The 55,112-nt window shown below is 56.2% G+C and carries 58 protein-coding genes (1 of these 58 running past the window's edge); 34 read left to right on the top strand and 24 right to left on the bottom strand.

Going from position 1 to position 55,112, the window contains the following annotated elements; all coding sequences use genetic code 11:
• The 4 genes from hslO to DW56_RS19750 form a co-directional block, all read right to left on the bottom strand.
• On the bottom strand, window positions 1-813 hold the 5' portion of the coding sequence (gene hslO / locus DW56_RS19765) for an Hsp33 family molecular chaperone HslO (protein ID WP_029697386.1). Its footprint begins 66 nt before the window's first position; the window shows 813 of its 879 coding nt (coding positions 1-813); it begins with the start codon at window positions 811-813; its stop codon lies beyond the left edge, outside the window.
• 23 nt (window positions 814-836) lie between these two features.
• A complete protein-coding gene (gene hslR, locus DW56_RS19760) occupies window positions 837-1,238 on the bottom strand; it encodes a ribosome-associated heat shock protein Hsp15 (RefSeq protein WP_024554027.1) in 402 nt (133 codons plus the stop codon).
• Complete coding sequence (yrfG, locus tag DW56_RS19755) at window positions 1,235-1,918, bottom strand: GMP/IMP nucleotidase (protein ID WP_024554028.1); 684 nt, start codon at window positions 1,916-1,918, stop codon at window positions 1,235-1,237. Before yrfG ends, hslR begins: the two co-directional genes overlap by 4 nt.
• Before the next feature lie 61 nt (window positions 1,919-1,979).
• Window positions 1,980-4,118: an intracellular growth attenuator family protein gene (locus tag DW56_RS19750; protein ID WP_024554029.1), complete on the bottom strand. Its 2,139-nt coding sequence runs from the start codon at window positions 4,116-4,118 to the stop codon at window positions 1,980-1,982.
• Between the two features lie 332 nt (window positions 4,119-4,450).
• On the opposite strand from DW56_RS19750, the gene nudE reads away from it, so the two are divergent.
• Entirely contained in the window at window positions 4,451-5,011 is a 561-nt protein-coding gene (gene nudE / locus DW56_RS19745) for an ADP compounds hydrolase NudE (RefSeq protein ID WP_024554030.1), read from the top strand.
• Window positions 5,012-5,064: 53 nt separating this feature from the next.
• Here nudE and mrcA read toward each other — a convergent pair whose 3' ends face one another.
• Window positions 5,065-7,617, bottom strand: coding sequence for a peptidoglycan glycosyltransferase/peptidoglycan DD-transpeptidase MrcA (gene mrcA, locus DW56_RS19740; RefSeq protein WP_024554031.1), 2,553 nt, complete (start codon window positions 7,615-7,617; stop codon window positions 5,065-5,067).
• 119 nt (window positions 7,618-7,736) lie between these two features.
• On the opposite strand from mrcA, the gene DW56_RS22655 reads away from it, so the two are divergent.
• From DW56_RS22655 to trpS, 12 genes are all read left to right on the top strand, one after another.
• Window positions 7,737-8,534: a type IV pilus biogenesis protein PilM gene (locus tag DW56_RS22655; protein ID WP_029590215.1), complete on the top strand. Its 798-nt coding sequence runs from the start codon at window positions 7,737-7,739 to the stop codon at window positions 8,532-8,534.
• Complete coding sequence (locus DW56_RS19730) at window positions 8,531-9,082, top strand: PilN domain-containing protein (RefSeq protein WP_024562192.1); 552 nt, start codon at window positions 8,531-8,533, stop codon at window positions 9,080-9,082. The genes DW56_RS22655 and DW56_RS19730 overlap by 4 nt, the downstream gene beginning before the upstream one ends.
• Window positions 9,066-9,548: a HofO family protein gene (locus tag DW56_RS19725; RefSeq protein ID WP_024552826.1), complete on the top strand. Its 483-nt coding sequence runs from the start codon at window positions 9,066-9,068 to the stop codon at window positions 9,546-9,548. The genes DW56_RS19730 and DW56_RS19725 overlap by 17 nt, the downstream gene beginning before the upstream one ends.
• Window positions 9,538-9,918: a HofP DNA utilization family protein gene (locus DW56_RS19720; protein WP_024552825.1), complete on the top strand. Its 381-nt coding sequence runs from the start codon at window positions 9,538-9,540 to the stop codon at window positions 9,916-9,918. Before DW56_RS19725 ends, DW56_RS19720 begins: the two co-directional genes overlap by 11 nt.
• The gene (gene hofQ, locus DW56_RS19715) at window positions 9,851-11,107 is read left to right on the top strand and encodes a DNA uptake porin HofQ (protein WP_081711370.1); all 1,257 of its coding nucleotides are present in this window, start codon (window positions 9,851-9,853) and stop codon (window positions 11,105-11,107) included. The genes DW56_RS19720 and hofQ overlap by 68 nt, the downstream gene beginning before the upstream one ends.
• A gap of 305 nt (window positions 11,108-11,412) precedes the next feature.
• Window positions 11,413-11,934: a shikimate kinase AroK gene (gene aroK / locus DW56_RS19710; RefSeq protein WP_024552823.1), complete on the top strand. Its 522-nt coding sequence runs from the start codon at window positions 11,413-11,415 to the stop codon at window positions 11,932-11,934.
• A 56-nt stretch (window positions 11,935-11,990) separates the two neighbouring features.
• The gene (aroB, locus tag DW56_RS19705) at window positions 11,991-13,073 is read left to right on the top strand and encodes a 3-dehydroquinate synthase (RefSeq protein WP_029697470.1); all 1,083 of its coding nucleotides are present in this window, start codon (window positions 11,991-11,993) and stop codon (window positions 13,071-13,073) included.
• Between the two features lie 101 nt (window positions 13,074-13,174).
• Entirely contained in the window at window positions 13,175-14,530 is a 1,356-nt protein-coding gene (gene damX, locus DW56_RS19700; protein ID WP_024552822.1) for a cell division protein DamX, read from the top strand.
• Window positions 14,531-14,597: 67 nt separating this feature from the next.
• Window positions 14,598-15,413, top strand: coding sequence for an adenine-specific DNA-methyltransferase (gene dam / locus DW56_RS19695; protein ID WP_024552821.1), 816 nt, complete (start codon window positions 14,598-14,600; stop codon window positions 15,411-15,413).
• 41 nt (window positions 15,414-15,454) lie between these two features.
• Window positions 15,455-16,132: a ribulose-phosphate 3-epimerase gene (gene rpe, locus DW56_RS19690; RefSeq protein ID WP_024552820.1), complete on the top strand. Its 678-nt coding sequence runs from the start codon at window positions 15,455-15,457 to the stop codon at window positions 16,130-16,132.
• On the top strand, window positions 16,125-16,886 hold the full coding sequence (gene gph, locus DW56_RS19685; RefSeq protein WP_024552819.1) for a phosphoglycolate phosphatase: 762 nt from the start codon (window positions 16,125-16,127) through the stop codon (window positions 16,884-16,886). Before rpe ends, gph begins: the two co-directional genes overlap by 8 nt.
• Window positions 16,879-17,883, top strand: a complete 1,005-nt coding sequence (gene trpS, locus DW56_RS19680) for a tryptophan--tRNA ligase (protein WP_024552818.1) — start codon at window positions 16,879-16,881, stop codon at window positions 17,881-17,883. Before gph ends, trpS begins: the two co-directional genes overlap by 8 nt.
• 59 nt (window positions 17,884-17,942) lie before the next feature.
• Here the strand turns inward: trpS and DW56_RS22015 are convergent, their stop codons facing one another.
• The 11 genes from DW56_RS22015 to tsgA form a co-directional block, all read right to left on the bottom strand.
• A complete protein-coding gene (locus tag DW56_RS22015) occupies window positions 17,943-18,110 on the bottom strand; it encodes a YhfL family protein (protein WP_024552817.1) in 168 nt (55 codons plus the stop codon).
• A 198-nt stretch (window positions 18,111-18,308) separates the two neighbouring features.
• On the bottom strand, window positions 18,309-19,040 hold the full coding sequence (locus DW56_RS19675) for a GntR family transcriptional regulator (protein ID WP_024552816.1): 732 nt from the start codon (window positions 19,038-19,040) through the stop codon (window positions 18,309-18,311).
• A 101-nt stretch (window positions 19,041-19,141) separates the two neighbouring features.
• The gene (gene frlD, locus DW56_RS19670; RefSeq protein WP_024552815.1) at window positions 19,142-19,927 is read right to left on the bottom strand and encodes a fructoselysine 6-kinase; all 786 of its coding nucleotides are present in this window, start codon (window positions 19,925-19,927) and stop codon (window positions 19,142-19,144) included.
• Entirely contained in the window at window positions 19,924-20,754 is an 831-nt protein-coding gene (frlC, locus tag DW56_RS19665; protein WP_024552814.1) for a fructoselysine 3-epimerase, read from the bottom strand. The genes frlD and frlC overlap by 4 nt, the downstream gene beginning before the upstream one ends.
• Window positions 20,755-20,806: 52 nt before the next feature.
• Window positions 20,807-21,829 carry a fructoselysine 6-phosphate deglycase gene (frlB, locus tag DW56_RS19660; protein WP_024552813.1) on the bottom strand — a complete coding sequence of 341 codons (1,023 nt, stop codon included), beginning with the start codon at window positions 21,827-21,829 and terminating at the stop codon, window positions 20,807-20,809.
• 21 nt (window positions 21,830-21,850) lie between these two features.
• Window positions 21,851-23,191 carry a fructoselysine/psicoselysine transporter FrlA gene (frlA, locus tag DW56_RS19655; protein ID WP_024552812.1) on the bottom strand — a complete coding sequence of 447 codons (1,341 nt, stop codon included), beginning with the start codon at window positions 23,189-23,191 and terminating at the stop codon, window positions 21,851-21,853.
• 290 nt (window positions 23,192-23,481) lie between these two features.
• Window positions 23,482-24,855, bottom strand: a complete 1,374-nt coding sequence (gene cysG / locus DW56_RS19650) for a siroheme synthase CysG (RefSeq protein WP_029590214.1) — start codon at window positions 24,853-24,855, stop codon at window positions 23,482-23,484.
• A gap of 20 nt (window positions 24,856-24,875) precedes the next feature.
• A complete protein-coding gene (gene nirC, locus DW56_RS19645) occupies window positions 24,876-25,679 on the bottom strand; it encodes a nitrite transporter NirC (RefSeq protein ID WP_024552810.1) in 804 nt (267 codons plus the stop codon).
• A gap of 263 nt (window positions 25,680-25,942) precedes the next feature.
• Window positions 25,943-26,269 (bottom strand): nitrite reductase small subunit NirD, encoded by a 327-nt coding sequence (gene nirD / locus DW56_RS19640; protein WP_024552809.1) that lies wholly within the window; start codon window positions 26,267-26,269, stop codon window positions 25,943-25,945.
• Window positions 26,266-28,812, bottom strand: a complete 2,547-nt coding sequence (gene nirB, locus DW56_RS19635) for a nitrite reductase large subunit NirB (protein WP_024552808.1) — start codon at window positions 28,810-28,812, stop codon at window positions 26,266-26,268. The genes nirD and nirB overlap by 4 nt, the downstream gene beginning before the upstream one ends.
• Window positions 28,813-29,172: 360 nt before the next feature.
• On the bottom strand, window positions 29,173-30,360 hold the full coding sequence (gene tsgA / locus DW56_RS19630) for an MFS transporter TsgA (RefSeq protein ID WP_024552807.1): 1,188 nt from the start codon (window positions 30,358-30,360) through the stop codon (window positions 29,173-29,175).
• A gap of 281 nt (window positions 30,361-30,641) precedes the next feature.
• Here tsgA and ppiA point away from each other — a divergent pair, with 281 nt between their 5' ends.
• From ppiA to argD, 5 genes are all read left to right on the top strand, one after another.
• Window positions 30,642-31,214 (top strand): peptidylprolyl isomerase A, encoded by a 573-nt coding sequence (gene ppiA / locus DW56_RS19625; protein WP_024552806.1) that lies wholly within the window; start codon window positions 30,642-30,644, stop codon window positions 31,212-31,214.
• Window positions 31,215-31,321: 107 nt separating this feature from the next.
• Complete coding sequence (locus tag DW56_RS22010) at window positions 31,322-31,492, top strand: YhfG family protein (protein ID WP_049292942.1); 171 nt, start codon at window positions 31,322-31,324, stop codon at window positions 31,490-31,492.
• Window positions 31,482-32,084, top strand: coding sequence for a putative adenosine monophosphate-protein transferase Fic (locus tag DW56_RS19620; RefSeq protein WP_024562191.1), 603 nt, complete (start codon window positions 31,482-31,484; stop codon window positions 32,082-32,084). Before DW56_RS22010 ends, DW56_RS19620 begins: the two co-directional genes overlap by 11 nt.
• 30 nt (window positions 32,085-32,114) lie before the next feature.
• A complete protein-coding gene (gene pabA / locus DW56_RS19615) occupies window positions 32,115-32,678 on the top strand; it encodes an aminodeoxychorismate synthase component 2 (protein WP_024554249.1) in 564 nt (187 codons plus the stop codon).
• 86 nt (window positions 32,679-32,764) lie between these two features.
• On the top strand, window positions 32,765-33,985 hold the full coding sequence (gene argD / locus DW56_RS19610) for a bifunctional acetylornithine/succinyldiaminopimelate transaminase (RefSeq protein WP_024554248.1): 1,221 nt from the start codon (window positions 32,765-32,767) through the stop codon (window positions 33,983-33,985).
• Here argD and DW56_RS19605 read toward each other — a convergent pair whose 3' ends face one another.
• Both DW56_RS19605 and crp read right to left on the bottom strand, forming a co-directional pair.
• Window positions 33,986-36,061, bottom strand: coding sequence for a YccS/YhfK family putative transporter (locus tag DW56_RS19605; RefSeq protein ID WP_024554247.1), 2,076 nt, complete (start codon window positions 36,059-36,061; stop codon window positions 33,986-33,988).
• A gap of 64 nt (window positions 36,062-36,125) precedes the next feature.
• A complete protein-coding gene (gene crp / locus DW56_RS19600) occupies window positions 36,126-36,758 on the bottom strand; it encodes a cAMP-activated global transcriptional regulator CRP (RefSeq protein WP_000242758.1) in 633 nt (210 codons plus the stop codon).
• Between the two features lie 307 nt (window positions 36,759-37,065).
• Between crp and DW56_RS19595 the strand changes: the two genes are divergently transcribed.
• Window positions 37,066-37,470, top strand: a complete 405-nt coding sequence (locus DW56_RS19595) for an OsmC family protein (protein ID WP_024554246.1) — start codon at window positions 37,066-37,068, stop codon at window positions 37,468-37,470.
• A gap of 20 nt (window positions 37,471-37,490) precedes the next feature.
• On the opposite strand, the gene DW56_RS19590 is transcribed toward DW56_RS19595, so the two are convergent.
• The 4 genes from DW56_RS19590 to DW56_RS19575 all read right to left on the bottom strand — a co-directional run bounded on the left by DW56_RS19590 (window position 37,491) and on the right by DW56_RS19575 (window position 40,535).
• Entirely contained in the window at window positions 37,491-38,360 is an 870-nt protein-coding gene (locus DW56_RS19590) for a phosphoribulokinase (protein ID WP_024554245.1), read from the bottom strand.
• 114 nt (window positions 38,361-38,474) lie between these two features.
• Complete coding sequence (locus DW56_RS19585) at window positions 38,475-38,693, bottom strand: YheU family protein (protein ID WP_024554244.1); 219 nt, start codon at window positions 38,691-38,693, stop codon at window positions 38,475-38,477.
• The gene (locus DW56_RS19580; RefSeq protein WP_024554243.1) at window positions 38,694-39,710 is read right to left on the bottom strand and encodes a hydrolase; all 1,017 of its coding nucleotides are present in this window, start codon (window positions 39,708-39,710) and stop codon (window positions 38,694-38,696) included. It lies immediately after the preceding gene.
• 105 nt (window positions 39,711-39,815) lie between these two features.
• Window positions 39,816-40,535 (bottom strand): NUDIX hydrolase, encoded by a 720-nt coding sequence (locus DW56_RS19575; protein ID WP_024554242.1) that lies wholly within the window; start codon window positions 40,533-40,535, stop codon window positions 39,816-39,818.
• Window positions 40,536-40,731: 196 nt separating this feature from the next.
• On the opposite strand from DW56_RS19575, the gene prs reads away from it, so the two are divergent.
• Both prs and DW56_RS19565 read left to right on the top strand, forming a co-directional pair.
• The gene (gene prs / locus DW56_RS19570; RefSeq protein WP_024554241.1) at window positions 40,732-41,589 is read left to right on the top strand and encodes a ribose-phosphate diphosphokinase; all 858 of its coding nucleotides are present in this window, start codon (window positions 40,732-40,734) and stop codon (window positions 41,587-41,589) included.
• Between the two features lie 11 nt (window positions 41,590-41,600).
• Complete coding sequence (locus DW56_RS19565; protein ID WP_024562190.1) at window positions 41,601-43,085, top strand: nicotinate phosphoribosyltransferase; 1,485 nt, start codon at window positions 41,601-41,603, stop codon at window positions 43,083-43,085.
• 17 nt (window positions 43,086-43,102) lie between these two features.
• Here DW56_RS19565 and DW56_RS19560 read toward each other — a convergent pair whose 3' ends face one another.
• Entirely contained in the window at window positions 43,103-45,007 is a 1,905-nt protein-coding gene (locus DW56_RS19560) for an ABC transporter ATP-binding protein (RefSeq protein ID WP_024562189.1), read from the bottom strand.
• 123 nt (window positions 45,008-45,130) lie between these two features.
• Here DW56_RS19560 and kefG point away from each other — a divergent pair, with 123 nt between their 5' ends.
• The 4 genes from kefG (at window position 45,131) to slyD (ending at window position 48,373) form a co-directional block, all read left to right on the top strand.
• A complete protein-coding gene (gene kefG / locus DW56_RS19555) occupies window positions 45,131-45,685 on the top strand; it encodes a glutathione-regulated potassium-efflux system ancillary protein KefG (RefSeq protein WP_024555200.1) in 555 nt (184 codons plus the stop codon).
• Window positions 45,685-47,487 carry a glutathione-regulated potassium-efflux system protein KefB gene (kefB, locus tag DW56_RS19550; RefSeq protein ID WP_024555201.1) on the top strand — a complete coding sequence of 601 codons (1,803 nt, stop codon included), beginning with the start codon at window positions 45,685-45,687 and terminating at the stop codon, window positions 47,485-47,487. Before kefG ends, kefB begins: the two co-directional genes overlap by 1 nt.
• 10 nt (window positions 47,488-47,497) lie before the next feature.
• On the top strand, window positions 47,498-47,698 hold the full coding sequence (locus tag DW56_RS19545; protein ID WP_024555202.1) for a YheV family putative zinc ribbon protein: 201 nt from the start codon (window positions 47,498-47,500) through the stop codon (window positions 47,696-47,698).
• Between the two features lie 93 nt (window positions 47,699-47,791).
• Window positions 47,792-48,373: a peptidylprolyl isomerase gene (gene slyD / locus DW56_RS19540; protein ID WP_024555203.1), complete on the top strand. Its 582-nt coding sequence runs from the start codon at window positions 47,792-47,794 to the stop codon at window positions 48,371-48,373.
• A gap of 42 nt (window positions 48,374-48,415) precedes the next feature.
• On the opposite strand, the gene DW56_RS19535 is transcribed toward slyD, so the two are convergent.
• Window positions 48,416-48,634, bottom strand: coding sequence for a protein SlyX (locus tag DW56_RS19535; RefSeq protein WP_024555204.1), 219 nt, complete (start codon window positions 48,632-48,634; stop codon window positions 48,416-48,418).
• Between the two features lie 207 nt (window positions 48,635-48,841).
• On the opposite strand from DW56_RS19535, the gene fkpA reads away from it, so the two are divergent.
• The 9 genes from fkpA to DW56_RS22000 form a co-directional block, all read left to right on the top strand.
• On the top strand, window positions 48,842-49,669 hold the full coding sequence (fkpA, locus tag DW56_RS19530; RefSeq protein WP_024555205.1) for an FKBP-type peptidyl-prolyl cis-trans isomerase: 828 nt from the start codon (window positions 48,842-48,844) through the stop codon (window positions 49,667-49,669).
• Between the two features lie 173 nt (window positions 49,670-49,842).
• The gene (locus DW56_RS19525; RefSeq protein ID WP_024555206.1) at window positions 49,843-50,571 is read left to right on the top strand and encodes a helix-turn-helix transcriptional regulator; all 729 of its coding nucleotides are present in this window, start codon (window positions 49,843-49,845) and stop codon (window positions 50,569-50,571) included.
• On the top strand, window positions 50,571-50,957 hold the full coding sequence (tusD, locus tag DW56_RS19520; protein WP_024555207.1) for a sulfurtransferase complex subunit TusD: 387 nt from the start codon (window positions 50,571-50,573) through the stop codon (window positions 50,955-50,957). Before DW56_RS19525 ends, tusD begins: the two co-directional genes overlap by 1 nt.
• Complete coding sequence (gene tusC / locus DW56_RS19515; RefSeq protein WP_024555208.1) at window positions 50,957-51,316, top strand: sulfurtransferase complex subunit TusC; 360 nt, start codon at window positions 50,957-50,959, stop codon at window positions 51,314-51,316. The genes tusD and tusC overlap by 1 nt, the downstream gene beginning before the upstream one ends.
• Window positions 51,317-51,323: 7 nt before the next feature.
• Window positions 51,324-51,611: a sulfurtransferase complex subunit TusB gene (gene tusB / locus DW56_RS19510; RefSeq protein ID WP_024555209.1), complete on the top strand. Its 288-nt coding sequence runs from the start codon at window positions 51,324-51,326 to the stop codon at window positions 51,609-51,611.
• A gap of 125 nt (window positions 51,612-51,736) precedes the next feature.
• Window positions 51,737-52,111, top strand: coding sequence for a 30S ribosomal protein S12 (gene rpsL / locus DW56_RS19505; protein WP_002436309.1), 375 nt, complete (start codon window positions 51,737-51,739; stop codon window positions 52,109-52,111).
• A gap of 96 nt (window positions 52,112-52,207) precedes the next feature.
• Entirely contained in the window at window positions 52,208-52,678 is a 471-nt protein-coding gene (gene rpsG / locus DW56_RS19500) for a 30S ribosomal protein S7 (RefSeq protein WP_004106370.1), read from the top strand.
• Between the two features lie 97 nt (window positions 52,679-52,775).
• The gene (fusA, locus tag DW56_RS19495) at window positions 52,776-54,890 is read left to right on the top strand and encodes an elongation factor G (RefSeq protein ID WP_024555210.1); all 2,115 of its coding nucleotides are present in this window, start codon (window positions 52,776-52,778) and stop codon (window positions 54,888-54,890) included.
• A 67-nt stretch (window positions 54,891-54,957) separates the two neighbouring features.
• A partial coding sequence (locus tag DW56_RS22000) for a GTP-binding protein (protein WP_004200661.1) occupies window positions 54,958-55,112 on the top strand: 155 nt, incomplete at its 3' end.

Raw genomic sequence — 55,112 nt, 5'->3', positions numbered from 1 at the left:
GACGTAGTGGTTGCCGCAGTAATCGCAATGCATATCCACTTCGCCATCTTCGGCGATAATCGTGTCGACTTCTTCCGCAGGCAGCGTTTTCAGCGCTTCGGCGCAGCGCTCACGGGAGCAGGTGCACTTAAATTCCACGCTCTGCGGGTCATAAAGCGTCACTTCTTCTTCGTGATAAAGGCGCCACAGGACGTCATTAGCGGGCAGCGTCAGCAGCTCTTCTGCGGTGATGGTTTCGGTGAGCGTCGCCAGATGCGCGAAATCGTCCGCCTGCGCATTCTGGGCGGGCAGCACCTGCAACAGCATGCCGCCTGCCGCCGGGCGGCCTTCCGCCTCGCCGGTGCGGATGAAAAGGCGCGTCGGCAACTGTTCGGACCGCAGGAAGTAATCTTCCAGACATTCCGCCAGCGTATCGCCTTCCAGCCCAACCACGCCCTGATAACGCTCGCCTTCGCTCGGGGTAATGGTAATAACTAGGTAGCCGTTGCCTACCAGCGTTTTAAGGTCGGCGTCAGCCGGCACCTCACCCTGTACGCGAGCCACGCCGCGCATCTGCTGGTTATTGTCGCCGTTGATAACGGCCAGGCTCATCGGGCCGTCGCCCTGCAACTGCACGGTAATATCGCCAGAGAATTTCAGCGTAGCGGTCAGCAGGCTGGTGGCGACCAGCAGTTCACCCAGCACTTTTTGCACCGGCTGCGGGTAGTCGTGGTTTTCAAGGATCCGCTTCCAGGTGTCGGAAACCGTCACCAGCTCGCCGCGCACGGCATAGTTTTCAAACAGATAGCGGTGTAATTGGTCGTGTTGGGCCATAATTGTCTCTCTTGGCGCGACGGTTATTCATTGTCGCTGTATTTAAATTTCATCAGATCGCGGCGCTCTTTTTTATCCGGACGGCGGTCCGGGTGCGGCATGGAGAGGGAATTCAGCTTACGCGCCAGGGCGAGCTTTTCACGCTTCTCAATGCTTTCCGCTGTCTCTTCATAAAGCAGCACTGCTTCGGCTGCCGGGCGGCGCTGATCGGTAATGGCTTTTACCACCACTGTGCGCTCATCATTGCCCTGGCGCAGCACCAGCACCGCGTTCAGTTCGATAATCTTACTCGGTTTGGCGCGCTGTCCGTTGTAGTGCACCTTACCGCCTTCGATCATTTCGCGCGCCAGCGCGCGGGTTTTGTAGAAGCGAGCCGCCCAGAGCCATTTATCCAGGCGCACCCCTTCTGCGGTTTTCTCTTTCATGGCGACTCCCTGAGTTGCAGTGCGGGGATCAACCGCCGGTAGTCATTAAGCGCCGGATGACGCTGATAAACTTTATCCGCCATTCCGGAGTCGGGGTTAGTTACGCCCAGACAGTAGCGAATACCAAACTGCGCGGCGGCATCCAGAATCGGCTCGCTGTCGTCAATAAATAGCGTTCTCGCCGCGTCCAGACCGGTATGGCGGGCCACCGCCTGCCATAACCGCTGATCCTCTTTGGGATAACCAAATGTGTGGGTGGAAAGTAATAAATCAAGGTGCTGAGCAAGACCGGTATGCTCAAGCTTTACCGCCAGATTATGAGGATGCGCGTTGGTCAGCAAAATACGCCGTTTGCCTCGGGCTTTCAGGGCGTCGAGAAACGGCACAGTATCTTCACGCAGCACGGCTCGCGGCCCCTGGGCCGTGGTCATGGCGCAGATATCAAGGCCCAGCTGCTCGCTCCAGTAATCCAGACAATACCAGTTTAGCGTATGCTGCACCGCGTGATACGCCTGGCGGATATAGCTATGGGCTTCGTCGAGGGAGATGCCGCGTTCGGCGCTCAGGGTTTCCGGCACCAGCTGGAGCCAGAAATGGCTGTCAAACGCCAGGTCGAGCAGCGTGCCGTCCATATCCAGCAAGACGGTATCAACGTCCTGCCAGTCGATATCAATATGCATGGTTTCTCCAGCCGGAAGAGCAAAGGGCGTCAGGGTATCACACTCCCGACGCCCTTTTTCATCAGAACAGAGAGCGCGCCTCGGAGGAGGGAACAAGCTGCGGATTAAGACAGCTTTCATAGTAGTGCTGGATCTGCGCCAGACGGGTGCGGTTGCGTTGCCAGCGGCGCAGCGCCATGAAGCCGTTATAAATCACGCAGACCAGCATGGCGAACATCAGCAGCGTAGTGCCGATGTAGCGCCACAAGCCCGCGCTGTCGGGAATGCTGTGCAACGCGACATGCTGCGTGCCATTCGCATCGGTGCGAATGCTGGTAATAATGCCTTCGGCGTGGAAAGGCGTTTGCATGAGCATTTCCGCCAGCCGCTGGAACTCTTTCCATTGCTCCTGCGCCGGATAGTCATAAAGCGACATCGGCGGGTAGGGCTGGTCGACCAAATCTTCGCCTTCGTCGCTCACTATCATAAAGCCGCCCGGCGGCGGGCTGTTCAGCGCCTGCGCCGCCCGGTTGGTTTCACGCTGGAAGAACGGGGCGGTTGAAGTGGTGACCAGGCTATCCAGCGACTCCGCGCTCACCGGGCGCAGCAGCACATTAATACCGTCAAGTTTACCGGCGCTGGCGCGGTGGGTCAGCGTGTCCCAGTCCTTGGTGTTGCCCAGATTCACCAGCGCATTTTTAAGGCGCACGCATTCCTCTTCGCCAGTACACAGCGCTTGCGTCAGCAACACAATTTCCGAGAAGTCATCCAGCAGAATCATGCCTGATTTCTGAATAGCGGAGGCCAGCTGCGGGTTGATTTTGCTTTCGCCCGCCAACGGATGAAGCTGGCGGTTTACCGCTTCGGTGAGGGCCGTGGCTTTAGCCACAACGTCAGATTCCGGCAGCGGCAGCAGCCTTGCGTTATTCCAGAGGATTTGCGAGCAATCAAACGGCATAAACGGATAGTTTTGTCGTGGCGAATAGCTGCCCGGCAGATGAATATTGCACATGCCAGTGCCGTTAACGCGCAGGGTGTCGCCAACCCGCAGCCCCGCCTTGTCCAGTTGCTCAACGCTTGTCGCTTCGATGGTCTGCGCCCCTTTAAGCCAGGAGACCGTTAACTTAAACGGCATGTCGAGCGGCACCCAGAGCGTCAGCAGCGTTAAAACCACCAGCGCGCCCAGCGCGATGATCAGATTGCGCAGCCAGGGCTGTAGCGGGAAATTCTTAACTTCTTCATGCAAAGAAAGAAAACGCCCCTGGCGGACAACGTGACGGTCAAGATAGATATCAATATCGGTTTTCTGGCCCAAATCCTGATGGATAAACGGTTGCCAGTGCGAGGGATAGACCAGGTCGATAATGCCAAGCGAAATATTGTTGATCTGTTCCTGATCCGACTCGCCAAATAATCCCCAGCGCTTCGGCGTTCCCCGCAGGCAGTGGATCTCCCGCAGCGCGGTTTTGGCCGGCGGCGCGAAAAGCCCCCACAACCCGGCCGCCATCAGCAAAATACCGCCGCCCAGCAGCCACGGCAGGAAGATTTCAGGCGTGACCAGACAGAAGAAGAACAGCATAAACGCGCCGCAAATAAGCAGAGCTTCACGCAGGCCGTCAGGCCGACCGAGAGAGTGCTCTTCGCGCGTTTCCTGACGAATATTCAGCAGCTCTATTTGTTCGCTTTCTTCGCCGCGAATAGAGGCCTGATGAGAAGGATTATGCTCCAGGGCGTAGCCGCGCGTATCGGGCGCGGCGTTTTCCAGGCTATAGCCATTGAGCGAGATAACCAGCGGCAGCGTGGCGGTAAGGATAAGCTCAACGCTGTTGTCGTCCGTAATATGCTGCTCCCAAAAGGGCGGCAGATGCACTTCCACGGAATCCAGGTAATAACGCCATTTATTAGGGTCGTCGGTGCTTAAGCCGTAACGCGTAATGGAGCGCGTTAAGATGTACACCGTATTGCTTTGCGACGTGAGCGTCAGGCTTATCGGCGCTTTACTGGCGCCGGTAGGGCCGGGCGCGTCCTGCGAGCGGGCCAGCGTCTCAAGATAGCTTTCAACCGCGCTACGCTCTTGCGAAGAGAGCTTGCGCGTGGAGGCCCCGGCAAAAGTTTGTGCGGACGGTCTGCTGCTTCGGTGACGTTTTTTGCGCTTCAACCACCACCCTGCAATCACCATACAGGCCAGCATAGCAGCTAAAAAAATCAAAAAGGTGCTCATGCTTTCCCCATCAAACTACGGTTTCCGGTACAGATATCGACAAACGTCACCCAGCAAAAAGCAAGTGTGCAAAAGAGCTTTATCGGCAGGTATGAGAGGCAACTTGAGTAAAATTACTAAGGCATACCAGCGGCTGTGGAATGGTAGCAAAGGCGGATTGGCCTAAATATCAGCAAATTCTTATTTCATTTTCAGCCTCTTGACAATTGTACGTGTTTGGGAAATATCTCGTAACAAGGTTGCAAAAATGTAAATAACAGCCAATTCACATTGCCCAAACCGTGCGGCATGTCGCACAATGAAGACTATTTCTTACCTCTGTGATCCATGCGATGAGTAAACCATTACAAAAACCCACCATTCTCCGTGTTGAATCCGTAGCCCGCTCCCGCCTGTTTAACGTGGAAACGGTCGATCTGGAGTTCAGCAACGGCGAGCGCCGGGTCTATGAGCGTATGCGCCCCTCCACGCGCGAGGCGGTGATGATTGTGCCTGTCATTGACAATGAACTGGTGCTGATCCGCGAATATGCGGTGGGAACGGAATCTTATGAGCTGGGGTTTCCAAAAGGGTTAATTGACCCGGGTGAAACCGTACTGGAAGCCGCTAACCGCGAGCTTAAAGAAGAGGTCGGTTTCGGCGCGCAAGAGATGACTTTTCTGAAAAAGCTCACCATGGCGCCCTCTTATTTCTCCAGCAAAATGAATATCGTGATAGCGGAAAGCCTTTACCCGGAGTCGCTACAGGGCGACGAGCCGGAGCCGCTTATCCAGGTTCGCTGGCCGCTTTCAGAGATGATGACGCTGCTGGAAGACCCCGATTTTAGCGAAGCACGCAACGTCAGCGCGCTGTTCCTGGTCCGCGAATGGTTGCGAGCCCAGGGGCGCGTTTAAACGGCTTTCACCATAAAAAAACGCCCCTTTAGAGGGGCGTTTTGTTTTTGCCATCAGAACAGCTCGTGCGTTTCGCCGTTATCGATGAGCGTGGTGCCCACCTCGTGAACAGCATGCTGCGTAGGCTGCGTACCTTCTATGAAATACTCTTCACGGCTGTTTCCGCCGTTCGCCAGTTGGCCGGTGCTGCGGTCGATATTCACCGTTACAATGCCAGGCGGCGGCGTCAGCGGCTCTTCCGGCACGCCCTCAAGCGCGGCTTTCATATAAGCATCCCAGGCAGGCTGCGCGCTTTTGGCGCCGCCTTCATAGCCGGAGATCTGATCTTTAATCGCGCCGGAAGCGCTGGTGCGTCCGAGGTCGCGCCGGTGATCGTCAAAACCAATCCAGACCGAGGTCACCACACCCGGGCCGTAACCGGAGAACCAGGCGTCTTTTGAGCTGTTAGTGGTGCCGGTTTTGCCGCCGATATCGCGGCGCTGCAAATCGCGGCCCGCGCGCCAGCCTGTTCCCTGCCAGCCTGGTTCGCCAAAGATATTGGTATTAAGCGCGCTCTTAATCAAAAACGACAGCGGCGTATTGATAACGTGCGGCGCGTACTGCGGCGCCGGGCTTTGCGCAACCAGCGCTTTGTTGGCCTGCTCCAGCTGCGGCATGGGCACGCTAGCGTTCTGCTGTTCCTGAGACGTCGCTACTTCTTCCACATCTTTGTTTTCCAGCACGTTTGATTTCGGCGTATCGCCATAAATCACCGGAATGTCGCAATCGGCGCAGGCTACTTTCGGCATAACCTGAAAGAGCGTATCACCCTGTTCGTTCAGGATTTTGGTGATGAAGTAAGGGTCGACCAGATAACCGCCGTTTGTCATCACCGCATAGCCGCGCGCTACCTGCATCGGCGTAAAAGAGGCGGAGCCAAGCGCCAGCGATTCGGTATGCACAATGTTCTGCGCCGGGAAGCCGAAACGTTGCAGGTATTCCGCCGCGTAATCGACGCCCATCGCACGCATGGCGCGGACCATCACCACGTTTTTCGATTGCCCCAGGCCCTGGCGAAGGCGGATTGGGCCGTCATATTGCGCTGGCGAGTTTTTCGGCTGCCAGTCGGAACCCGCGCCTGCGTCCCAGCGTGAAATGGGCACATCGTTAAGAATGCTGGCAAGCGTGAGCCCTTTATCCATCGCTGCGGTATAGAGGAACGGCTTGATGTTAGAGCCCACCTGACGCAGCGCCTGGGTCGCACGGTTAAACTTGCTCTGGTTAAAGTCAAAACCGCCCACCAGCGCCATCACGGCGCCATCCTGCGGGTTAATAGAAACCAGCGCCGAGTTTACATCCGGCACCTGGGCGAGCCACCAGTTGTCGCCCACTTTACGCACCCAAATTTGCTGGCCGGTCTGCACGACGTCGGTCACTTTACGCGGAGTGGGGCCCTGAGCGGTGTCGGAACGATAAGGACGCGCCCAGCGGATGCCATCCATAGAGAGCGTAACGGCGGAGCCGTCCGCCAACAGGGTTACCGCTTCGGCAGGCGAGGCCTGGGTGACGACGGCCGGAAGCAGCGGCCCATAGGTCGGCAGGCTCTTCAGCGACGCAATAATACGCTGTTGATCCCATGCCGCCTCGCCCACTTTCCACAGCACATTCGACGGGCCGCGGTAGCCATGGCGCATGTCGTAATCCAGCACGTTGTTGCGTACCGCCTGCTGCGCCGCCTGCTGAAGGCGACGGGTAATCGTAGTGTAAACCTTATAACCGTCGGTATACGCGTTTTCGCCGTAACGGCTCACCATCTCCTGGCGTACCATTTCAGAAAGATAAGGCGCGGAGAAGGCGATTTCCGGAGCATGATAGGTGGCGTCGATAGCCTCGTCGCGCGCGCTTTCATACTGCGTTTGCGTGATATAGCCCTCGCTCAACATGCGTGAAAGCACCACGTTGCGGCGGGCCGTCGCGCGGTCGAGCGAATAAAGCGGGTTGAAGGTGGAGGGCGCTTTAGGCAGACCGGCGATAACGGCCATTTCGCTCAGGTTCAGTTGATCTATCGTTTTGCCAAAATAAACCTGCGCAGCCGCGCCTACGCCATAGGCGCGATAGCCGAGATAAATTTTATTAAGGTACAGCTCAAGGATCTCATCCTTACTCATAAGCTGTTCAATGCGCACCGCCAGGAACACTTCCTTAATTTTGCGCGTCAGGGTGCGTTCCGGGCTTAAGAAGAAGTTACGCGCCAGCTGCTGCGTGATCGTACTCGCCCCTTGTGAAGCATGCCCGGAGAAGAGCGCCACGCTTGCGGCGCGAAATATCCCGACCGGGTCAACACCGTGATGTTCGTAGAAACGGCTGTCTTCTGTGGCGATAAACGCCTTTACCATGACAGGCGGGATTTGATTAAGCGTCAGAGGAATACGGCGCTTCTCGCCATATTGCGCAATAAGCTCGCCATCAGCGCTGTAAACCTGCATGGGGATCTGCAAGCGCACATCTTTGAGCGTGGCGACATCAGGCAGTTGCGGCTCTATGTATTTGTAAAGGCCATAGATCGAGCCGGCTCCCAGCAGAATGCAAAAGACTGCAAGGATGAATAAATACTTTACGAACTTCACCGGGAATTTCTCATTTGGTTTTGCTTGGGCAGTTTATAAACAATCGCGCGGTAGTATAAAGGCAAGCCTGAAGCATTGATATGGCATTTTCACCCGGCACGATAAGGAGATCGGCAATAATGGCAAACGGCAGATGGCAAATTGGCCTTCATATTCAGAAAGATAGCGTAAGGTCGGTGGCGTTGAGCCGCAAGCGCGGCGGCTGGGCGCTATGCCGATGGTGGCATATGCCCGCCAGTGATCGTCTCTGGCCCGATGGCGCAGCGATCGCTGGCGAACCGCTAACGCAGGCGTTGCGCCAATGGCGCGCGCAGCTGCCGCGCGGCCACAGCCTGCGAGTCGCCTTTCCTGCTCAGCGCACCCGGCAACGCGATATACCCCGACCGGCCGGTCTGCTTTGCGAGTCCGAATGCGAATCATGGCTGGCTGGCGCCACTGCGCGCGAGCTTCATCTGCCGACGGAAAGCCTCTGGCTCGACTATACGCTGGGTGAAGCGCCAGCCCGGTTTCAGGTTACTGCGGCGCAACGACGCGAAACCGAAGCGTTACTGGCAAGCTTTCAGGCTGCGGGCCTACAGCCTGAAACGCTGACGCCGGACGCTTGCGCCTTAGCCGCGTTCTGGCCTTCGGCGCCGGATAACATTCAGCTTATCGCTTGTAAAGGCGCAGACGCGTGGCTGTGGGCTTCCCGTTCGCGCTGGGGCGTTAGCGAACACGAGGGGTTACTGGCCCAGGCGCGAGAGATGAACATCAGCGCGCAACAGATCGCGATATGCGGCGCTTTGCCGAAGGAAGCGGCGAATTGTCTGCAACTGGATCCTCTCTGTTTTGTCACTTTTCAGCCGCCGCCATTATTAAAAGAGGCGGCGTGCTACGCGGTGGCGCTGGGCCTGGCTATGGGCGAGGTGGCGCGGTGAGCGCGCTGGTTAATCTGCTTTCCTGGCGCGCCCGAAGACGCAGGCGGCGTTTATGGCTATGGGGAGGGCTCTTTTCCGGCAGCGCGGCGATGGCAGGCGCGGCGGCGCTTTTCGGGCTCTGGCTAATGGCGCAGACGCAGACGTCTTTGAAGGCCAGCGTCGATTCGGCGCGCCTTCTCCAGCGCGCTCAGGCAAGCCGGCTTGCGGATCTGGCCGCCCTTAAACAGCGTGTTGAGGCGCTGGAGCACGCGATTGAACGTCGACGCATCCGCCAGGCATCGGTCGCGGACTGGCAGAGCCGGTTACTTGCGCTGGCGCAGGCAACACCGCAAGAGCTTTGGCTTACCAGCCTTAACGCGACTGAAAAAACCCTATGGTTGCAGGGAAAAGCGCGAAAACCGGAAGCCATAGCGACGCTGCAACTACGCCTGAGCCGATTGCCCGGGTTCCCCACAAGCAAAATGGGCGAAACCGTAAAAGAAAACCTGCGCGACTGGCGCTTCTCCGTCGCGCTTGATGCGGAGGCGAGCCATGGCGCCATACCTTGAGCGGTGGCTTACCGCGCCGGTAAAAGTTCGCCTTTGCAGTTGGCTGGCATGGACGGCGGCGTGGCTGGTTATCGTCTGGCTTGCTCTGGCGCCGGGCCGACGAGAAAACGCGGCGCTTGCGCTTCACTATGAAAAGCTGACGGTGTCGCTGGCGCAGCAACGTAAGCAACTGGCAGGCGAATTAAATGAAGCCCAGCGTGGCGCGCAGATAAAGACGCTTGAGGCGACGCTTTCTCCCTTGCCGTTTTCCGCGCTTGAGCTGGTACAAGCCCATGGCGGGCGGCTGGTGCGCTGGAGGCCGGACGGCGCGCGCGGCGAACTGGTAATGGACCTTGAATGGGCCCAGGCGCCTTCATGGTTCGCCCGGCTGGCGCAATACGATGTCCGGCTGCTGGCTTTTACGCTGGCGCCGCAGGATGCCTCGCTTCGTCTCTCGTTGCAGATGGAGACCCATCATGAGAAGTGAATGGCTGCTTATCGCCGCGTTAATACAACCTGCGGCTGCCGCGCGTAATCCGTTCGAACCGCCGGAAACAGATTGTGAGACAGAGCAAGCGGCAGGATGGCGTTATCGGGGCATGGTTGGGCGGGACGGCGCGGCGCGAGGCATTATCAGCACGCCGGAAGGAAAATCGCTTCGGATCAGCGCAGGAAGCGTACTGCCTCAGGGTTTACGCGTCAGCGCTGTCGCCGCCACGCACATTACGCTGGTGTCGCAGGGCGCCTGTAAGGGGGCGTCGCAACAATGGAAGCTTAAGGAGCAACCCAATGGTAAGGAAACTTCTTCTTTTATTCATATTGAGCGCGGCAAGCCCGGGCCTGCGCGCAACGGTTAGCGCGCCGCTTTCCGTTGTGGTAGATGAAGCGCCCGTAGTTCAGGTTTTGCAGGCGCTGGCTGAGAGCGAAAAGCTTAATCTTATAGTGGCGCCGGGCGTTGAGGGCGCGCTCACTTTGCATCTTACAGAGGTGCCGTGGATGCAGGCCTTTCAGGCGGTTATCGACAGCGCCCGGCTGCACTGGCGAAAAGAAGGCGCGATTTTGCGCGTTTATCCGCCAGAGTGGGAGGCGCAGCGCCAGGCCCGGCTGACGGCGGCTCGCCAGCAAAAACAGCTTAATCAGCCCATCAGCAGCGCAACATTCACGCTCGGCCATGCTGATGCGCCAGAGCTTGCCGCTGCTATTGCCGCCCTGGGCGATAAATTATTAAGCCCGCAAGGAAGCGTGACGGTAGATAAACGCACTAACCGTCTGCTGGTAAGCGATAACGCCGTCGCGATGAAGCAAATACGCGACTGGATCGAAAAAATGGATATCCCGGTAGGACAGGTGGAGCTGGCGGCCCACATTGTCACTATGAATGCGCAAAGCCTGCGTGAACTGGGCATTAAATGGGGAACTGGAGAGCCAGAAGGAAAGGCGGCTCGCTGGCACCCAACCACCCTCTCTGCCGACCTTAGCGTGGCAAACGCGACTACGCATCTGGGTTTTAATATTGGACGCATTGATGGACGGATGCTTGACGTTGAACTTTCCGCGCTGGAGCAAAAAAATCAGGTCGATATTATCGCCAGCCCCCGGCTGCTTGCCGCGCATCAACAACCCGCCAGCATCAAGCAGGGCAGCGAAATCCCTTATCAGGTTTCCAGCGGCGAAAGCGGTAAAACGTCTGTCGAGTTTAAAGAAGCGGTGTTAGGCATGGAAGTGACGCCCACCATAGGTAATAAAGGCACGATTCGTCTGAAGCTGCGTATTAGCCAGAATATGCCAGGCCAGGTACTACAGCAGGCTGATGGCGAAACGCTGGCCATAGATAAACAGGAGATTGAAACCCAGGTTGAGGTCAAAGATGGCGAAACCCTGGCTTTAGGCGGCATATTTCAACAAAAAAACAAATCGGGAAAAGAGAGCGTGCCGCTGTTGGGTGAAATCCCCCTGGTGGGGCGTTTATTTAGCCATAACGGCAAAGGCAACGAGCGGCGAGAACTGGTGGTTTTTATTACGCCGCGCATTGTTAAGGCAGGCTGATACATTAGCGATAGCTATGATTTTTACGTTTTAAGTCTTCCGGATGTTTGACGAAGGGGTGGAATTAGCATACAAGGAGTACCGATTTGAGAGTCGGTAAGAAACGGTTACTCCCCGTGATGTTTTTTCACTCCCTCGCACCCGGTACGGTAATTTATTCGGTTGCCAAACTACCAGGAGTGTTGAGATAATTTTTGATCTGACTCTCGCACTATCGCATAAGAGGTTTCAGTTCATTTCCCGTGACGCAGGGTTGTGGCGCACCGGGTTTATCATCAACGAATTGTCTTAGTAGTACCGAAAACATGGCAGAAAAACGCAATATCTTTCTGGTTGGGCCTATGGGCGCTGGCAAAAGCACCATCGGGCGTCAGTTAGCGCAGCAGCTCAATATGGAATTCTACGATTCTGATCAAGAAATCGAAAAACGAACGGGCGCTGACGTGGGCTGGGTCTTCGATGTCGAAGGCGAAGAAGGTTTCCGCGATCGTGAGGAAAAGGTTATCAACGAGCTGACGGAAAAACAGGGTATTGTGCTCGCGACGGGTGGCGGTTCTGTCAAATCCCGCGAAACCCGTAACCGTCTTTCCGCTCGTGGCGTTGTGGTTTATCTGGAAACCACTATCGAAAAACAGCTTGCTCGTACCCAGCGTGATAAAAAACGCCCTTTGCTTCAGGTGGAGACGCCGCCGCGTGAAGTGCTTGAAGCGCTCGCTAACGAACGCAATCCGCTTTATGAAGAGATCGCCGACGTGACCATCCGTACTGACGATCAAAGCGCGAAAGTGGTGGCTAACCAGATTATCCATATGCTGGAAAATAACTGATTCCGGCTAATCCAATACTCGCCTGCGGGTACTAGCACATAAGGTTACTTAGCGTCATGGAGAGGTTGACAGTCACTCTCGGGGAACGTAGTTACCCTATCACCATCGCGGCCGGATTGTTCAACGATCCGGCTTCCTTTTGGCCTTTGCGCGCGGGTGACCAGGTTATGCTGGTAACCAACGAGACACTGGCGCCGCTGTACCTTACCCGTGTGCGTCAGGTGCTGGAGCAGGCGGGAGTGAAGGTCGATCAGGTCATTCTTCCTGATGGCGAGCAATATAAAAGCCTGGCGGTAATGGATACCGTTTTCACCGCGCTGCTGGAGAAACCGCATGGTCGCGATACCACACTTATCGCGCTGGGCGGCGGAGTAGTAGGCGACCTCACCGGGTTTGCCGCCGCCAGCTATCAGCGAGGCGTCCGCTTTATCCAGGTGCCGACTACGCTGCTGTCGCAGGTTGACTCCTCCGTCGGCGGGAAAACCGCAGTAAATCATCCGCTCGGCAAAAATATGATAGGCGCGTTCTATCAGCCTGCTGCTGTTGTTATCGATCTCGATTGCCTGAAGACGCTGCCCGCTCGCGAACTCGCTTCCGGTCTTGCTGAAGTTATCAAATACGGCATTATCCTTGACGGCGATTTCTTCGACTGGCTTGAGAAAAATCTGGATGCGTTGCTGGCGCTGGATGGCGAGGCGATGGCTTATTGCATTCGTCGTTGCTGCGAGATAAAAGCGGAAGTCGTGGCGGCGGATGAGCGTGAAAGCGGCTTACGTGCTTTACTCAATCTTGGCCATACTTTCGGTCACGCTATCGAAGCGGAAATGGGCTACGGCAACTGGCTGCACGGCGAAGCTGTCGCCGCAGGCATGGTTATGGCGGCGCGTACAGCGCAGCGTCTTGGCAATTTCAGCGAAGCGGATACGCAGCGGGTTATCGCGCTGTTAACGCGTGCGGGTTTGCCTGTGACGGGGCCGGAAGCCATGGCGCCGGAAGCGTATTTACCGCACATGATGCGCGATAAAAAAGTGCTGGCGGGGGAGCTGCGTTTGGTGCTGCCGCTGGCGATAGGGAAAAGCGAAGTGCGCGGCGGAGTGCCGCACGATGTGGTTATTAGCGCCATTGCTGATTGCCAGTAGGCGTAACTATTAGAACGGCCTGTCGCCAGTATCTGGCGGCGTTTTATTTCGGGCGATGTGCGTAGCCGCGGGCCGCAATAAGCCTTAGTGTGGGGTGTTAAATGGATGAATTCAAACCGGAAGACGAGCTGAAACCCGATCCCAGCGATCGTCGTCCTGGTCGTTCTCGTAAATCAACTGACTATGATAACGAGCCGCAGTTGAACATCAACGATGTGGAGCTGGACGCTGACGATCCGCGTCCTTCTCGCACCCGTCGCGCGCGCGAAGAAGAGCGTGTACGCGAAGACGAAGCATACGAAGCGGATGAAGCGACAGACGAAGAAGCGGTTGAGCGTCGTCCGCGCAAGCGTAAAAAAGCGCCGGCTAAAGGCCCGGTTTCGCGCCAGCATCTGATGATGGCGCTCGGCATTCTGGTGCTGCTGGTGTTGATTATCGGCATTGGCTCCGCGCTTCAGGGGCCGTCGTCCGACTCCAGCGCGCAAAACCAGCCTGCTGAAAAGAATATCGATCTCGCGGGCAATGCCAGTAACGGCGGCACGCCTGCCGACCAGGCTAACGGCGCGCAGCCGCAGCCGGGTGAAACCTCTGCCGCTAACCCGGCGCCGGGCAACAACCCGCAGGATGTCACTTTACCGCCAATCTCTTCTACGCCGACGCAGGGCCAGGCGCAGCCGCAGCCTGCTAACCAGCAGCGCGTTGAAGTGCAGGGCGATTTGAATAACGCGCTGACCCAGCAGCAGGGGCAGATCGATAACGCCGTATCCGGCGCTTCGACGCTGCCAACCGAACCTGCCACCGTGGCGGCGGTAGGTAATAACAACGCCGCTTCCCGTCAGGCCGCGCCGCAGGAGCCTGCTTCCCGCCAGGCCGCAGCGCCGCGTCATGAGCGCAAACAGGTGGTGATTGAGCCGGAGCCGCGCAAAGCGCAACCGACCCAAAGCAAGCCGCAGGCAACCGCAAAAACGCCTGCCAGCGAGCCGAAGCCTGTCACAACGACGAAGCGTAGCGAACCAGTCTCCGCGCCAGCCAGCGGCACCGCGTCCGAGCCGGTGAAAGCGCCTGCGGCGACTACCGCCGCGCCTAAAGCCTCCGCGCCAGCCACCGCTACCGCCAGCGCGCCTAAGGCCGCCGCGCCTGCGCAAAGCGCCAGCGCGCCAGCCGCCGCGACCGGCAATGTCGGTTCGCTGAAGTCCGCGCCGTCCAGCCACTACACGCTGCAACTGAGTAGTTCCTCGAACTACAACAACCTCAACGCGTGGGCGAAAAAAGAGAACCTGAAAAACTACGTGGTCTATCAAACGACCCGTAACGGTCAGCCGTGGTATGTGCTGGTGAGCGGCGTTTACGCCTCTAAAGATGAAGCGAAGCGCGCGGTTTCTACGCTGCCTGCCGATGTTCAGGCGAAGAACCCGTGGGCGAAGCCGATTCACCAGGTTCAGTCCGATCTGAAATAATGAGTAAAAGCGCAGTATGCTGTCGGAGCCTTTCTCCACAGCGGGGAAAGGTAAAGTAACAAGCAGCATGAAAAAACATCGCGCTTTTTTGAAATGGGCAGGGGGGAAATACCCCCTGCTCGACGATATAAAACGTCATCTCCCTGATGGCGATTGCCTCATCGAGCCGTTTGTTGGCGCAGGTTCGGTCTTCCTCAATACGGATTATTCGCGCTATATCCTCGCCGATATCAATAGCGACCTGATAAGCCTCTACAATACCGTTAAGGACAAGCCGGACGATTACGTTAACGAAGCGCGTTTGCTGTTTACCGCGTCGCATAATCAGTCGGAAGTCTATTACCAGTTGCGCGAAGAGTTTAACCAGAGCGTCGACCCTTTTCGCCGTTCGTTGCTCTTTTTGTATCTTAACCGCCACGGCTACAATGGCCTGTGTCGCTATAACATGCGCGGCGAGTTTAACGTGCCGTTTGGCCGCTATAAGAAGCCTTACTTCCCGGAAGAGGAGCTGTATCACTTTGCCGAGCGCGCGCAGAACGCTCTGTTTTTTTGTGAGTCCTACGATGCCAGCATGATTCGCGCTAAAGCAGGCTCCGTTGTTTACTGCGATCCGCCCTATGCGCCGCTCTCCGCGACTGCCAACTTTACGGCTTATCACACCAACAGCTTTAACCTGGCGCAGCAGCAGCAACTGGCTGAACTGGCGGAAGGCTTGCGCAGCAACCAAATTCCGGTGCTTATCTCTAACCACGATACCGCGCTGACGCGCGTCTGGTATCAGCAGGCAACAAAGCTGCATAAGGTAAAAGTCAGACGCAGCATTAGCAGCAACGGCGGCACACGTAAGAAGGTGGACGAACTGCTGGCGCTCTATCAAGCCTGAGCCGTTTCGCCCGCCATAAAATACTTTTAATGGAGAAGCGGATGAAACAGTATTTGATTGCCCCCTCGATCCTGTCGGCAGACTTCGCTCGCCTGGGCGAAGATACCGCCCGCGCCCTGGCGGCTGGCGGCGATGTCGTCCATTTTGACGTTATGGATAACCATTACGTGCCCAATCTCACGATGGGGCCGATGGTGCTGAAAGCGCTGCGCGACTACGGCATCACCGCGCCGATAGACGTTCATTTAATGGTTAAGCCTGTCGACAGAATCATCCCGGACTTCGCCGCAGCGGGCGCAACGTATATTACCTTCCATCCTGAAGCTTCCGAACATGTTGACCGCTCGTTGCAGCTTATCAAAGAGCATGGCTGCAAAGCCGGTCTGGTGCTGAACCCCGCCACCTCGCTCAACTGGCTCGATCACGTTATGGACAAGCTGGACGTTATTCTGCTGATGTCGGTGAACCCGGGTTTTGGCGGCCAGTCGTTTATTCCGCATACGCTTGAAAAGCTCAAAGAGGTGCGCAGGCGCATCGATGCTTCCGGGCGCGATATCCGGCTGGAAGTGGATGGCGGCGTGAAAGCGGACAATATTGGCGAAATCGCCGCCGCGGGCGCCGATATGTTTGTCGCAGGCTCCGCTATCTTTAATCAGCCTGATTACAAACAAGTTATTGATGAAATGCGCAGCGAACTGGCGAAGGTAAGCCATGGATAAGTTACAGGCCATTCGCGGCGTGGCGTTTGACCTCGACGGTACGCTGGTCGACAGCGCGCCGGGGCTGACGTACGCCATAGACAACGCGCTTTACGCGCTGGAGCTGCCGCCGGCGGGCGAGGCGCGGGTCATCACCTGGATTGGCAACGGCGCCGATGTGCTGGTGGAGCGCGCGCTGAAATGGGCGCGTGATGAAAAGGCGGCCCTGCGCGCCGCCGCCGGAAAGCCGCCGCTGGACGCGATGGATATTCCCGAAGCGGAGCAGGCGCGTATGCTGCGCAAGCTTTTTGACCGTTACTATGGCGAAGTCGTCGGGGAGAGCAGCTTCCTGTTTCCGGACGTTGAGCAGACGCTGCGCGCTTTACATGATAACGGCATGCCGATGGCGCTGGTCACCAACAAGCCGACCCCTTTCGTGGCGCCGCTGCTGGAAGCGCTGGGTATCGCTGAGTTTTTTGCTGTGATTATCGGCGGCGATGACGTGGTTAATAAAAAGCCGCATCCGGAGCCGCTGCTGATGGTGCTTGAGAAACTTCAGCTTTCGGCGCCGGAATTGCTGTTTGTCGGCGATTCGCGTAATGATATTCTGGCCGCTCAGGCTGCGGGCTGCTGCTCGGTGGGCCTGACGTATGGCTATAACTATGGCGAAGCGATAGCGTTAAGCAAACCCGATATTATCTTCGACCACTTCCGTGACCTTTTGCCCGCTCTCGGGCTACCCCACAGTGAAAATCAGGAATTGAAAAATGAGTAAGCCCATCGTTTTTAGCGGCGCGCAGCCATCAGGTGAATTGACCATTGGTAACTACATGGGTGCGCTGCGTCAGTGGGTTAACATGCAGGACGACTACCATTGCATCTACTGTATCGTTGACCAGCACGCCATCACTGTGCGTCAGGACCCGGCAGCGCTGCGCAAAGCGACCCTTGATACGCTCGCGCTCTACCTCGCCTGCGGCATCGACCCGAAAAAGAGCACCATTTTCGTACAGTCTCACGTACCAGAACACGCGCAGCTTGGCTGGGCGCTGAATTGCTATACCTATTTCGGCGAACTGAGCCGCATGACGCAGTTTAAAGATAAATCAGCGCGCTATGCCGAAAACATCAACGCCGGCCTGTTCGACTACCCGGTGCTGATGGCGGCGGATATCCTGCTGTATCAGACCAATCTGGTGCCGGTGGGCGAAGATCAGAAGCAGCACCTGGAGCTGAGCCGCGATGTGGCGCAACGCTTTAATGCTATCTATGGCGATATCTTCAAAGTGCCGGAGCCGTTTATTCCGAAATCAGGCGCGCGCGTCATGTCGCTGCTTGAACCGACTAAGAAGATGTCCAAGTCTGACGACAACCGCAACAACGTCATCGGCCTGCTGGAAGATCCGAAATCAGTGGTGAAAAAGATTAAACGCGCCGTCACCGACTCCGACGAGCCGCCGGTTGTGCGTTATGACGTGGCCAACAAAGCGGGCGTGTCTAACCTGCTGGATATTCTGAGCGCCGTAAACGGCAAGAGCATCGCCGAGCTTGAACAGCATTTCGAAGGCAAAATGTATGGTCATCTGAAAGGCGAAGTGGCGGAAGCTGTCTCCGGCATGTTGACCGAGTTGCAGGAGCGCTACCACCGCTACCGCAACGACGAAGCTTTCCTGCAAAGCGTGATGAAAGAGGGGGCGGAAAAAGCGCGCGCCCACGCGTCCCAGACGCTGAAAGCGGTTTATGAAGCCATCGGCTTCGTCGCTCAACCGTAAAAGAGAAAAACCGGGAAATGTCCCGGTTTTTTTATATCTGCTCTAACGCCCGGCCATTATTACTCTGCTGCCGGGCCGCAGCCGCCAATAATTTTAGAAATAGAAATAGCTGGATGCAGCAGATAATCGTAGCTGCAATTTTTCTGTTTATTTTCAATATGCCCGGTGCAGGCGGTAAGTGTGGAGAGCGCGACAGCCAGAACAGTGAGTTTCACGATACGATTCATTCTTCATCCCTATTAATTGCAGATTCCTGGTATTCGTTATGAATATATTTGTGAATAAAACATAACGGGAGAGAGTTATGCGCTTCAGACGTCGGCGCGTCAACGTCTGGAAAAAGACCCTCTACCGGAATAAAAACCGCTTCCTTTTTGGGTAACCGGAAAATTAAAGGAACCCTTAAAGAATGCCAGCATAAGGCTTCAACGCCGCTGGTTATCTATAGTGAGGCTGACCCGGTTGGCCCGGCAGAACAATTCAGAAAAGTGCACGGGACGATCGTGCTGATCGAAAGCAATTTTGCTGATACGAAAAAGCGGCTCGCCCAGTTCGCACTTCAGCCACTGCGCTTCTGATTTAGTGGCAGTGAAAATGTCGATGGTTTTTTTATCGCTGACTACCCGCGTATCGTATCGCTCCTGAAACAGCTGGTAAGTTGAGGCGCCAGCGGTGTAAATCTCGTCAAATTGTGGATAACGCGCGAGCGGGATCCAGGAGCCGTCGATAAAAAGCGGTTCGCCATCAAGATACATAACCCGGCGCAGCAGAAACATCTCACTGCCGCCGGGAATGTTGAGTTTTTCGCAGAACGGGTCGGCGCTGACCCGCGCCTGCTCAATCACTTCTTCTTTCGTGAGTTTGCCCTGAGAGACGCCGAAATCGGTAAAGCCGCTCACCGTCAGCAACGCGTTCTCCACCTTTTTGCTTTGTACGAACGTGCCTTTCCCCTGCCAGCGGATCAACACGCCATCTTTTACCAGGTCGCTGATAGCCTTGCGGATGGTAATGCGGCTGACGTTATAGAGCGCGCAAAGTTCGTTTTCGGTAGGGATCTGCTGTCCGGCCTGGTAAACGCCCTGCTCGATATCATCCAGCAGACGCTGGCGCACGGTGGCGTAGAGAAGTTGGTGGGAATAGCGCTCCGTAGCTGGCATGAATCGACCCTGAGGTTGTAAAAAGCGTGGGGTTGATTATAGGAGCCTTTATTGTTGAGTAACAGGGCGTTGGCGTGAGGCTCGTCACGCCAACGCAGTCCTTACCATGCGCCGTGGTAGCTGAGGGTTCTGGCGGCGCACTGCGTCCCCTGCTTCATGGCTTCGTGCAGCGGCAGGTTGGCGGCAATGGCGCAAAGAAAGCCTGCGATGTAAGAATCGCCCGCGCCCATTGTATCCACCACGTCCACCAGTTCCGGCGGCATTCGCCAGAACTGTTTTCCGTCCCACGCCAGGCTGCCGTTTTCCCCAAGGGTGGCGATGGCGACGCCTGCGCCGCACTGCACTACCGTTTGCAGCCGGTCACGCAGCCAGGGCGTCTCTTCATTCGCTGAAGCGAAGAGATAATCCAGATGCTCCGGCAGCGTACGCCACAGCGGGCTTTCCCATTTATCGGCGAAATCAAATGAGAGGATTTTTCCTGCGGCCTTCAGCGCGGGAAACGCCCCTTCGGCGTGGCCCCAGATGGCGGAGTGGATGATGTCGAAGCTTTTTAACCAGTCGAGATCTTCTTCGCTCACCTGGAACGCCGCCATTACGCCTTCGGTATAATCGCCAAGAATGCGATCATTGTTACGAAGCTCTACCTGTGTTTGCGCCGTCACGCCCGGCTTTACGCGCAGGCGAAAGGTATTCACGCCTTTTTGCTCCAGGTCGCGCCGGAGCATCTTGCCGTAATCATCATCGCCTACCCAGCTCACACAGGTGGGTTGCATGCCGTAACGGGTACTGTAAACCGCCACGTTTACGGCGTTGCCGCCGGAAAACGCTTTGCCGAGCTGCGCATAGATATCCACGCAGTTATCGCCTACTGTCGCCAGCTTTTTCATTGCGCCTCCTGCGTTAAAAGTTCGCGAAAGCGCGCCAGCGCCTTACGGGCGTAAAGCCGCGGTTCGTTCATGTACATGGTGACCAGTTCAATGGTGCAGTAGCCGTCATAGCCCCGGTCGATAATATCGCGCATCAGCTCGCGCAGCGGCATTTTGCCTTCGCCCGGAATATAGTGGCTGTCGCTGGCGCCGTCGCTGTCGACGATATGCAAATGGCGCAGCTTGTCGCCAAGCTTGTCGAAGTAGCTCATCACCGGCTCGCCCTGAACAAACGGCGCGCAGATATCGACCATGCTGTAAAGCCGCGGCGAGGGAACAAGCGCAAGGGCGCGCAGCACGTCGTTAGCATTACAAACCACATTGGATTCATAGGGCGTGAGCGGCTCCAGCAGCAGGTCGATGCCGATGTCCTCGGCGAAGTCCGCCAGCTCGCGCAGGTTATCGGCGAGGCGCTGCCAGATAACCTCCGGCGTGGTGAGATAACCCGCATGCGCCGCAGAAATCATTGTGAAGCCCGCGCCCATCTCTTTCGCCATCTCCATGGCAAGCTTGATCATATCCAGACTTTCCCGGCGCATCCGTTCGTCGCCCAGCATCATATTGTACGGATAGCCGTTGGTCTCCGGCGTATAGCCGATGATGGGCATCTGATACAGGCGAGAAAGTTCTTTAACGTGGCGGATGCCGCCCGCTTTTAAGTCCGGCGCAAAGGCGTGCGGCCTGCCGCCCCACAGCTCGATCCCGTCGTAGCCCAGTTCGTGCGCGTCGCGAAAGGCGTGCTCCAGCGGCAAACGCTGATGCCCGCAGGTAAACATACCCGTTTTCATAACCCTTCTCCTTGCATGAAAGTCCCGGCCCCCCGCAGAGGCCGGGCGGGGATTAATACTCGACAATGCCGCCGTAGTAACGGCGGTCGTCCGGGTTGTGATCTTTGTAAATGGAGAGGTAGTAGCAGAGCCACTCCATCGGCACGAACATCAGGAACGGCGCAAGCCACGGATGCAGCCCCTGGGAAATCTCTTCGTAGTCGATAACGATGACGTTATCGGTGCGCTGGCGCACAAAGCGAATGGCGCGCTCGGTGGTATGGCGGCTTTCATCATTGCCCAGCAGGAAGAGGAACGGTACGCCCGGCTCGACGATCTCCAGCGGGCCGTGGCGGAACTCGCCGCTCTCAATCACCGAGCCATGGGTCCAGGTGAATTCCATCAGGGTGACGATGCCCTCTTTGTAACCGAGCGGGCGCAGCGGGCCTGCGGAAACGGTATAGATCATCGGCCATTGCGAAGCCTGCTCGCCAAGCTGGCGGCCTTTATCTTCCCAGGTGCGCACCAGATGACCCAGCGCCTGCGGCAGCTTGCGCAGATCGTTTTTGATTTTGCCGATTTCGGCATGCGGCGCGAGGCGGGTGATCATCTCCAGCACCACGCTGTAGCAGAGCAGCAGATGGATCTCCCAGATGCAGTCCGCTTCGTACGCCACCACATGTTCGGCGGCCTGCACAATCGGGCTGTCCGGGCGCTTGGTGAACGCGGCGGTCAGCGCGCCGCAGGCGGCGCCAAGCTCCAGCGCTTTGATCACTTCTTCGGTTTTGCCGTAGTCGGAAACGCCGATAACTGCGCATTTTGAGTCCAGACGGTACGGCGTGTTGTCGCAGAACTCCCAGCCGGAAAGGGCGTAAACCTGCAAGCTGGAGAAACGGTCGGCAAGATGCTTCGCCGTTTGCGCGGCGTTAAGCGGCGAGCCGCAGGCGACAAAATAGATGCGGTCGATGCCGCGCTTAATCATTTCATCGACGATGGCGTGCACGCGTGGCACATCCTTCTCCAGAATCTTCTCCACTTCCTGAACCATATTTTCAGTGACCAGGAAATCCACGGTGCTTTTATCGATATTCAACATGAAACAACTCTCCAGACAGGGTTAGGAAACATGAGCCAGACGGCGGTTGCGCTTTTCCCAGAAGGCGTAAGCGGGCAGGCCGGTGGCGATAACAATCAGGGCGCAGATAAGGCCCGGGACGGGCGCCCATACGAAGGTCGAGGCGACCAGGATGAGGCTTGACGCGATAGCGGCGAAGGTCATCAAACCGAAAGCCGGGGTGCGCCACAGCGGTTGGTAATCTTCCCGTTTGCGACACCAGATAATGGAGCCGAAGGTGAGGGTGTTTTTAAAGCACATCACCAGCGTGAAGTAGCCAAGCAGGCTGGTCAGGTCGGACACAAAGATAAAGAAGATGCCGAGGGCGCATTGCAGGATGATGGAGACATCCGGCGTGTTGTATTTCGGGTGAACGTGACCGAAACATTTGAAGAACAGATTATCTTTCGCCATCGCGTACTCGAGGCGCGGCTGATACATCACGCAACTGGAAAGGGAGCCCAGGATAACAATCATCGCGGTGACGGCGACAAAAACGCCCGCCACGCTGCCGAGCGCAGGAATGTAGGTCAGCGCGTCGGAAATCGGCGTGCCGGAAGCGGCAAGCTTGTCAAACGGCATCAGCCCGGAAATCACCAGCGCCAGCAGCGAGTAGAGCACCAGCACCAGCAGGCAGGAGCCAATCAGCGCTCGCGGCATGGTTTTGCCGGGGTTTTTGATTTCGCCCGTCATGTAGCAGATAGAAGCCATGCCGGTATAAGACCAGCTGGTGGCGGAAATGCCCGCCAGCAGCGCCATCACGCCCGCCGCCGCGCTGGTGGTGGCCGATGTCGCCGGCGCGGTAAAGTTATCGCCCTTCAGCCAGAAAATGCCGACGCCGATAACAATGGCGAAGGGGATAATTTTAGCGATGGTGATCAGCGTCTGGAACGTGGCGCCGCCTTCTACCGAGCGCAGGTGCAGCAGCATAAACGCGAGGATCAGCCCGGTAGCGATGAGCTTGCCGGTGAAGGGGTCGATTGCCACCAGAAAGCCGAGGTTGCTGACAATCGCCAGCGCCATGATAGAGAGCGACGGCGCGTCGTTTGCCCAGAAGCTGGCCCAGCCGGAGAGAAACGCCAGCGGACGGCTGCCTGCGTTTTTCAGGTAAACATAGTCTGCGCCGTTTTCGGGATAGGCGGTGGAGAGTTCCGCGTAAACGCACATCTGCGGGATCACAATCAAACCGCCAATAACAAAAGCGAGCACCGTAAGCCACGGGGTGCCTGCCGCTTTCGCCACTTCGCCAACCGAAACGAAAATACCGGAACCGACGGTCGTTCCGACGGAAATGGCCAGCACGGCCCAGAAGCCGAGCTTGCGTTGGAGTTCCTGGCCTTCCATATCGTTACCTTTTTAGTTTTCAAATGGAGTTGTAGGGGTTCAGAGCGCGTCGCCCGGATGAAGGCAGCAGGAGGCCGCATGACCCGAATAGCGCGGGTCATGAAGAAATCGCTATGCTGTTTTCATGATGAGATGACGCATAACGAATATAACAACATATGATGAGTAGCGTTGGCGAGATGGATCACAAAATCGCCACATGTTAGCGAAGTGTGAGGAGCTGTTTGGTTAACTGTTTGAAATAGAAGAAATTAAATGCGGGCCGCTGTGCGTGGCCCGCCAGAAGAGAATTATTTTGAAGAGAACCAGTTGAGTTTATCGCGCAGCGCCACGACGCGCCCCACAATAATCAGGCTCGGGCTTTCTACCTGCTGGGCCAGCGCAGCGAGCTGCGTGAGCGTCCCTTTCACCACGCGCTGCTTCACACTGGTGCCGTTTTCCACCAGCGCGACCGGCATGTTTGCTTCCATGCCATGCTCGAGCAGTTTTTCCTGAATAGCCGCCGCCTGGTTTAGCCCCATATAGAACACCAGCGTCTGCTTTTCCGCTGCGAGATTATGCCAGTCCAGCTCGCTGCCGGTTTTCAGGTGGCCGGTAACCAGCCGCACGCTCTGGGCGTAATCGCGGTGAGTCAGCGGGATACCGGCATAGGCGGAGCAGCCTGATGCGGCGGTGATGCCTGGTACGACGGAGAAAGGAATGCCTGCGTTGCAGAGGGTTTCCAGCTCTTCGCCGCCGCGCCCGAAGATAAACGGATCGCCGCCTTTCAGACGCACCACGCGTTTGCCGCGCTGGGCTTCGCGCAGCAGGATCTGATTAATCTCCTCCTGCGGTACGCAGTGGTAGCCTGCCCGCTTGCCGACAAACACCCGGTCGGCATCGCGGCGCACCAGGTTCATGATTTCATCAGAGACCAGGCGGTCATAGACCACAATATCGGCCTGCTGGATCTGCTGTAACCCTTTGAGCGTCAGCAAGCCCGGATCGCCGGGGCCTGCGCCCACCAGCACCACTTCGCCGCGGTTTTCCAGCGGTTCGCTGAACAGCGTTTCGGTGATATCCGCCACGTTGGGGCGATCGTCGTTGGCGAGCGACTGGGCGAGGCGGTCATTAACAAATAGCTTTTCCCAGAAACGACGGCGCTCGCTCATGGTGGAAAACGTGTGCTTCACGCGCTTGCGCAGGTTGCCCGCATAGCTCGCCAGCTTGCCGATATGCTGGGGCAGCAAGGCTTCCAGCTTTTCACGCAGCAGGCGGGCAAGCACCGGCGAGGTGCCGCCGGAGGAGACCGCCACCATCAGCGGCGAGCGGTCGATAATGGAAGGCATAATGAAGCTCGCCTGTTTCGGCGCATCCACGACGTTGCAGAAGATGCGGCGCGCTTCGGCGGCTTCGCTTACCTGCTGGTTTACGGCGTCGTCGTCGGTGGCGGCTATCGCCAGCCAGCAGGTGTCCAGCAAGCGCGGATCGAACTCCCCCGTAGCCAGACTCAGCATGCCTTGCTGCGCCCAGGCGTGAAACTGCGGCGTAAACGCCAGCGCGTTAACGGTGACCAGGGCTCCTGCCTCCATCAGCAGACGCGCCTTGCGTTCTGCCACGTCGCCGCCGCCAACCAGCAGACAGGGACGATTGCGTAACTGACAAAATATCGGCAGGTGATCCACGGCGTATCCTTCTTGTCGGCTTAACGGGCGGTTTCAGGCGCGGTTTGCGCGGCAGGCTGCGGGCGCTCTGCACGCGGAGTAGCATACCAGTAACCCAAACCCATGAACACGGCGCCAGAGAGGGTGTTGCCGAGGGTTACCCACAACAGGTTATGGCCAATGCCGGAGAGGGTATACGCTTCGCTGTGATGACCAAACCAGGAGAGCGCGAAGAGCGTCATATTCGCGACGGAGTGTTCGTATCCGGAAGCGATAAAGGCCAGCAGGCACCACCAGATAGCGATGAATTTTGCCGCGCCTTCAGTGCGGATCGCCATCCAGATAGCGAGGCAGACCAGCCAGTTGCAGAGCGCGCCTTTAAAGAACAGCACGGTTGCGGGCGCGGTAGTTTTAGCGAGCGCGACGGTATGCACGAGGCTGGTATCTACCGGCAGCAGGCTGCCGCCGCCCCAGCTGTAGAGCAGGGCGACAAATACTGAGCCCACCAGATTGCCAAGCCAGGTTTGCGGCAGGATGGCCCACATCTGGCCGTGACTGATAGCCCCCGCTTTCACCCCAAGAGTCAGGAACATGGTGTGGCCGGTGAAAAGCTCGGAGCCGGCGATAATAACGAGCGTCAGCGCGATGCCGAAGGTGGCGCCCATTACCAACGGACGCACCGACGGGTCGAGCAGGTTGCCGAGAGTGAAAATCAGGATGATGCCAAGCCCTACGTAAGCGCCCGCCATGGCGGAACTGACCCAGAAGCCCAGCGGATTATTCGCCGAGAGGCGGGCGATGCGGGACGCATTCGCCGCGCACTTATTGATAGTGTCGGTAAACATAGTGGTTATCCTAAAAAGTGAGTGAAATTAAAAAGTAAAAAGGTTCGCCTTAGGGCGTCGCGCCCGGTTTTTCCGGTGCGCTTAATGTTGTTATTTCTTGCCTTGCCCTAAAAATGGGGGAAGGCGGGTGAGGCGTGGAGGCTTAAGCCTCTCTAAGGCGCCTCACCCTGGCCCGCTTTTCTGAAGCGAGAGGGCCACTTGCTGATTCGCGTTAAGCTGCCAGGCGGGTAGGCGCTGCGTTACCCGCCGTTTTGCGCGAGACGTTACGCCTTAACCTGCACCTGGCCGTCTTTCACGCGCGCTTCAAAATGGGCGACGGAACGGCTTTCATCTTCCATGCACAGCCCGTCACGCAGGCGGAAGCGCTGTTTTTTCAGCGGGCTCGCCACCCAGAGCTCGCCCTGGTGTTCGGCAATAATGCCGCGTGAAAGCACGCTTGCTTCAAAGAACGGGTCGATATTGCTGATGGCGTAAACGACATCGTCAGCGCGGGGGCGGAAAATCGCTACCTGGTTATTGCCAAGCAGGGCGCAGACGCCGGTTGCCGGGATAATGTCATCAAGCTGGCAGACGGTGTTCCACTGGCTCATACAGTTTCCTCCTCCACGAAGGTGACCGGGATGCGCTCATACGGCGTAGCCGGACGATGCTGCTCGCGTTCCGCGACGACCTGTACGTTCGGGTCGCGACGATCGCTGTTGATAAAGTGTTTGAAGCGAACCTGCGCCTGCTGGTTGTTGACCGTTTCGGTCCATTCGCAGATAACCGCTTCGCGCAGACGGGTCATTTCCGCTTCCAGCTGGGAATTCAGGCCCAGCTTGTCATCGATAATGACGCTCTTCAGGTAATCAATGCCGCCTTCCATCGCGTCCAGCCATGGGGCTGTGCGGGTCAGTTTGTCGGCGGTGCGGATATAAAACATCATGAAGCGGTCAAGGTACTTAATCAGGGTTTCGCGATCGAGGTCCGCCGCCAGCAGATCGGCATGGCGCGGTTTCATGCCGCCGTTGCCGCAAACGTACAGGTTCCAGCCTTTTTCGGTGGCGATGATACCGACATCTTTGCCCTGCGCTTCGGCGCATTCACGGGTGCAGCCGGAGACGCCGAACTTCATTTTGTGCGGGGTGCGGATGCCTTTGTAGCGATTTTCCAGCTCGACGCCGAAGCCCACGCTGTCGCCCACGCCGTAGCGGCACCATGTGCTGCCGACACAGGTTTTCGCCATGCGCAGCGCTTTCGCGTAGGCGTGGCCGGTTTCAAAGCCTGCATTGATAAGCTGGCGCCAGATTTCCGGCAGGTCGTCTTTGCGCGCGCCAAACAGGCCAATGCGCTGGGAGCCGGTGATTTTGGTGTAGAGATTGAATTCACGGGCGATGCGGCCCACTTCCATCAGCCCTTCCGGCGTGATTTCGCCGCCGGCGGAACGCGGGATAACCGAATAGGTGCCGTCTTTCTGGATGTTCGCCAGGAAATTGTCGTTAGTGTCCTGTAACGGGGTGTGCTGCGGTTTCAGCACATATTCGTTCCAGCATGAGGCAAGCAGCGAGCCGACGGTGGGTTTACAGACTTCACAGCCGTAGCCTTTGCCATATTTCGCCAGCAGTTCGTCGAAGGATTTAATGCCTTCCACGCGAATGAGGTGGTAAAGCTCCTGGCGGGAGAATGCGAAGTGTTCACACAGGTTATTGGTGATCTCAATGCCCTGTTTCGCAAGCTCGGCATTCAGCACCTGGGTTACCAGCGGGATACAGCCGCCGCAGCCGGTACCGGCTTTGGTTTCCGCTTTCAGCGCCGCAACGGTGTGGCAGCCGCGCCCGATGGCGGCGACCAGGTCGCCTTTGGTGACGTCGAAGCAGGAGCAAATTTGCGCGCTGTCCGGCAGTTTATCCACGCCGATAGCGGGTTTGCCCTGGCTTGCATGCGCGGGCAGGATGAGCGAGTCGGGGTTTTCCGGCAGTTCAATAGCGTTCAGCACCAGTTGCAGCAGATTGCCGTAGTCGCTGGTGTCGCCTACCAGCACCGCACCGAGCAGGGTTTTGTTGTCTGCGCTGACAACGAGGCGTTTGTAGACTTCTTTGCTCTCGTCGAGGAAAACATAGCTGCGGGAGTTCGGCGTGCGGCCATGCGCGTCGCCAATACCGCCTACGTCCACGCCCAGCAGTTTCAGCTTAGCGCTGAGGTCCGCCCCTTCGAAGGCGTTAGCGTTGCCAAGGATATGGTCCACCGCCACCTGCGCCATTTTGTAGCCAGGCGCGACCAGGCCGTAGACGCGGTTGTTCCAGCTGGCGCATTCGCCGATGGCGTAGATATCCGGGTCGGAAGTCTGGCATTGATCGTTAACGATGATGCCGCCGCGCTGGGCGATAGCAAGGTCGCACTGCCTGGCAAGCTTATCGCGCGGGCGAATACCGGTGGAGAAGACGATAAAGTCCACTTCCAGTTCGCTGCCGTCGGCGAAGCGCATGGTTTTGCGCGCCTCAACGCCCTGCTGGACAATCTCCTGGGTATTTTTGCTGGTGTGAACTTTCACGCCCATGCTTTCAATTTTGCGACGCAGTTGCTCGCCGCCCATCTGGTCGAGCTGTTCGGCCATCAGCATCGGCGCGAATTCGATAACGTGGGTTTCCACGCCTAAGTTTTTCAGCGCGCCAGCCGCTTCCAGACCGAGCAGGCCGCCGCCGACCACCGCGCCGCGTTTGCTGCGGCGGGCGCAGGCTTCAATGGCGTTGAGATCTTCAATGGTGCGGTAAACGAAGCAATCCTGGGTATCTGAACCTTTGATTGGCGGGATCCACGGATAAGAGCCAGTCGCCATGATCAGCTTGTCGTAGTAGACGCTGCGCCCGGAGCTGGAATGAATGACCTTCTCCTGGCGGTTAATGGTGATTGCCCGTTCGCCAACCAGCACTTTTACGCCATGTTTTTCGTAGAAGCCTTCGCGTACGAGGGAGAGTTCTTCAGCAGTATGGTGGGAGAAATAAGATGAAAGATGCACGCGGTCATAGGCGATGCGCGGCTCTTCACAGAATACGGTAATGTCGAACTGGCCCGGTTCGGCTTTGTCGAGAAGGTCCTCGATAAAGCGGTGGCCGACCATGCCGTTACCGATAATAGCGAGTTTGACGTTGCTCATTTTTGCCTCGATTTCTTTTCTATTACTGCCTACCTTAACGATTCAGCACCCCCACTTATTGATGTGGATCAATTGCCCTCTTATATACCCCTTAAGAGGTATATGATTGATTTTTCGCTTATTTTCTAAGTTATGGAAATTTCTGGAAATTCATACTTGAGGATTTTCTGAACAAAAAAGCGGTTCAACTGCAACGGCGCGGTGAAGTGATCACAAAGAGTTAACAACTAACGCAGCAGGCGCGAAAAGCCTCAGGCGCTGGGTAATGGAGAGAAAGCCAGGAAGTCTGAAGAGAAAGCGAAGTGGTTTGCGTTGGGCAGGAAAATGCCCCTTTTAAAAGCAAAGGGGCAGGGGATGTTATCAGTGCGCGGAGGCGGTTGCCGCATGCTGGCGATGGCGGCTCACAAAGCCCAGCGCGAAGCACATGACAAAGACCACGGCATAAAGACCGTTAGCGGTGAACAGCGCAGCCTGGGGACCGTGATTCGCGACAATCGGGCCGGTGACGATAAATGTCAGCATGGTGCCGACGGTGCCGCAGGTCAGAATAAAGTTAACCAGCTTCGGCGAAGCAATTTTTGTCTGCTGGGAACCAAGCGTAATAATGGTGGTGTAAATCGCGCTGGAGAAGAAACCCAGCGCCAGAATGAACCAGGCCATATGCTCTGGTTTGCTGGTGATGAAAAAGTACATCAGCACCGTGGCGAGGCCAGCCAGCACGGTCAAAATGCGTTGCAGGTCGAAGAAGCGCAGCACAAAGCTGAATATCCACATGCCAATCATGTAAGACATCCAGAAGTTGCTCACCAGCGTACCGGCGTCGTTGAGATTCATGCCGAGACCTTTAGTGGCGTATTCCGGCACCCAACCGATAAAACCAAGCTGACCCAGAATGTAGCAAAGCGCGGCGATGGACAGAAACAGCACGCCGATGCCCCATTTTTCTTTCACAACCGGCTGGTCGCTTTTCTGCGCATGCTTGCCGAGTACCGGGAAATCGCAGCCAAAGGTCAGGATAAAGATAGCGACATAAACCAGGCCAATGCAGGCGTATACCCAATACCACTCAATCGCGCGGGCCAGCAGGAAAGCCGCCACCATTGGGAAGATCATCCCGGCCATACTGAAGAAGGAGTCCGTAAACAGCAGGCGGGAACCGCGCTGGCGGCCTTCATACATATGGGTTATCAGGAATGTGCCAATCGACATAGTGATGCCGCTCACCAGCCCCAGTACAAACATGGCGGCTGAGAACAGCGCCAGGCTCTGGCTGAACATCAGGGCGACAACAGCGACAACCATCAGCACAAAGCCAAAACGCAGTTGGGTTTTCAGCGGCACGATTTCCATCAGCCAGGCATTCAGGAAGATAGAAATAAGGATACCGGCGTTAAGAAACGTAAAGGTGTTGCTCATGCTGGAGACAGGCAGATGGAAATACTCTGCGATGTTGCCCATCACCATTCCGGTGACGATTACCAACGCCCCGGTCAGGGCGTAGGAAAAGAAACTAATCCATGTGAGTCTGATGCGATTACTGTTAGTCATGGGGAGCCTGTGCATAGATATGTAAAGCGCGTTGACAGCGCCGAAAGTATGCGCATTTTATGCTCGAACGTGATCCAATTAAACATTGGAAATGTATTTTGCTGCAACTTCTCTGTTATTACATGATAGCTGTCACATAAATGTAGCGATAAAGCTAAAGTAATAGCGACAAACCCGGCGTTTAGCGTTACGTAAAGCCTGGTAAATGTCTGGCACGATAAACAAACGCTATTTAGAATCGACCCACTTGCATTCATCACTGCCCACGTAAGGAATTTTTCATGCTTAAAAACACTCTGGCGGCTGTCGCGGCTGTGTTTGCGCTCTCTGCGCTTTCTCCTGCCGCGCTGGCGGCTAAAGGCGATCCACGCGTACTGCTTACCACTTCAGCAGGCAACATCGAACTGGAGTTAAACAGCCAGAAAGCCCCTGCATCGGTGAAGAATTTTGTGGATTACGTGAATAACGGCTTTTATAACAACACCATTTTTCATCGCGTAATTCCGGGCTTTATGGTTCAGGGCGGCGGGTTTACCGCAGATATGCAGCAAAAACCCACTAACCCGCCGGTGAAAAACGAAGCGGACAACGGCCTGCCTAACAGCCGCGGCACCATCGCAATGGCGCGCACCGCCGACAAAGACAGCGCCACCAGCCAGTTCTTTATCAATGTGGCGGACAACGCTTTTCTGAACCACGGGCAGCGTGATTTCGGTTATGCCGTTTTTGGTAAAGTTGTGAAAGGCATGGACGTGGCGGATAAAATCGCCCAGGTGCCGACGCACGATGTCGGCCCGTACCAGAATGTGCCGTCAAAACCGGTAGTTATCCTCTCTGCGAAAGTCATTCAGTAACGTCTTCCGACGCGGGTGTTCTTCGCCCGCGTTTCGCCTTGCTTTCTGCGCATCTGCCAATTGCTGCTTATACTTGTGGCAAATACGGTTACGTTCAGGGAGGCGTTATGGCGAAAAAACTCACCGATAAACAGAAGGCCCGACTGTGGGAGCGGCAAAAAAACGCCAATTTCCAGGCCAGCAACCGTCTGGAAGGGATTGATATTCCGCTTATCTCTCTGTCGCGCGAAGAGGCGCTGGCGCGTATCAACGAACGCAGGGGGCACTATGAGCGATAAATTTGGCGATGGACGCGATCCCTATTTCTGGTCGGGCAGCGAAGTGCTGCGCAACCGGCTTAATATTCACTCGCTCCAGGATTTGCAGCACGCCGAGCGTGAACTCACCTCGCTGCGGGCCGCCACGCTGGAGCTGGGGCCTTTGTCGCGCGGGCTGCCGCACCTGTGCGCCATTCATCGCCAGCTTTTTCAGGATGTGTATGAATGGGCGGGCGAGCTGCGCGAAGTCGATATCTATCAGGGCGACACCCGCTTCTGCCATTTCGAATACATCGAAAAAGAGGGTAATGCCCTGATGCAGGAGCTGGAAGACGAAAAGTATCTGGTTGGCCTTGAGCTGGAAGCCTTTATTGAGCGCCTTGCCCATTACTACTGCGAAATAAACGTCCTGCATCCTTTTCGCATCGGCACCGGACGGGCGCAGCGGGTTTTCTTCGAGCAACTGGCGCTGCATGCGGGTTACAGTCTCGACTGGCGCGACGTAGATGTAGAGGCGTGGAAAGCGGCCAACCAGGCCGGCGCTATGGGCGACCTTGCGCCGCTGCGCGAGATCTTCAGCAAAGTGGTGAGCGAGGCGCGCGAAAGCGAGTAGAATGGCGCGGTTCTTTTTTCCGGAGCCGCCATGCTACTGCTTATCGACAACTACGACTCGTTTACCTGGAACCTTTATCAGTACTTTTGCGAGCTGGGAGCGCAGGTGGTGGTCAGGCGCAACGATACGCTGACGCTTGCCGACATCGCGGAACTGGCGCCGCAAAAGCTGGTTATCTCTCCAGGCCCCTGCACGCCCAACGAAGCGGGCGTATCGCTTGCGGCCATTTCTCATTATGCCGGCAAGCTTCCCATTCTTGGCGTTTGCCTTGGCCATCAGGCTATAGGGCAGGCGTTTGGCGCTTCCATTGTGCGGGCTGAGAAAGTCATGCATGGCAAAACGTCACTGATTGAGCATACCGGCGAAGGCGTTTTTACCGGGCTTAATAATCCGCTGACCGTTACGCGCTACCATTCGCTGGTTATCGACCCGCCAACGCTGCCGGATGACTTTATCGTGACGGCCTGGACCGACCGCCAGGAGATCATGGGCATTCGCCACAAGCGCTGGGACCTGGAAGGCGTGCAGTTTCACCCAGAAAGTATCCTTAGCGAACAAGGGCATCAGCTGCTGGCAAACTTCCTCAATCGCTGATTTTTTATTGCCTTCGATTGATTTATTATGCATATTTTATGCTTATCTTTTCATGTGTGTTTTCGCATTAACTGGATGGGCATGACATGGCAACTGAACAATCTGTAATTACCCGCGCCACTTTCGATGAAGTGATTTTGCCAATTTATGCACCGGCGGAGTTTATTCCGGTGCGGGGTAAAGGCAGCCGCGTGTGGGATCAGCAGGGTAATGAGTATGTGGATTTCGCGGGCGGCATTGCGGTGACAGCGCTCGGGCACTGTCATCCCGCTCTGGTGGAAGCGCTGAAAACGCAGGGCGAAACCCTCTGGCACACCAGCAATGTGTTCACCAATGAACCGGCGCTGCGTCTTGGTCGTAAACTCATCGAAGCGACTTTCGCCGACCGCGTGGTGTTTATGAACTCCGGCACCGAAGCCAACGAAACCGCGTTTAAGCTGGCTCGCCATTACGCCATTACTCGCCATAGCCCTTACAAAACCAAAATTATCGCTTTCCATAACGCATTTCACGGCCGCTCGCTGTTTACCGTCTCCGTCGGCGGACAGCCAAAATACTCAGACGGCTTCGGCCCAAAACCGGCGGATATCATTCACGTTCCTTTCAACGACCTGAACGCTGTTAAAGCCGTGATGGATGACCACACCTGCGCGGTGGTGGTAGAGCCTGTGCAGGGGGAAGGGGGCGTTACCGCCGCCACGCCGGAATTTTTACATGGGTTGCGCGAACTGTGCGACCAGCATCAGGCGCTGCTGGTGTTTGATGAAGTACAGAGCGGCATGGGCCGTACCGGCAAACTTTTCGCCTGTATGCATTACGGCGTGACGCCCGATATTCTCACCAGCGCCAAGGCGCTCGGCGGCGGTTTTCCGGTCAGCGCAGTGCTGGCGACGCAGGATGTCGCTTCGGCATTTCACGTGGGTTCTCACGGCTCCACCTATGGCGGCAACCCCCTCGCTTGCGCGGTGGCGGAAGCGGCGTTTGATATCATCAATACCCCGCAGGTGCTGGAAGGCGTTGGCGCGAAGCGCGAGCAGTTTGTGCAGCACTTGCGCGCTATCGACGAGCAATATGATCTCTTTAGCGATATTCGCGGCATGGGACTGCTGATCGGCGCCGAGCTTAAACCCGCTTATAAAGGCCGCGCGCGGGATATCCTCTACGCCGCCGCCAGCGAAGGGGTGATGGTGTTGAACGCCGGGCCGGACGTAATGCGCTTCGCGCCGTCGCTGGTAGTGGAAAGCGCGGATATCGATGAAGGGATGGCGCGCTTCGCTAAAGCCGTAGCGCGCGTGGTGAAAGGGTAATCAACCCAGCCGGCGTTTAAGCCAGATGCCGTGATGCGGCCGCTGACGCCATGCCACTGAAGAGATCGTGTGCATGGTGTTCAGGTGGCCCAGAATGCGGTGCACATGCTGCTCCATCACGCTCAATGCGGTGTCCGGCAGCGTTTCCGGGCCTTCCAGAATATTCGCGTCATGGGATCCGCCTGGCGCGTCATACTCCAGCCGTTGCTGGCAGCGCTGTAGCGCAATTTCACACGACTCCAGATAACGCGCCGCCAGTTCCGGCGTCAGCATGTGGTGTTCACGCGCCATCGTCGTCATGGCGTTGATATGCTCGACAATAAACTGGCTGTGCGTGACCCACAGTTTCATATCGGCTAAATAGCGGGTATTGAACCCGGGCTCCTGCATCGCCTGGTTTAACGAGTTATAGAGCGCATTATGCGCCTGGTTGACACGCATGCGCTGGTAAGCGAGCGGCGCGGGCTGCGGATCGTCGCTCAGGATCAGGCGCAGCGCCTGCTGGTCCGCCTCCAGCGCGTCGTGGGCGTTCTGGCGCAGCAGCCCGCTTTGCCACTGCGGCCAGAGCCAGACCATGCCGCCGAAGGCGATAAAGCAGCCAATAAGCGTGTCGATAAGCCGCGTCACGATAAACTGCTCGCCGTTCAGCGACAGAAGTTGCAGCGAATAAACCGCCGTTACCGTAAAGCCAATCATCGCCCAGCCGTAGTTTTTACGGATGATGAGATAGCTAATCAGCGTGATCGCCAGCATGACCAGCAGCATGTAACCCTGCGGCACATGCAAGTGCAGGGTTATGCCTGCGATGATTAACCCGGCCAGCGTGCCGGCCGCCCGTTGCAAAATACGTACTCGGGTTGCCCCGTAACCGTTCTGCGTGACAAACATGACCGTCATTAAAATCCAGTAAGGCTTAGGCAAGTGCAGGGCATTGCCGACAAGGCTTGCAATGCCAAGCATCACACCCAGCCGGGCGGCATTGCGCAGCGCGGCGGACTTCAGCGAAAGGTAGCTTTTCAGCGCCTGAAGCAGCGGTAAACGCTTTTGCCTGTCGGCCATTAAATCGCGCGTGTAAAGCGGGCGCTGGCTGCGCAGAATGCGGGCGATGCGGCTGAAATGGTATTCGCAGAAGTGGCCGACCAGGTTGTCCGGGTGCTGGCGGGTGATTTTTTCCAGCGCGGCAATCTGTTTATCCATTGCAAAGCGGTGCGGATAGCGATGATAAAGAATGTCATCCGCCATCACGCGCAGGCGGGCGCTAATGGTCTGCGCGTTCCAGCGGATCACCGCTTCGGCATGGCTGCGCTCCACCAGTTTTTGCACTTCTTCCGGCTGGTGCAGGCTTACGGAAATATGTTCCTGAAGATCGAGCGCCATCTGAAAGGTGCGCAGCAGGCGTTTATAGCCGCTCTGCTTCCCGGCGGCCAGCATATGCAGTTGCTGATAACACTGGCTGATAAGGTCCACCACCTTTTGCTGGCGAGTCAGCAGCGGGGGCAGGGCGTTTTCCGGATCGGTGTGCTGCGTCAACAGGCTGTATTTCGCTTCGCAATAGTCTGCAAGCTCACGATAAAGCAGGCTCAGCGACTCGCGCAGCGGCTGCTCGCGCCACAGCCAGAACCAGAACCAGTTAAAAAGCCCATACCAAAGGGTGCCGAAAACATAGAGCAGCATAGGCTCCCAGACCGGCATATTTCCCGCAAGGCTTAGCGTAAAGATAGCGGCGATAAGCGAGGCGGGCAGCAGCCGCGCATGCAGCGAGCTGATTTCCGCCGTTACGCCAAGCAGCAGCGCCATACCGAAGAAAATGATCGGCAAAGGCAATGCCTGCGCCAGTAAAAGCTGTACCGTAAAGCTGCTGACGGCGAACAGCGAGGCGCCAATCGCCAGGCGTTTGAAAAAGCGTTTATGCGGCGTATCCAGCCCGGCAATATTGCAGCAGGCAGGCACGAGGGAAAAAAGCAAACCCTGTTGCAGATGACCAAGCAGCAAGCCAACCGCCACTGGCAGACAGAGGATCAATGTCTGGCGCAGGGCGTAGTTCACTTCCGGGTGATAAATAAGGCGGCGAAACATAGAGGTAAGTGTAGAAACAAAAACGGCGTGTTACCGAAGCGACACGCCGTTTTTTTACTGTGGCTTAGCGGGTGCCGTAAACCACGATGGTTTTCCCATGCGCGGAGATCAGGTTCTGATCTTCAAGCATTTTCAGGATACGGCCTACGGTTTCGCGAGAGCAACCCACGATCTGGCCAATCTCCTGACGGGTGATTTTGATCTGCATCCCGTCGGGGTGCGTCATGGCGTCCGGCTGTTTCGCGAGGTTCAGCAGCGTCTGCGCGATGCGGCCCGTCACGTCGAGGAACGCCAGGTTGCCTACTTTCTCAGACGTCACTTGCAAACGACGCGCCATCTGCGAAGAAAGGCGCATCAGAATGTCCGGGTTCACCTGGATAAGCTGGCGGAATTTCTTATAGGAAATCTCGGCGACTTCGCAAGCGGTCTTGGCGCGAACCCAGGCGCTGCGCTCCTGGCCCTCTTCAAACAGGCCCAGTTCGCCGATAAAGTCTCCCTGATTCAGATACGAGAGGATCATCTCCTTGCCCTCTTCGTCTTTGATCAGCACTGCCACTGAGCCTTTAACGATGTAATACAACGTTTCCGCTTTTTCACCCTGGTGAATCAGCGTGCTCTTCGATGGGTACTTATGAATGTGGCAATGTGACAAGAACCATTCGAGAGTCGGGTCTGTTTGCGGTTTGCCAAGCACCATGCGCTGTTATCCTCTGTTTAAACTGGCTCCAAAGACAGGGCGCGTGTCCCCTGTCTGGCTTTGCAATCATTATCTTCCCGCATCCCGGGAAGTTGGCTGTCGGTGTCTTCGCAGCCGGTAAATTGTCTTGTCCTCTGCATACATGCATAACATCAATGTATCGCCGCAGCATCCAGACTGTTTTAACATAGCTTTTTATGAGTGTCTCCTATTGTCTCGTTTCAGCTTGACCCATGTCGCCTTACGTTGCCTCTTTCTCAACTGGCGCGTAATCTGTCAAAAATTTTTATACTTCGGAGTGATGATTATGCAGGCACGAGTAAAGTGGGTTGAGGGATTGACGTTCCTGGGCGAATCCGCTTCAGGGCACCAGATTCTGATGGATGGCAATTCCGGCGATAAAGCCCCAAGCCCGATGGAAATGGTGTTGATGGCGGCGGGTGGTTGCAGCGCCATTGACGTGGTTTCTATTCTGCAAAAAGGCCGTCACGACGTGCAGGATTGCGAGGTGAAGCTGACTTCAGAGCGTCGCGAAGAAGCGCCGCGCCTGTTCACCCACATTAATCTGCATTTTATCGTAACGGGTAAAGCGCTTAAGGACGCCGCTGTCGCACGTGCGGTAGATCTTTCCGCTGAAAAATATTGCTCGGTGGCGCTGATGCTCGGCAAGGCGGTCAACATTACTCACTCTTATGAGGTTGTTGAAGCCTGATAAAAGGCGGCGCTGCCGCCTTATTCAATTTTTTTGCCTTCCATTAACCGCTGCACCAGCGGCAGCATGATCAGCTCCATCGCCAGCCCCATTTTTCCGCCCGGCACCACCAGCGTATTGATATGAGAAATGAACGATCCCTGAAGCATGGCCAGCAGCCAGGGGTAATCGATACCTTCGAGATTGCGAAAGTGAATGACCACAAAGCTTTCATCAAGCGACGGAATGCCTTTGGCCGCGAATGGGTTTGAAGTATCCACCGTGGGTACACGCTGGAAGTTAATATGGGTGCGTGAAAACTGCGGCGTGATGTAGTTGATGTAATCTTCCATCGAGCGTACTACCGAATCCATGACTGCCTCGCGGGAATGCCCGCGTTCGCTGGTATCGCGAATCAGCTTTTGGATCCACTCCAGGTTGACGATAGGCACTACGCCGACCAGCAAATCCACATGCTGCGCCACATTATGCTGGGGCGTAACCACGCCGCCGTGCAGCCCTTCATAAAAGAGCACGTCGGTAGGCTCCGGCAGCGGCTGCCAGGGCGTAAAGGTGCCCGGCACCTGGTTCCACGGCACCGCTTCGTCATAGGTATGCAGATATTTGCGGGATTTGCCCTGGCCGCTGCGGCCATAATCAATAAACGTTTGCTCCAGCAGGCCGAAGTCATTCGCGTCTGGCCCGAAATAGCTGATATGCCGACCAAGATCCCGCGCTTTGCGGATAGCCATGTCCATTTCAGGGCGCGTATAGCGATGGAAGCTGTCGCCTTCCACTTCGGCGGCATGAAGATGCAACTGGGCGAAGATCTTACGAAAGGCGAGACTGGTGGTGGTGGTGCCTGCGCCGCTGGAACCTGTAACGGCGATAACCGGGTGTCTTGATGACATAGCGGAAACTCCATGGATACGCGAAAAAGGTACGCCACTAACGCCAGCGTTCCGGCGCTGGCGGAATAGTCTGCTTCGCTCTGGCGTTAACCCGGCAATAGGCCAGGCTAACCATCAGCCACGGAACTGGCCTCGCGGCATGATATTGACCGTTTCGTGCAGTTCAGACCACACCAGAACGGCTTCGCCGTTTTGTAGTTGCCGCTTAACGTCGGCCACTTTTTGTTCGAGCGAACGCTCATGTTCACCATAATCGGTGCCTTCGCGCAAGACAAAAGCTTCTATCAGGTTGTCCAGCGTCTCGGGCGCCAGGTTTTGCCAGGGGATGATCATTTACCTGTCCAGATAAGTCGTTAACCAGTCGGGGATCCGCTTTTCCAGCCACATTTGCGGGCGCCGCAGCGTGCCGCCAATAAATCCTACATGCCCGCCATGTTCGGTCAGCTGATACTCAATATTGGGCGGCAGCGTTTCGCGCTGCGGGATCACATGATGATCCATAAACGGATCATCTTTGGCATGGATGATAAGCGTAGGCCGGGTTATCTGGTTCAGTAAAGGCAGAGCGCTACACTGGCGATAGTAATCTATGGCGTCGCTAAACCCGTGGATCTTCGAGGTAATGGCGTCGTCGAAATCGCGGATGCGGCGAAGGCGCTTAAGCTGCGCCAGGTCTATCGGCAGCGTGCCGGGCCAGGCTTTAAGCTTACGGCTTGCATTCGCCTTCAGCAGGTTTAACAGGTAGCGCTGGTAAACGCGCGAAAAGCCTTTCTCCATATGGTAACTGCATGCTTCCAGCATCAGCGGCGCGGAAACCACCACGCCTGCCGCCAGCGGGAAGTCGGCATTCAGCTTCGCCATCAGGCAGGCCAGCATATTGCCGCCGAGGGAAAACCCGACGGCGGCGGTCGGCGCCGCGCCGAAGCGCTTGTCCAGCCAGTTCAGAAAGTAAGTGCCGTCTTCGGTTTCGCCGGAGTGATAAATGCGCTGCATTTTGTTCGGCACGCCGCTGCAACCGCGAAAATGCATGACCACGCCAAGCCAGCCGCGCTGTTTCGCCGCATGGATAAGCCCGTGGGCGTAAGGGCTGTGCAGGCTGCCTTCCAGCCCGTGGAACACCACCAGCCGCGGCTTGTGCGCGGCCTGGTCCGGGTTTTCGCTAAAGGCGAGATCGACAAAGTCGCCGTCCGGCAAATCGAGGCGTTGCCAGTGCGGCGTAAACTGTAGCCGACGGCGCAACAACCTCGGCAGCATGGTTTGCAAATGCGGATTGCTCAACCCCGGCATCGGCTGGAAATAGTGCGAGCCGGCGGCGGGAGCGGTGAGTTCAGCAGGGGGTATTTCGGCCATAGCACCAGATTAATGTAATAAGTTCGCGAATGACTATAACGATTGTTATGCATATTGTTGATGATTTGATGCGGTAAAGCAGATGAACGGCTTGCGCTGCCCCGCTTATTCCGCCAGCAAGTTCCGCGAAAAAAGATGGATGTTGGCGTCGGGCTTGCGTCGCCAGAGCCGCGCTTTACGTGCGCCAGTGGCGACACTTTCGCCGGTTTCTTCGAACATGCCCGAGGCTTCGAAGCGGCGAATCAGACTTTTACGCTGGATAGGCTGGCCGAGGATAATTTCTGTTGCCTCATGAAGTTGCGCCAGAGTGAAACGCTCTGGCAGGCAGTAGACCGGCAACAGCGAGTACATGGTTTTCTGGCGCAGGCGATGAAGCGCCGCCTGGATAATGTCGGCGTGATCGAACGCGAGTTCAGTTTTTTCCAGCCCGGAGACCGGCCACCACTTTGCGTCGCTCACTGAGCCGATATGGGGCTGGCAATCCACCCAGGCGATAAGCGCAAACCAGGCGGTGGTCAGGCTCCAGCCGCGCGGGTCGCGCTGCGGGCCGGAAAAGGTTTCCAGCTGTTCCAGCCAGGAGGGGTTGACCCCGGTTTTTTCGGTGAGCTTACGCAGCGCCGTGGCGTGAGTGGAATCATCTTTTTCGATATCAATAAACCCGCCGGGCAAAGCCCAGCGCCCCTGCTGCGGCTGCCTTGCGCGTTGTACAAGCAGCACGCTAAGCGCCTGTTCCTTAACAGTAAACAGGACGCTATCCACCGTTACCAGCGGCGAAGGGAACCGGGAGGGATCGTATTGCTGGAGGTATTCCGCTTCTGTGGTCATGACGGGTGCCGGGTAATTGTCGGAGAGACAAGTTTAACAGCCTTGCCGCGTCGAACAACCTGAAGATTTATTTCATTATTAATCAACATCTTATTTTTTTAGGGTGTGAAAATGCAAATCAGGGCTTGCTAATTATTGTCGCACGGACAATATTAAATGTGTCGCACGGACAATAACTAATGACGAGGAGCGAATCATGATGCAGCCGCAACTGAAACTGGATGATAAAGCGATAACCGTTGAAACCGGGCGGTTCCCTGACGGCGCAGTCTGGGCGAAGGTAGCAGGTGAGTTGCCTGCTGCGGCTTCGCTGATGCAGGTTCGCGCCCCGGCCATGAAAAACATGGATGACTTTATGCTGCTGGCGCAGCTGACCGACGCGGTGCGCCACCGTTGCGACGTGCGCTTCAGCCACCTTGAACTGCCGTGGCTGCCTTACGCCCGCCAGGATCGCCATATGCAACCTGGCGACAGCTTCGCGCTGAAGGTTTTCGCAAACCAGCTCAACTTACTCGGCTTCGACAAAGTTATTGTGCTGGATCCCCATAGCGAGGCGGCGGCGGCGGCCATTACCAATCTGGTCGCTATTCCTCAGGAACGCTGCCTGCTGCAAAGCGAAACGCTCGCAGCCGCGCTGCGAGCCGGGGAGCTGACTCTGGTGGCGCCCGATGCGGGCGCGCTTAAAAAAATTCACGCGGTCGCTCAGGCGGTTGGCGCGCAAGGGTTCGCGACGCTTACGAAGCAACGCAACGTGGCGACGGGTGAACTGACCGGCTTTCGCCTGGTTGAGGGCGACGTTAAAGGCAAAGCCGCGCTGATTGTTGATGATCTTTGCGACGCGGGCGGCACTTTTATTGGCTCCGCTCAGGTGCTGCGCGATGCTGGCGCCCGCAGCGTCAGCCTCTACGTGACCCATGGCGTTTTCTCGAAAGGGGTGGAAAACCTGCTAAGCCAGGGCATCGATCAGATATACACCACCACCTCGCTTGCCAGCGCAGATCTTGCCGCTGCAAATGTTGAAGTAATTGATATCAATAAAATTTACCAGGCTTAAGGAGAGAGAATATGAACCCGATTCTGGCTATTGATGGTTATAAAGTCTCCCACCGCGAGCAGTATCCGGTGGGAACCACAAAGGTCTATTCAAACTTTACGCCGCGCAGCGATCGTTATTTTCACTCTCCGGTAGCCGACGGCAAGCTGGTCTTTTTCGGCTTGCAGGGCTTTTTGCAGTGGTTTCTGGTCGACCTTTTTAACGAGCGTTTTTTCGCTCGGGAAGAGCAGGAAGTGGTGGCGGAATATCAGGCGGTCATGGACAGCTACATGGGGAAAGGGGCGGTCAGCGTTGAGCATATCCGCGCCCTCCATCAGTTGGGTTACCTGCCGCTGCATATCAAAGCGCTGGATGAAGGCAGCAAAGTGGCGATGAAAGTGCCGGTGCTCACCATTACGAATACCCGCGATGAGTTCTTCTGGCTGGTAAACTATCTGGAAACCGTGCTCTCGGCAGAGTTATGGAAGGCTTCCACGAATGCCACCATCGCCCATCACTATCGCCTCATTTGCGAGCGCTGGGCGCAAAAAACCTGTAGCGATGCGAGCCACCTCGACTTCCAGTGCCACGACTTCTCGTTTCGCGGCATGTCCGGGTTGCAGGACACCGCCCAGGCAGGTTGCGGCCATCTGCTGAGCTTTAAAGGCACCGACAACATTCCTTCTGTGATTTACGCCCGTGATTACTACACAAAAGGCGAAGACTATTTTATCGCCGCTTCGGTTCCGGCTACCGAGCACAGCGTGATGTGCATGGGGGAACAGGCGGGCGAAATTGAAACCTTCCGTCGGTTGATTAGCGATCTTTACCCGAACGGTTTTGTCTCGATTGTTTCCGATACCTGGGATTACTGGCGCGTTATTACGGACTATACCCGCGAGCTGAAAACGCAAATTATGGCGCGTGAAGGCCGCGTGGTGTTCCGCCCCGACAGCGGCGACCCGGTCGCAATCCTGTGCGGCACGGCGGCAGACGACGACACTCGCGCAGACCGCACACCAGAGGAAAAGGGATCGGTGGAAGTGCTGTGGGAAATCTTTGGCGGTACGGTCAATGAAAAAGGCTTTAAGGTGCTCGACCCGCACGTAGGGCTGATTTACGGCGATTCCATCACCCTTGAGCGCGCCGAGGAAATTTTACGCCGCCTGGCGGCGAAAGGCTTCGCCAGCTCCAACGTCGTGTTTGGCGTCGGCTCTTTTACTTACCAGTACAATACCCGCGACACGTTCGGCTTCGCGATGAAAGCGACCTACGGCGAAGTGGACGGCATCGGGCGCATGATTTTCAAAGAGCCGAAAACCGACAACGGCCTGAAGCGTTCGGCGCGCGGCTTGCTGCGGGTTGCGCGTAACGAGGCGGGGGAGTATCAGCTCTTTGACGAACAAACCTGGGCGCAGGAGCAGCAGGGCGAGCTGAAAACCCGTTTCCTGGACGGCAAGCTGCATAACACCGAACATCTGGAAACACTGCGCCAGCGCCTGGCGTCAGCGCAGTAACCTCTAAGCCTGGCGGATTAATCGCCCTGCGTCATTGCTTCAAGACGCTCCTGAGCATCCAGCCAGGCCATTTCACACTCTTCCAGCGCCGCTTTGGTCTTCGCCTGCGTTTGCAGGCATTCATTCATCTCCGCTTTGCGGGCCGGATCGTAGATGGCGCTGTCGGCGAGCTTCTCTTCCACCTCAGCAAGGGTCGCATTGAGCTTCTCCATCTGTTTTTCCAACTGAGTTATCTCTTTACGCAGCGGTTGGGTCAGGGTGCGCAGCTCCGCCTCGCGACGCTTCTGGTCTTTACGCGCCTGGGCGCTGTTGGCGTTCTCTTTCGGCTGTTCCGCAGGCTGGCTCTCCTGTTTTTGTAGGTCGCTCAGCCACTGTTGATAATCTTCCAGATCGCCGTCGAACGGTTCTACTTTGCCGTCGTGCACCAGATAAAGGTCGTCTGTCGTGGAGCGCAACAGGTGACGGTCGTGCGATACCACGACCAGCGCGCCTTCGAACTCAATCAGCGCTTCGGTCAGCGCCTGGCGCATATCAAGATCCAGGTGGTTGGTGGGTTCGTCGAGCAGCAACAGGTTCGGGCGCTGCCAGACGATGAGCGCCAGCACCAGGCGCGCTTTTTCGCCGCCGGAAAAACGCTCGGTTATCTCCGTGACTTTATCGCCCTGGAAACCGAAGCCGCCCAGATAATCGCGCAGCTGCTGTTCAAGCTCGCGCGGCGCGATGCGCGCCAGGTGCTGTAACGGCGACTCGTCCGCGCGCAGAAATTCCAGCTGATGCTGGGCGAAATAGCCAAGCTTAATGCCCTTCGCCAGCCCAATTTCGCCGCTTACCGGCATCAGCTCGCCTGCTAACAGCTTAATGAGCGTGGATTTGCCCGCGCCGTTACGGCCCAGCAGTCCGATGCGCGAACCCGGCACCAGGTTAAGTTTGATGGAATCCAGGATTGTGCGCTCGCCGTAGCCTGCGCTCACCTTCTCCATCTTCAGCAGCGGATTAGGCAGGCTTTCCGGCGCGCGGAAGCTGAAGTGGAACGGGTTGTCGACGTGCGCCGGGGCGATCAGCTCCATGCGTTCCAGCATTTTCACGCGGCTTTGCGCCTGCTTCGCTTTCGAGGCTTTCGCTTTGAAGCGGTCAATAAAACTTTGCAGGTGCGCGACGCGCTGCTGCTGGCTTTCGTACATTGACTGCTGTTGGGCGAGGCGCGTGGCGCGCTGACGCTCAAACGAACTGTAATTGCCGGTGTACTCGAACATGGTCTGCTGTTCGATATGGATAATTTTGTCCACTACCGGGTCCAGGAAGTCGCGGTCGTGGGAGATAAGGATCAGCGTGCCCTGATAGCTTTTCAGCCATTTTTCCAGCCAGATCACCGCGTCGAGATCGAGGTGGTTAGTGGGTTCGTCGAGCAGCAGCAGGTCGGAGCGGCAAATCAGCGCCTGGGCCAGGTTAAGACGCATACGCCAGCCGCCGGAAAAATCGCTGACCGGACGCTCCAGCTGTTCATTGCTGAAGCCAAGACCGTGCAGCAGGCTGGCGGCGCGAGAGCGGATAGTCCAGGCGTCGATGGCGTCGAGCTTGCCGTGCACGGTGGCGATGGCGTGACCGTCGTTACGCTCGTTAGCCTGATTCAGCTCGCTTTCCAGCTGGCGGTATTCCCGGTCGCCGTCAATCACATACTCCATGGCGGGTTGCGGCAGGGCGGGCGTCTCCTGGTTTACCCAGGCAAGCTGCCAGGTGCCGGGATAGCTGAAGCTGCCGCCATCGGCGCTCATCTCGTTTTTTAATAGCGACAGCAGCGTGGATTTGCCGCAGCCGTTTTTCCCTACCAGCCCGACTTTCTGGCCAGGGTTAATGGTGGCGGTGGCATTGTCCAGCAGCACGCGCGTGCCGCGGCGGATTTGTAACGAGGAGAAAACAATCATAAGGCGCCGTATGTTCAGACTATGTTAAGTTGTCATTATAATCAGGTAACGTAGCGCTAAGCGCGCCGCGTGGGGCCGCCATGGTAGCCCAAAATAATGACGATGACGACGCCCTGGAGGGGAATGATGTCACAGACAGCGAGAGTTTTGCTGCTGTATGCCCATCCGGAATCTCAGGACTCGGTGGCCAACCGGGTTTTGCTTAAGCCGGCTTTACAGCTTCCAAATGTCACTGTGCACGATCTCTACGCACACTATCCCGATTTTTTTATCGATATCGCGCATGAGCAGGCGCTGCTGCGCGAGCATGACGTTATCGTCTTCCAGTACCCGCTTTATACCTATAGCTGCCCGGCGCTGTTAAAAGAGTGGCTCGACCGCGTGCTGAGCCGGGGGTTCGCCAGCGGCAACGATGGCAACCAGCTGGCGGGAAAATACTGGCGCAATGTCGTGACGACCGGCGAGCCGGAAGGGGCATACCGCTACGACGGCGCCAACCGCTATTCGCTTAGCGAGATTTTGCGCCCTTTTGAGCTGACCGCCGCCATGTGCCGCATGCAGTGGCTGACGCCCATTGTTGTTTACTGGGCGCGTCGGCAGACGCCGGACGCGCTGGCAAGCCATGCCAAAGCCTATGGCGACTGGCTGGCTTCGCCGCTGGCTTCGGGAGGCCGCTGATGGAGGGATCGGATTTATTGCTGGCAGGCGTCCTGTTTCTTTTCGCGGCCGTAGTGGCGGTGCCGGTGGCGGCGCGTCTGGGCATTGGCGCAGTGTTGGGTTATCTGCTGGCGGGCATCGCTATCGGCCCCTGGGGGCTTGGTTTTATCAGCGACGTGGAAGAGATCCTTCACTTCTCTGAGCTGGGCGTGGTCTTCCTGATGTTTCTTATCGGCCTTGAGCTTAACCCGTCAAAACTGTGGCAGCTAAGGCGCTCGATATTTGGCGTGGGGGCGGCGCAGGTTATTGTCAGCGCGCTGATCCTGGCCGCGCTGTTAATGCTTACCGCGTTTTCATGGCAGGCGGCGCTGGTAGGCGGCATTGGCCTTGCGATGTCATCCACCGCGATGGCGCTACAGCTTATGCGCGATAAAGGAATGAACCGCAGCGAATCCGGGCAGCTTGGTTTTTCCGTTCTGCTGTTTCAGGACCTGGCGGTTATTCCGGCGCTGGCGCTGGTGCCGCTGCTCGCTGGCAATAGCGACGAGCATCTCGACTGGATGAAGGTTGGCATGAAGGTGCTGGCTTTCGCCGTCATGCTGGTTGGCGGGCGTTATTTGCTGCGGCCGCTGTTTCGTTTTATCGCCGCTTCAGGCGTGCGGGAAGTGTTTACCGCCGCCGCGCTGTTGCTGGTGCTGGGGTCGGCGCTGTTTATGGATGCGCTGGGCTTTTCGATGGCGCTCGGCACTTTTATCGCCGGCGTGCTACTGGCGGAGAGCGAATATCGCCACGAGCTGGAGAGCGCCATCGAGCCGTTTAAAGGGCTGCTGCTGGGACTCTTTTTCATCTCGGTGGGCATGGCGTTGAATCTTGGCGTGCTCTATACCCATATTCTGTGGGTTGTCATGAGCGTCGCGGTGCTGGTGGCCGTAAAAATGCTGGTGCTTTATGCGCTTTCTCGTCTTTACGGTTTGCGCAGCTCGGAAAGGCTACAGTTTTCCGGGGTGCTGAGCCAGGGAGGCGAGTTCGCCTTTGTACTCTTTTCCACCGCCTCCTCGCAGCGGCTTTTCCATGACGACCAGATGGCGCTGCTGCTGGTCACCGTCACCCTGTCAATGATGACCACGCCGCTGGTGATGAAAGGCATCGATAAGCTGCTGGCGCGGCAATTCAATTCGCCGGACGAAACGGATGAAAAGCCTTATGTGGAAGACGATCAGCCGCAGGTGATTATTGTCGGCTTCGGCCGTTTCGGGCAGGTGATTGGTCGCTTGTTGATGGCTAACACAATGCGCATTACCGTGCTTGAGCGCGATATCAGCGCGGTCAACCTGATGCGCCGGTATGGTTATAAAGTGTATTACGGCGACGCGACGCAGATTGATTTGCTGCGGGCGGCCGGGGCAGGGGCGGCGAAATCCATCGTGATTACCTGCAACGACCCGGAAGATACGATGAAAATCGTCCATCTTTGCCAGCAGAACTTTCCGCAACTGGAGATTCTGGCCCGCGCCAGAGGGCGTGTGGAAGCGCATGAACTGCTACAGGCGGGCGTGCAATTTTCGCGTGAGACATTTTCCAGCGCGCTGGAGCTTGGGCGCAAAACGTTAATGTCGCTTGGCATGCACCCGCACCAGGCGCAGCGCGCGCAGCTGCATTTCCGTCGGCTTGATATGCGCATGTTGCGGGAGCTTATGCCCGTTCATACCGATAACGCGCAAATCTCCCGCGCGCGTGAGGCGCGGCGCGAGCTGGAAGAGATTTTCCAGCGTGAAATGCAGCAAGAACGGCGCCAGTTAGATGGCTGGGACGAGTTTGAATAAAAGGTGAGTTATGGCGGTTCGTAAACGTTTTATTGCCGGGGCGCGCTGCCCCGCCTGCCAGGCCCAGGATTCGCTGGCGATGTGGCGGGAAAACAATGTCGATGTGGTGCAATGCGTGAAGTGCGGGCACCAGATGCGTGAGGCAGACAAAGAAGCTCGCGAGCATGTTCGCAAAGAAGAGCAAGTGATTGGGATTTTTCATCCCGACTAGCGATATGCCCCAGCTTTCTTTAAGCTTAAGGGTACACGGGCGCTGATTTGGGCTACAATCGCGCCTGACATTTTTTTCCGCTCAGGAGATATCATGAAAGTAGCAAAAGACCTGGTGGTCAGCCTGGCCTATCAGGTACGTACAGAAGACGGTGTATTGGTTGATGAATCTCCGGTGAGTGCGCCGCTGGATTATCTGCATGGTCACGGCTCCCTGATTTCAGGGCTGGAAAAAGCGCTGGAAGGCCACGAAGTGGGCGATCGCTTCGACGTTAGCGTTGGCGCGAACGACGCTTACGGCCAGTATGACGAAAATCTGGTGCAGCGCGTACCGAAAGACGTCTTTATGGGCGTTGACGAATTGCAGGTAGGCATGCGCTTCCTGGCGGAAACCGATCAGGGTCCGGTTCCGGTTGAAATCACTGAAGTTGAAGACGACCACGTTGTGGTTGACGGCAACCATATGCTGGCGGGCCAGAACCTGAGCTTCAACGTGGAAGTAGTGGCGATTCGTGAAGCGACGGAAGAAGAGCTGGCTCACGGCCACGTTCACGGCGCGAACGGCCATCATCATGACCATGACCACGATCACGACGGCTGCTGCGGCGGTCACGGCCACGATCACGATCATGGCAGCAAAGGTGGTTGCGGCGGCGGCGGTTGCGGTTGCCACTAAGCAAAAAGAAAAGGGCGTAGAACACGCCCTTTTTTATTGCCCTTAATAATGCGGCGGCGGGGTCTCTTCCGCCTGCGATGCGATCATCGATGTCTGGCTCGCTTTGACCTTTTCTATCAAAAGCCGCTGTTGCTCACGCAGTTTCACCATTTCGAGTTCGTGAGCGGTCACGGTCTGGTTCAGCTCTTCGATAGTGATTTCCTGGAATGCCAGCCGGCTTTCCAGCTCCGCCAGGCGCGCTTCTATGGACTTGTGCTGCATGATTTTCCTCCGTCAGAGTCGCGAGTTTACGAAAAATTTACTGCGCTTGCTGAACTTTGCCGTCAGGAAACGTATTTAAACAAAAATAATCTGAAATAAAGCGATTACCGGTAGGGAGGGTGTGTAGATTTCCTCCGCAACGTTCTATATTAGTTCCCTTATTTTATATAACGCTGGGGTGAGAGGCCCCGGTCCTGGAGAAAATGGATGAAATCATTATTTAAAGTCACGCTGCTGGCGACCACCATGGCCGTTGCGCTGAACGCACCGCTGGTCTCCGCTGCTGCGCCGGCGAAAGACGCGCCTGCCGCTACGGCAAACGCTAATGCTGCGTTCAAAAATGACGATCAGAAATCCGCTTATGCGCTGGGCGCTTCGCTGGGTCGCTATATGGAGAACTCGCTGAAAGAGCAGGAGAAGCTGGGCATCAAGCTGGATAAAGCGCAGCTGATCGCAGGCGTGCAGGATGCATTTGCTGACAAGAGCAAACTCTCCGACCAGGAAATCGAACAAACTCTTCAGGCTTTCGAAACGCGCGTGAAGACAGCCGCGCAGGAGAAAATGGAGAAAGATGCGAAAGAAAACGCGGACAAAGGCAAAGCCTTCCGTGATGCTTTCGCTAAAGAGAAAGATGTTAAAACCTCTTCCACCGGCCTGATGTACAAGGTTGAGAAAGCGGGCAGCGGCGACGTGCCGAAAGACAGCGACACCGTTGTGGTTAACTACAAAGGCACGCTGATCGACGGTAAAGAATTCGATAACTCTTATACTCGCGGCGAGCCGCTCTCTTTCCGTCTTGACGGTGTTATCCCGGGCTGGACTGAAGGCCTGAAGTACATCAAGAAAGGCGGCAAAATCAAACTGGTTATCCCGCCTGAACTGGCTTACGGCAAAACCGGCGTTCCGGGCATCCCGGCTAACTCCACGCTGGTATTTGATGTAGAGCTGTTAGACATCAAACCGGCGCCGAAAGCAGATGCTAAGCCGGAAGCCGCAGCGGGCGATAACGCAGCCGCTGACGCGAAAGCGAAGTAATTCGGCAAAGCCGCCGCCCAACCAGGCGGCGGTTTTTTTATTTTGAGCACGATATAATAAAAACTGGAAAGCACATCTTACGCTGTATTACTTTAGCGGTCTGTGTAACAACTGAGTGATGAGTCTGCCCTGACTGAAAACGACAGGCTCTCTGTAGAGGGTGGTATTTTTTCATGTCCAATTCGCTTTTAACCAATGAAACCAGCGAACTTGATTTGCTGGATCAACGTCCTTTTGATCAAACCGACTTCGATATCCTTAAATCTTATGAAGCGGTAGTGGACGGGTTAGCGATGCTCATCGGCTCCCATTGCGAAATCGTTCTGCACTCGTTGCAGGATCTTAAATGCTCGGCAATACGCATCGCCAACGGCGAACACACCGGGCGTAAAATCGGCTCCCCGATTACCGATCTCGCGTTGCGTATGCTCCATGATATGACAGGAGCGGACAGTAGCGTCTCCAAATGCTATTTCACTCGCGCCAAAAGCGGCGTGCTGATGAAATCCGTCACCATCGCGATTCGCAATCGCGACCATCGGGTGATTGGCCTGCTTTGCATCAATATGAACCTGGACGTGCCGTTCTCGCAGATCATGAGCACGTTTATCCCGCCTGAGACGCAAGATCAGGAAGTGCCTTCATCGGTTAACTTTGCTTCTTCGGTAGAGGATTTAGTGACGCAGACTCTGGAGTTCACCATTGAAGAGGTGAATGCGGATCGTAACGTCTCTAATAATGCCAAGAACAGACAGATAGTCCTGAATCTTTACGAAAAAGGCATTTTTGATATTAAGGACGCCATCAACCAGGTTGCTGATCGGCTTAATATTTCTAAACACACTGTCTACCTTTATATCCGCCAGTTTAAAAATGGCGATTTCCAGGGGCAGGATCGCTGATGCGTTTTGCCCTGATGGTAACGGGGCCGGCCTACGGCACGCAGCAGGCCAGTTCCGCTTACCAGTTTGCTAATGCCGTATTAGCTGAAGGCCATACGCTGACGTGCGTCTTTTTCTATCGGGAAGGCGTATACAACGCGAATCAACTGACGTTGCCAGCCAGCGATGAGTTCGATCTGGTGCGCGCCTGGCAAAAACTCCATGAACAACATGGCACGGAACTGCATATTTGTGTGGCCGCCGCGCTGCGGCGCGGCGTAACGGATGAACACGAAGCGAAGCTGGCGGGGTTGTCTGCGGCTAATCTCCAGCCGGGTTTTACCTTAAGCGGACTTGGCTCGCTTGCAGAAGCGGCCCTGACCTGCGACAGAGTGGTGCAGTTCTGATGAAACGCGTAGCTTTTCTGTTCACCTCCGCGCCTCATGGTTCTTCTGCCGGTCGCGAAGGACTTGACGCGCTGCTGGCAACCTCTGCGCTGACAGAAGAAATCGGCGTCTTTTTCCTGAGCGATGGCGTAACGCAAGTTCTGCCCGCACAGAGTCCGGAAAAAATTCTCGCGCGGGATTATATTTCCACGTTCAAAATCCTGCCGCTTTATGACATTGACCAGTGCTGGATTTGCGCGCAGTCGCTGCGCGAGCGCGGTATCCCTGCGGAGCAGAATTTCGTTATTAAGGCAGAAGTGCTGGAGCCTGAAGCGCTTCGTACACGCCTTGATGAGTTTGATGTGTTGTTCACTTTCTGAGGCCGCCATGCTGCATACGCTTTCTCACTCTCCCTGGCAATGCGACTTCGCGGCGCTGTTGCGTACGCTTAACGCTGGCGACGACTTGCTGCTCATTCAGGACGGCGTACTGGCAGGAATAGAAGGCGGGCGTTTCCTTGAATTATTGCTTACCGCCCCCATCTCGTTATATGCGTTGAACGATGATATCGAAGCGCGTGGTCTTTCCGCTCAATTTTCGAACAGTATCGACAGGGTTGGCTATACTCATTTCGTCAGCCTCACGGTAAAGCATCGCAATCAAATCGCCTGGTAACGCCGGGATCGCTGTATATTTCTTGACACCCTTTCGGCTCAGCCCTAAAATTCCGCGTCCTCATATTATATGGGGACGATTTATTACGTGTTTACGAAGCAAAAGCTAAAACCAGGAGCTATTTAATGGCAACAGTTAACCAGCTGGTACGCAAACCACGCTCTCGCAAAGTTGCAAAAAGCAACGTGCCGGCGCTGGAAGCATGCCCGCAAAAACGTGGCGTATGTACTCGCGTATATACCACCACCCCGAAAAAACCGAACTCCGCACTGCGTAAAGTATGCCGTGTTCGTCTGACTAACGGTTTCGAAGTGACTTCCTACATCGGTGGTGAAGGTCACAACCTGCAGGAGCACTCCGTGATCCTGATCCGTGGCGGTCGTGTTAAAGACCTCCCGGGTGTTCGTTACCACACCGTTCGCGGTGCGCTTGACTGCTCCGGCGTTAAAGACCGTAAGCAAGCTCGCTCCAAGTACGGCGTGAAGCGTCCTAAGGCTTAATGGTTCTCCGTTAAGTAAGGCCAAACGTTTTATTTTTAATGTCAAACTAAACTCGTAGAGTTTTGGACAATCCTGAATTAACAACGGAGTATTTCCATGCCACGTCGTCGCGTCATTGGTCAGCGTAAAATTCTGCCGGATCCGAAGTTCGGATCAGAACTGCTGGCTAAATTTGTAAATATCCTGATGGTAGATGGTAAGAAATCTACCGCAGAAGCAATCGTATACAGTGCTCTTGAGACCCTGGCTCAGCGCTCTGGCAAAAATGAACTGGAAGCTTTCGAAGTCGCTCTCGACAACGTGCGCCCGACTGTAGAAGTTAAGTCTCGCCGCGTTGGTGGTTCTACTTATCAGGTACCAGTTGAAGTCCGTCCGGTTCGTCGCAATGCTCTGGCAATGCGTTGGATCGTAGAAGCTGCTCGTAAACGCGGTGATAAATCCATGGCTCTGCGCCTGGCGAACGAACTTTCTGATGCTGCAGACAACAAAGGTACTGCAGTTAAGAAACGTGAAGACGTTCACCGTATGGCAGAAGCCAACAAGGCGTTCGCACACTACCGTTGGTAATCCCTTCGGTATGTTAGTCACCAGACGGGCGCTTAAGGTAAGTCGCCCGTTCTGGGCAACTTAATCTGAGCGCCTAAAGAAACAAACGAGGAATCAAATGGCTCGTACAACACCCATCGCACGCTATCGTAACATCGGTATCAGTGCGCATATCGACGCCGGTAAGACCACTACTACCGAACGTATTCTGTTCTACACCGGTGTAAACCACAAAATCGGTGAAGTTCATGACGGCGCCGCAACCATGGACTGGATGGAGCAGGAGCAGGAGCGTGGTATTACCATTACCTCCGCTGCGACTACCGCATTCTGGTCTGGTATGGCTAAGCAGTATGAACCACACCGTATCAACATCATCGACACCCCGGGGCACGTTGACTTCACCATCGAAGTAGAACGTTCCATGCGTGTTCTTGACGGTGCGGTAATGGTTTACTGCGCAGTAGGTGGTGTTCAGCCGCAGTCTGAAACCGTATGGCGTCAGGCTAATAAATACAAAGTTCCGCGTATCGCGTTCGTTAACAAAATGGACCGTATGGGCGCGAACTTCCTGAAAGTTGTTGGCCAGATCAAATCCCGTCTGGGCGCGAACCCGGTTCCGCTGCAACTGGCGATTGGTGCTGAAGAAGGTTTCACCGGTGTTGTTGACCTGGTGAAAATGAAAGCCATCAACTGGAACGACGCAGACCAGGGCGTAACCTTCGAATACGAAGATATCCCGGCTGACATGCAGGACCTGGCTGACGAATGGCACCAGAACCTGATCGAGTCCGCAGCTGAAGCTTCTGAAGAGCTGATGGAGAAATACCTGGGTGGTGAAGAACTGACTGAAGAAGAGATCAAAAAAGCTCTGCGTCAGCGCGTTCTGAACAACGAAATCATCCTGGTAACCTGTGGTTCTGCGTTCAAGAACAAAGGTGTTCAGGCGATGCTGGATGCGGTAATTGATTACCTGCCATCCCCGGTAGACGTTCCTGCGATCAACGGTATCCTGGACGACGGTAAAGATACCCCGGCTGAGCGTCACGCAAGCGACGAAGAGCCGTTCTCTGCACTGGCGTTTAAAATCGCTACCGACCCGTTCGTTGGTAACCTGACGTTCTTCCGCGTTTACTCTGGCGTGGTTAACTCCGGTGACACCATCCTGAACTCCGTGAAATCAGCACGTGAGCGTTTCGGTCGTATCGTACAGATGCACGCAAACAAACGTGAAGAGATCAAAGAAGTTCGCGCGGGCGACATCGCGGCTGCTATCGGTCTGAAAGACGTGACCACTGGTGACACCCTGTGTAACCCGGATCACCCGATCATTCTGGAGCGTATGGAGTTCCCTGAGCCGGTAATCTCTATCGCGGTAGAACCGAAAACCAAAGCTGACCAGGAAAAAATGGGTCTGGCTCTGGGCCGTCTGGCTAAAGAAGACCCGTCTTTCCGCGTATGGACTGACGAAGAATCTAACCAGACCATCATCGCTGGTATGGGTGAACTGCACCTCGACATCATCGTTGACCGTATGAAGCGTGAGTTCAACGTTGAAGCTAACGTAGGTAAACCTCAGGTTGCTTACCGCGAAGCGATTCGCGCGAAAGTTACCGATATTGAAGGTAAACACGCTAAGCAGTCTGGTGGTCGTGGTCAGTACGGTCATGTTGTTATCGACATGTACCCGCTGGAGCCGGGCTCAAATCCGAAAGGTTACGAGTTCATCAACGACATTAAAGGCGGTGTAATTCCTGGCGAATACATCCCGGCCGTTGATAAAGGCATCCAGGAGCAGCTGAAGTCTGGTCCGCTGGCTGGCTACCCGGTAGTTGACATGGGCGTGCGTCTGCACTTTGGTTCTTACCATGACGTTGACTCCTCTGAACTGGCGTTTAAACTGGCCGCTTCTATTGCCTTTAAAGAAGGCTTTAAGAAAGCAAAACCAGTTCTGCTTGAGCCGATCATGAAGGTTGAAGTAGAAACTCCGGAAGAGAACACCGGTGACGTTATCGGTGACTTGAGCCGTCGTCGCGGTATGCTGCGTGGTCAGGAGTCTGAAGTGACTGGCGTTAAGATCCACGCTGAAGTTCCGCTGTCTGAAATGTTCGGATATGCAACTCAGCTGCGTTCTCTGACCAAAGGTCGTGCATCATACACTATGGAATTCCTGAAGTATGATGATGCGCCGAACAACGTTGCTCAGGCCGTAATCGAAGCCCGTGGTAAATAAGCCGCAGGTTTAACAACAAAGTCCCGTGCCCCCTCCATGAGGGGGCGCTATAGTAAGGAATATAGCCGTGTCTAAAGAAAAATTTGAACGTACAAAACCGCACGTCAACGTTGGTACTATCGGCCACGTTGACCACGGTAAAACTACCCTGACCGCTGCCATCACTACCGTTCTGGCAAAAACCTACGGTGGTTCTGCTCGTGCATTCGACCAGATCGATAA

Source organism: Franconibacter helveticus LMG 23732, assembly GCF_000463115.2.
Taxonomy (GTDB): Bacteria; Pseudomonadota; Gammaproteobacteria; order Enterobacterales; family Enterobacteriaceae; genus Franconibacter; species Franconibacter helveticus.
This window is presented reverse-complemented; position numbering and strand designations above follow the sequence as displayed.

What these genes read in the sequence shown, in the direction of transcription:
- hslR (WP_024554027.1), bottom strand. Translation starts at nt 1,238, where the DNA reads ATGAAAGAGAAAACCGCAGAAGGGGTGCGCCTGGATAAATGGCTCTGG.
- yrfG (WP_024554028.1), bottom strand. Translation starts at nt 1,918, where the DNA reads ATGCATATTGATATCGACTGGCAGGACGTTGATACCGTCTTGCTGGAT.
- DW56_RS19750 (WP_024554029.1), bottom strand. Translation starts at nt 4,118, where the DNA reads ATGAGCACCTTTTTGATTTTTTTAGCTGCTATGCTGGCCTGTATGGTG.
- nudE (WP_024554030.1), top strand. Translation starts at nt 4,451, where the DNA reads ATGAGTAAACCATTACAAAAACCCACCATTCTCCGTGTTGAATCCGTA.
- DW56_RS22655 (WP_029590215.1), top strand. Translation starts at nt 7,737, where the DNA reads ATGGCAAACGGCAGATGGCAAATTGGCCTTCATATTCAGAAAGATAGC.
- DW56_RS19725 (WP_024552826.1), top strand. Translation starts at nt 9,066, where the DNA reads ATGGCGCCATACCTTGAGCGGTGGCTTACCGCGCCGGTAAAAGTTCGC.
- DW56_RS19720 (WP_024552825.1), top strand. Translation starts at nt 9,538, where the DNA reads ATGAGAAGTGAATGGCTGCTTATCGCCGCGTTAATACAACCTGCGGCT.
- hofQ (WP_081711370.1), top strand. Translation starts at nt 9,851, where the DNA reads ATGGTAAGGAAACTTCTTCTTTTATTCATATTGAGCGCGGCAAGCCCG.
- aroK (WP_024552823.1), top strand. Translation starts at nt 11,413, where the DNA reads ATGGCAGAAAAACGCAATATCTTTCTGGTTGGGCCTATGGGCGCTGGC.
- aroB (WP_029697470.1), top strand. Translation starts at nt 11,991, where the DNA reads ATGGAGAGGTTGACAGTCACTCTCGGGGAACGTAGTTACCCTATCACC.
- damX (WP_024552822.1), top strand. Translation starts at nt 13,175, where the DNA reads ATGGATGAATTCAAACCGGAAGACGAGCTGAAACCCGATCCCAGCGAT.
- dam (WP_024552821.1), top strand. Translation starts at nt 14,598, where the DNA reads ATGAAAAAACATCGCGCTTTTTTGAAATGGGCAGGGGGGAAATACCCC.
- rpe (WP_024552820.1), top strand. Translation starts at nt 15,455, where the DNA reads ATGAAACAGTATTTGATTGCCCCCTCGATCCTGTCGGCAGACTTCGCT.
- gph (WP_024552819.1), top strand. Translation starts at nt 16,125, where the DNA reads ATGGATAAGTTACAGGCCATTCGCGGCGTGGCGTTTGACCTCGACGGT.
- trpS (WP_024552818.1), top strand. Translation starts at nt 16,879, where the DNA reads ATGAGTAAGCCCATCGTTTTTAGCGGCGCGCAGCCATCAGGTGAATTG.
- DW56_RS22015 (WP_024552817.1), bottom strand. Translation starts at nt 18,110, where the DNA reads ATGAATCGTATCGTGAAACTCACTGTTCTGGCTGTCGCGCTCTCCACA.
- DW56_RS19675 (WP_024552816.1), bottom strand. Translation starts at nt 19,040, where the DNA reads ATGCCAGCTACGGAGCGCTATTCCCACCAACTTCTCTACGCCACCGTG.
- frlD (WP_024552815.1), bottom strand. Translation starts at nt 19,927, where the DNA reads ATGAAAAAGCTGGCGACAGTAGGCGATAACTGCGTGGATATCTATGCG.
- frlC (WP_024552814.1), bottom strand. Translation starts at nt 20,754, where the DNA reads ATGAAAACGGGTATGTTTACCTGCGGGCATCAGCGTTTGCCGCTGGAG.
- frlB (WP_024552813.1), bottom strand. Translation starts at nt 21,829, where the DNA reads ATGTTGAATATCGATAAAAGCACCGTGGATTTCCTGGTCACTGAAAAT.
- frlA (WP_024552812.1), bottom strand. Translation starts at nt 23,191, where the DNA reads ATGGAAGGCCAGGAACTCCAACGCAAGCTCGGCTTCTGGGCCGTGCTG.
- nirC (WP_024552810.1), bottom strand. Translation starts at nt 25,679, where the DNA reads ATGTTTACCGACACTATCAATAAGTGCGCGGCGAATGCGTCCCGCATC.
- nirD (WP_024552809.1), bottom strand. Translation starts at nt 26,269, where the DNA reads ATGAGCCAGTGGAACACCGTCTGCCAGCTTGATGACATTATCCCGGCA.
- nirB (WP_024552808.1), bottom strand. Translation starts at nt 28,812, where the DNA reads ATGAGCAACGTCAAACTCGCTATTATCGGTAACGGCATGGTCGGCCAC.
- tsgA (WP_024552807.1), bottom strand. Translation starts at nt 30,360, where the DNA reads ATGACTAACAGTAATCGCATCAGACTCACATGGATTAGTTTCTTTTCC.
- ppiA (WP_024552806.1), top strand. Translation starts at nt 30,642, where the DNA reads ATGCTTAAAAACACTCTGGCGGCTGTCGCGGCTGTGTTTGCGCTCTCT.
- DW56_RS22010 (WP_049292942.1), top strand. Translation starts at nt 31,322, where the DNA reads ATGGCGAAAAAACTCACCGATAAACAGAAGGCCCGACTGTGGGAGCGG.
- DW56_RS19620 (WP_024562191.1), top strand. Translation starts at nt 31,482, where the DNA reads ATGAGCGATAAATTTGGCGATGGACGCGATCCCTATTTCTGGTCGGGC.
- pabA (WP_024554249.1), top strand. Translation starts at nt 32,115, where the DNA reads ATGCTACTGCTTATCGACAACTACGACTCGTTTACCTGGAACCTTTAT.
- argD (WP_024554248.1), top strand. Translation starts at nt 32,765, where the DNA reads ATGGCAACTGAACAATCTGTAATTACCCGCGCCACTTTCGATGAAGTG.
- DW56_RS19605 (WP_024554247.1), bottom strand. Translation starts at nt 36,061, where the DNA reads ATGTTTCGCCGCCTTATTTATCACCCGGAAGTGAACTACGCCCTGCGC.
- crp (WP_000242758.1), bottom strand. Translation starts at nt 36,758, where the DNA reads ATGGTGCTTGGCAAACCGCAAACAGACCCGACTCTCGAATGGTTCTTG.
- DW56_RS19595 (WP_024554246.1), top strand. Translation starts at nt 37,066, where the DNA reads ATGCAGGCACGAGTAAAGTGGGTTGAGGGATTGACGTTCCTGGGCGAA.
- DW56_RS19590 (WP_024554245.1), bottom strand. Translation starts at nt 38,360, where the DNA reads ATGTCATCAAGACACCCGGTTATCGCCGTTACAGGTTCCAGCGGCGCA.
- DW56_RS19585 (WP_024554244.1), bottom strand. Translation starts at nt 38,693, where the DNA reads ATGATCATCCCCTGGCAAAACCTGGCGCCCGAGACGCTGGACAACCTG.
- DW56_RS19580 (WP_024554243.1), bottom strand. Translation starts at nt 39,710, where the DNA reads ATGGCCGAAATACCCCCTGCTGAACTCACCGCTCCCGCCGCCGGCTCG.
- DW56_RS19575 (WP_024554242.1), bottom strand. Translation starts at nt 40,535, where the DNA reads ATGACCACAGAAGCGGAATACCTCCAGCAATACGATCCCTCCCGGTTC.
- prs (WP_024554241.1), top strand. Translation starts at nt 40,732, where the DNA reads ATGATGCAGCCGCAACTGAAACTGGATGATAAAGCGATAACCGTTGAA.
- DW56_RS19565 (WP_024562190.1), top strand. Translation starts at nt 41,601, where the DNA reads ATGAACCCGATTCTGGCTATTGATGGTTATAAAGTCTCCCACCGCGAG.
- DW56_RS19560 (WP_024562189.1), bottom strand. Translation starts at nt 45,007, where the DNA reads ATGATTGTTTTCTCCTCGTTACAAATCCGCCGCGGCACGCGCGTGCTG.
- kefG (WP_024555200.1), top strand. Translation starts at nt 45,131, where the DNA reads ATGATGTCACAGACAGCGAGAGTTTTGCTGCTGTATGCCCATCCGGAA.
- kefB (WP_024555201.1), top strand. Translation starts at nt 45,685, where the DNA reads ATGGAGGGATCGGATTTATTGCTGGCAGGCGTCCTGTTTCTTTTCGCG.
- DW56_RS19545 (WP_024555202.1), top strand. Translation starts at nt 47,498, where the DNA reads ATGGCGGTTCGTAAACGTTTTATTGCCGGGGCGCGCTGCCCCGCCTGC.
- slyD (WP_024555203.1), top strand. Translation starts at nt 47,792, where the DNA reads ATGAAAGTAGCAAAAGACCTGGTGGTCAGCCTGGCCTATCAGGTACGT.
- DW56_RS19535 (WP_024555204.1), bottom strand. Translation starts at nt 48,634, where the DNA reads ATGCAGCACAAGTCCATAGAAGCGCGCCTGGCGGAGCTGGAAAGCCGG.
- fkpA (WP_024555205.1), top strand. Translation starts at nt 48,842, where the DNA reads ATGAAATCATTATTTAAAGTCACGCTGCTGGCGACCACCATGGCCGTT.
- DW56_RS19525 (WP_024555206.1), top strand. Translation starts at nt 49,843, where the DNA reads ATGTCCAATTCGCTTTTAACCAATGAAACCAGCGAACTTGATTTGCTG.
- tusD (WP_024555207.1), top strand. Translation starts at nt 50,571, where the DNA reads ATGCGTTTTGCCCTGATGGTAACGGGGCCGGCCTACGGCACGCAGCAG.
- tusC (WP_024555208.1), top strand. Translation starts at nt 50,957, where the DNA reads ATGAAACGCGTAGCTTTTCTGTTCACCTCCGCGCCTCATGGTTCTTCT.
- tusB (WP_024555209.1), top strand. Translation starts at nt 51,324, where the DNA reads ATGCTGCATACGCTTTCTCACTCTCCCTGGCAATGCGACTTCGCGGCG.
- rpsL (WP_002436309.1), top strand. Translation starts at nt 51,737, where the DNA reads ATGGCAACAGTTAACCAGCTGGTACGCAAACCACGCTCTCGCAAAGTT.
- rpsG (WP_004106370.1), top strand. Translation starts at nt 52,208, where the DNA reads ATGCCACGTCGTCGCGTCATTGGTCAGCGTAAAATTCTGCCGGATCCG.
- fusA (WP_024555210.1), top strand. Translation starts at nt 52,776, where the DNA reads ATGGCTCGTACAACACCCATCGCACGCTATCGTAACATCGGTATCAGT.